This is a genomic window from Streptomyces sp. NPDC048436 (assembly GCF_043200355.1).
Classification (GTDB): domain Bacteria; phylum Actinomycetota; class Actinomycetes; order Streptomycetales; family Streptomycetaceae; genus Streptomyces.
Window position 1 is genome coordinate 480,847 of the sequence record NZ_JBICXP010000005.1, and the last position, 55,497, is coordinate 536,343.

Here is a 55,497-nt window from a genome sequence, read left to right on the forward strand (position 1 = left end):
GCGGGCGGCAGCGCACCGGATCGGTGCGGGCAGCCGCACCAGCGGAACCACTCGGACGGGTGGCGCCGCGGCCACGCGTCCTTCCTGTGATCCCTTGTTCCTCTGCTCCCCTGCTCCCCTGATGCCTGCTAGATGCCGGCGGCCACGGAGAGGTCGCGCTTGATCGCCGCGAGGAGGTCCGTCGCCGTGGCGCGGGCGGCGGGCAGGCCGGACTTGGCCGACACCGGGACCACCACCTCCAGGTAGCACTTGAGCTTCGGCTCGGTGCCGCTCGGGCGGACGATGACACGGGCGCCGTCCAGCGTGTAACGCAGGCCGTCCGTGGGCGGCAGCTCGTCCGTGCCCCGCGTCAGGTCCTCGGCCCGCGTCACGGGCAGGCCCGCGAGCTCCGTCGGCGGCAGCTCGCGCAGGCGGCGCATCGCGTCCGCGATCAGGGAGAGGTCCTCCACGCGGACCGACAGCTGGTCGGTGGCGTGCAGACCGTGATCCACCGCGAGGTCGTCCAGGAGGTCGAGGAGCGTGCGGCCCTCCTCCTTGAGCTCGGACGCCAGCTCGGTGAGGAGGAGCGCCGCCGTGATGCCGTCCTTGTCGCGTACGCCTTCGGGGTCGACGCAGTAGCCGAGCGCTTCCTCGTAGCCGTAGCGCAGGCCGTCCACGCGGGCGATCCACTTGAAGCCGGTGAGGGTCTCCTCGTACGGAAGGCCCGCCTTCTCCGCGATACGGCCGAGCAGGGAGGAGGAGACGATCGACTCGGCGAAGGTGCCGCGGGCGCCCTTGCGGACGAGGTGGGCCGCGAGGAGCGCGCCCACTTCGTCGCCACGGAGCATGCGCCAGTCAGTACTGTCGGGGCCGTCCTTGACCGCGGCGGCGCAGCGGTCCGCGTCCGGGTCGTTGGCGATGATCAGGTCCGGCTCCACCTCGCGTGCCTTCGCGAAGGCGAGGTCCATCGCGCCCGGCTCCTCCGGGTTGGGGAACGCGACCGTGGGGAAGTCCGGGTCGGGCTCCGCCTGCTCGGCGACGAGGACGGGGGCGGGGAAACCGGCGCGGGCGAACGCCGCCAGGAGGGTGTCCTTGCCGACGCCGTGCATCGCCGTGTAGACGGTGCGGGCCGTGCGGGGGGAGTCCGGGGCCAGGACGGCGTCCGTGCGGGCCAGATAGGCGTTCAGGACGTCGTCCCCGAGGGTCTCCCAGCCGGCCTCGGGGCGGGGCACGTCGTGGAGGGTGGCGATGGCGTCGATCTCCGCCGCGATCTCCGCGTCCGCGGGCGGGACGATCTGGGAGCCGTCGCCCAGATAGACCTTGTAGCCGTTGTCGCGCGGGGGGTTGTGGCTCGCCGTCACCTCTACGCCCGCGATGGCGCCGAGGTGCCTTATGGCGAAGGCCAGTACGGGGGTGGGGAGCGGGCGGGGAAGCACCGCCGCCTTGAGTCCCGCGCCGGTCATGACGGCGGCCGTGTCGCGGGCGAAGTCCGCCGACTTGTGGCGGGCGTCGTAGCCGACCACCACGAGGCCGTCGGTCTGACCCTTGGACTTCAGGTACGCGGCGAGGCCCGCGGCGGCGCGGATGACGACGGAGCGGTTCATGCGCATGGGGCCCGCGCCGAGTTCGCCGCGGAGGCCGGCGGTGCCGAACTGGAGGGTGCCGCTGAAGCGGGCGGCCAGCTCTTCGGTGTCCGCGGTGTCGATGAGCTTCGCGAGTTCCTCGCGGGTCTCGGGGTCCGGGTCCTCGGCCAGCCAGGCCTGGGCTCGCGCGATGAGTTCAGAGTCGTCCGGCACGTTTCTTCAGCCTCTCGTGAGCGGAGTTCTTGTTGCGGGGTTCCGTGTACTGGTACCCGGGGGCGGACCGGGGGGCTCTCCTGCCGGGAGTGCGGTCCGGTGGGGGCATTCCTGTCCCGCCGCTTCGCGGCGGATTTTTTCCCGCCCACCCACCCGATTACCCCGCGGCGCGAAGGGTCTGTGCACTCGGCCGATGCTGCGGGGCAATCGGGTACGCGGGGGAGGAAGCCTGCGGGGTAATCGGGTGGGTGGGTGGGAAAGGTCCGTGCGTCAGGCGCGCTTCGGAGCGCGAAAGCCAGAACCGGGCGCCCCCAACGGGCAAGGCCCCTACCAGGCAAGGCGCCCCAGGCGAAGACCCCAAGCAAGGCCCCCGCCAGGCAAGGCGCCCCAGGGAAGGCACCCCCCAGGCAAGGCACCCCCCGGCCAGGCAAGGCACCCCCAGCCAAGGCGCCCCCGCCAGCCAAGGCGCCCCCGCCCGTTAAACGCGGCCCAGCACCTGGCAAAGCAGCTCGCCCATGCGCGTAGCGCTGTCTCGGCCCGCCTGGAGGACCTCCTCGTGGTTCAGGGGCTCTCCCGTCATGCCCGCGGCGAGGTTCGTCACCAGGGAGATGCCGAGCACCTCCGCACCCGCCTCGCGCGCGGCGATGGCCTCGAGGACGGTCGACATGCCCACCAGGTCCGCGCCGATCGTGCGGGCCATGCGGATCTCGGCCGGCGTCTCGTAGTGCGGGCCGGGGAACTGCGCGTAGACGCCCTCTTCGAGGGAGGGGTCGATCTCCTTGCAGAGGGCGCGCAGCCGCGGGGAGTACAGGTCCGTGAGGTCCACGAAGTTCGCGCCGACGATCGGCGACGTGGCCGTCAGGTTGAGGTGGTCGCTGATCAGGACCGGCTGACCGGGACGCATGCCCTCGCGCAGACCACCGCAGCCGTTCGTGAGGACGATCGTCTTGCAGCCCGCGGCCACGGCCGTACGCACGCCATGCGCGACGGGGGCCACACCACGGCCCTCGTAGTAGTGGGTGCGGCCCAGGAAGACGAGAACCCGCTTGTCGCCGATCTTGAAGGAGCGGATACGGCCGCCGTGTCCCTCGACCGCCGGCGCGGGGAAGCCGGGCAGATCGGTGACGGAGAACTCGGCGTCGGGCTCGCCGAGCGCGTCCACGGCCGGCGCCCAGCCGGAGCCCATCACAAGGGCCACGTCGTGGGTCTCGGCGCCCGTCAGCTCACGCAGGCGCGTGGCGGCGGCGTCGGCGGCAACGTAGGGGTCGCCCTGGTCGTCCGAAATAACTGAAGCGTTCACGCGGACGAGAGTAGCCGCTCTCGCCCTACGCGCGTAGATGACGATGCTCACGGGATTCGGATCGTTGTCTTGTCGTTTCCGACGAGAGTCCGACGAGAGCCCGACGAGAGCCGGACGCTGGCCCGAAGAGGGGGCTAGCAGGGCCGCTTCCGCAGCTCCATCACGTAGTCGTGCGGCGCCCCCGCGGACTCCGCCGCGTCCGCCAGCTCCCCCAGATAACGCGCGGACGGCAGGCCGCCCTCGTATCCATTGAGGACGTACACCCAAGCGGGTTCCTCGCCCTCCAGGGTGTGCACCCGCATCCGCATCCGGCGGTAGATGTCGAGCCCCACCCCCTCCCACCGGTCCATGGAGTCCTCGTCCATGGGGGCGATGTCGTAGAGGGTGACGAAGACCTGCGAGCGAGGTGCCTCGACGATGGTGGCCAGCGCCCCCTCCCACCCCATGTGCTCCCCGCCGAACGTCAGCCGCCAGCCGCTCAGCCAGCCTGTCTGGCGCAGCGGCGAGTGCGGGGCGCGGCGGGACATGAGCCGCGGATCCAGATTGCCGGCGTACGCGGCGTAGAGCGACATGTGGTCGAGGGTACGGCAGGCGACGCGTGCGTCCCTCCCGTAACGGAAGTGCCCTTCTTGTAGGGAGAACGGCCGGATGGAGCCCCCGGGGCGAAGCACCTTGAAGCGTGCGGGACAATGGAGTACGTGACTCGGATCGTGATCATTGGCGGCGGACCCGGCGGATACGAGGCGGCACTCGTTGCCGCCCAGCTCGGCGCGGAGGTGACCGTCGTCGATTGCGACGGTCTTGGCGGGGCGTCGGTGCTCACCGACTGCGTCCCGTCGAAGACTCTGATCGCGACGGCTGAAGTGATGACCAGCTTCGATTCGTCGTACGAAGAACTCGGCATCATCGTCGCGGACGACACCCCGCACATCGACACCCCGGCGCGCGTCGTCGGCGTCGACCTCGGCAAGGTCAACCGCCGTGTGAAGCGCCTCGCGCTCGCGCAGTCCCACGACATCACCGCCTCCGTCACGCGTGCGGGCGCGCGCGTGCTGCGCGGCCGTGGCCGTCTGGAGGGCCAGCAGGACACGGACGGCTCGCGCAAGGTCGTCGTGCGCGCGGCCGACGGGACCGAGGAGACCCTCGTCGCCGATGCCGTGCTCATCGCCACCGGCGGTCACCCGCGTGAGGTGCCCGACGCGCTGCCCGACGGCGAGCGAATCCTCAACTGGACCCAGGTGTACGACCTGGACGAGCTCCCCGAGGAGCTCATCGTGGTCGGCTCCGGTGTCACCGGTGCCGAGTTCGCCGGTGCCTATCAGGCGCTCGGGTCGAACGTCACGCTCGTATCGAGCCGTGACCGCGTGCTGCCCGGCGAGGACCCGGACGCCGCCGCCGTCCTGGAGGACGTCTTCAGGCGCCGCGGCATGAACGTCATGTCCCGCTCGCGCGCCGCCTCCGCCAAGCGCGTGGGCGACCGCGTGGAGGTGACGCTCAACGACGGCCGCGTCATCTCCGGTACGCACTGCCTGATGGCCGTGGGTGCCATCCCCAACAGCAGCGGCATGGGCCTGGAGGAGGCCGGGGTCAAGCTGAAGGACTCCGGGCACATCTGGACCGACAAGGTGTCGCGCACGTCCGCGCCCGGTGTGTACGCCGCCGGTGACGTGACCGGGATCTTCGCGCTCGCCTCCGTCGCCGCCATGCAGGGGCGCATCGCGATGTACCACTTCCTGGGCGACGCCGTGCAGCCGCTGAACCTGAAGACGGTGTCGTCGAACGTCTTCACCGACCCCGAGATCGCGACCGTCGGCTACAGCCAGTCCGACGTCGACGGCGGCAAGATCGACGCCCGCGTCGTCAAGCTGCCGCTCCTGCGCAACCCGCGCGCGAAGATGCAGGGCATCCGCGACGGCTTCGTCAAGATCTTCTGCCGTCCCGGTACGGGCATCGTGGTGGGCGGAGTGGTCGTCGCGCCGCGCGCTTCGGAACTGATCCACCCCATCTCGATCGCGGTCGACAACAATCTGACGGTGGAGCAGATCGCGAATGCGTTCACCGTGTACCCATCGCTTTCGGGGTCGATCGCCGAGGTCGCGCGTCAACTTCACACGCGGAAGTCGGCGGGCGAGGCCTGAGCGCCTTGTGCGCGGGGTAGGAACTCCGCGCAGGTCACAGGGTGTTGCCGCCCATTCGCCCGGCATAGGCGGGGAGAGTAGGCACCTATACCACTTCGCGCCCTACCATGCGAACAACTTCTGTAATTCGGCGCAAACTGCTGAAAGTAGACGGTCGTTGGGGTTACTGTCAGTTTCGTGTTCGCTGCAGAACGTCGCCAATTGATCCTCGAAATGGTGCGGGCCAACGGAGCGGTATCGCTCCGGGAGCTCGCCCGCGTCGTCCAGACCTCCGAAGTGACCGTACGGCGGGACGTGCGCGCACTGGAGGCAGAAGGACTCCTCGACCGCCGACATGGCGGTGCGGTATTGCCGGGCGGATTCACGCGGGAGTCCGGCTTTCCGCAGAAATCACATCTCGCGACCGCCGAGAAGACGGCCATCGCCGATCTCGCGGCGGGACTCGTCGAAGAAGGCGAAGCCATCGTCGTCGGGGCGGGAACCACCACGCAGGAGCTGGCCCGACGGCTCGCGCGGGTTCCCGGTCTGACCGTCGTCACCAATTCCCTCTTGGTGGCACAGGCGCTGGCCCATGCCAACCGCGTCGAGGTCGTCATGACCGGCGGCACCCTGCGCGGTTCCAACTACGCGCTCGTGGGCAGCGGGGCCGAACAGTCCCTGCAAGGTCTGCGGGTCTCGCGCGCCTTCCTGTCGGGCAGTGGTCTGACCGCCGAACGCGGGCTCTCCACGTCCAACATGCTCTCCGCGAGCGTGGACCGTGCGCTCGTCCAGGCGGCCGGCGAGGTCGTGGTCCTGGCCGACCACACCAAGCTCGGCACCGACACGATGTTCCAGACGGTGCCGACGGACGTCATCACCCGTCTTGTCACGGACGAACCGCCCACCCACGACGACCGCGCGGCCACCGAGCTCCAGGCCCTGGCCGACCAGGGTGTGCAGATCGCGGTGGCGGGTGGTTCCGTGAGCCCTAACTCCGGGCCCGGGGTGGATTCCGTCCCGGCGGGGCGACAGCCGCGCCGGGACGTGCCCCTGCCGGGGCAGCGCCGTAACCACGGCGGGCCCGGGGCGCAGTTGCGCACTGCGGTGCTCGGGGAGCAGCAGCCCGGGGAGCGGGCCGCGCGCGTGGCGGATCTACGCCGCCGCTGAGCCTGTCGTCGGTCCCGGCCCGGTTGTGCCGGGCGCCGACCTCTCGGGCTTCAGGCCGCGCAGGGTCAGCATCAGGAGGCGGTCGGCCAACTCCGGCTCCTCCGGGGTCTCTTCGGCGGCCAGCGCGATCGCGTTGGTCAGCTGCATCAGATCGCCGATGGAGACACCTGGGCGTACGGCGCCTGCCTGCTGGGCCCGGACGAGCAAGGCCGTCCCTGCCTCGCGCATCGGCCTGCTGCACCGGGCGAGCGCCGAACTGTCGTCGTGCGACGCCGACATGAGGGCGCGGGAGAGCCCGCGGTACTCACCCGCATGAGTGATGATGGCGCGCAGCCACGTCACCAGGGCGGAGCAGGGCTCCGGGGATTCGAGCAGGGAGTGCGAGTGGGCCAGAAGATCGCTCACCGCCTCCTCGAAGACGGCGCTCATCAAGGCGTGGCGGTTGGGGAAGTGGCGGTAGAGAGTGCCGATGCCTACGTTCGCGTGGCGGGCGATGTCCTCGAGCGAGGCGCCTGTGCCGTGCTCGGCGAAGGCGGCGCGGGCCTCCGCGAGGAGCCGGTCGTAGTTACGGCGCGCGTCGGCACGCATCGCCCGTGCGGGCTGCGGTTCCGTGCCGGTGCTCATCGCTGTGGTCCTCCCTGAAGGTGCGGGTACCTCTTCAAGGATGCCTGATGGGCGGGGCCCATGTTGTGCGGACCGTCTGTCACCGGCTTCGCCGAGTTCGTCCTCGAACGCCGGACGGGCTGAATACTTCGCCGGCCGGGCTGGATGCTCCAGCCCGGCCGGCGCAGGTCAGTCCTTGATCTCGCAGATCACCGCGCCGGAGGTCAGGCTCGCGCCGACCTCCGCGGTGAGCCCCTTGATCGTTCCGGAACGGTGCGCGTTGAGCGGCTGTTCCATCTTCATGGCCTCGAGGACGACCACCAGGTCGCCCTCCTTGACCTCTTGGCCCTCCTCGACCGCGATCTTGACGATCGTGCCCTGCATGGGAGATGCCAGGGTGTCGCCGGAAGCCGCCGGGCCCGACTTCTTCGCCGCGCGCCGCTTGGGACGCGCGCCGCCCGCGGCGGCGGTGCGGGCGATGGTCATGCCGAGCGACGAGGGGAGCGAGACCTCAAGGCGCTTGCCGCCGACCTCGACGACGACCGTCTCGCGGCCGGGCTCCTCGTCCGCCTCGGTGTCGGCCGCCGCGGTGAACGCGGGGATCTCGTTGACGAACTCGGTCTCGATCCACCGGGTGTGGATCGTGAACGGGTCGGTGGAGCCGGTCAGTTCGGGAGCGAAGGCCGGGTCCTTGACGACCGCGCGGTGGAAGGGGATGGCCGTGGCCATGCCCTCCACGTTGAACTCCTCAAGGGCGCGCGCCGCCCGCTGCAGGGCCTGCTCACGCGTCGCACCGGTCACGATCAGCTTGGCGAGGAGCGAGTCCCACGCCGGGCCGATGACCGAGCCGGACTCGACGCCCGCGTCCAGGCGCACGCCGGGGCCCGACGGCGGTGCGAACACCGTCACCGTGCCGGGCGCGGGCAGGAAGCCGCGGCCGGGGTCCTCGCCGTTGATCCGGAACTCGAAGGAGTGACCCCTCAACTCCGGGTCGCCGTAACCCAGTTCCTCGCCGTCCGCGACGCGGAACATGTCGCGGACCAGGTCGATGCCGGTGACCTCTTCGGTGACCGGGTGCTCCACCTGCAGACGGGTGTTGACCTCCAGGAAGGAGATCGTGCCGTCGACACCGACGAGGAACTCGACGGTGCCGGCGCCCACGTACCCGGCCTCCTTGAGGATCGCCTTGGACGCCGCGTACAGCTCGGCGTTCTGCGCCTCGCTCAGGAACGGCGCGGGCGCCTCCTCCACCAGCTTCTGGTGGCGGCGCTGCAGCGAGCAGTCACGGGTGGAGACGACCACCACGTTGCCGTGCTTGTCCGCGATGCACTGGGTCTCCACGTGCCGCGGCTTGTCCAGGTAGCGCTCCACGAAGCACTCGCCGCGACCGAAGGCCGCGACGGCCTCGCGCACCGCGGAGTCGTACAGCTCCGGCACCTCTTCGAGGGTGCGGGCCACCTTGAGACCGCGCCCGCCGCCACCGAAGGCGGCCTTGATCGCGATCGGCAGACCGTGCTCCTGGGCGAAGGCCACGACCTCGTCGGAGCCGCTCACCGGGTCCGGCGTACCGGCCACCAGGGGGGCACCCGCGCGCTGCGCGATGTGCCGGGCGGCGACCTTGTCACCCAGGTCACGGATGGCCTGCGGCGGCGGGCCGATCCAGATGAGGCCCGCGTCCAGCACGGCCTGCGCGAAGTCGGCGTTCTCCGAAAGGAAGCCGTAGCCGGGGTGGACCGCGTCCGCCCCCGCGTCCTTGGCCGCTGCCAGAACCTTGGAAATGTCCAGGTAGCTGGTGGCCGGAGTGTCACCGCCCAGCGCGAACGCCTCATCTGCCGCACGTACATGCAGAGCATCCCGGTCAGGATCTGCGTAGACGGCTACGCTCGCGATCCCTGCATCCCGGCATGCCCGAGCAACGCGGACAGCGATTTCGCCACGGTTGGCGATGAGCACCTTGCGCACGATGGCTCCCTCCTTGAAACAAGCCGAGTTTAGGGACTGCCGACACGACCTTTCGACCCGTCCCCAATGGTGAGCTTGCCCACACGGAGCGTGATCCGGGCCTGCCCGATCAGCGAAATCCCTTGTCGCACCACGGTACGCAGGGTCCCTTCCCGGCAGACTAACGCCCCGATGTGGTCAAGGTCTCTGTGCGAGCGTGCTGCGGCAAGGGGTCAATCTTTGTGGAGTCCCTACGAATGGCCCAATGATTCTTTGCCTTCGGCAGAGCTCTTGTCCCCCGGTTTACCCGTTAGTAGCGTTCGCGATGTCTGGCACGAACTGGCGGTAACAGCGGAAGAGGGTGGGGCGCCGTGGCGCGTAGACCGGTGGCCTTGGTGGGCGCGATCGTGCTTCTGGTGGAGGCGGTCGGCATCGCACTCCTCAACTGGTTCCTCGGGCTTGTCGTGAACAAGCAGGACATGTCCCTCGCGGGCCTCGACCCGCACGCCATGTCCGTCTCGACGTGGATAGCGGGCGCCCTCTTCGGCCTCTACCTCGCGCTGTGCGGCGTCATCATGCTGCGCGCGGCGATACGCGACCGCGCGCCGGGCCGCTTCGGCCGGCTGCTGCTGATCAGCGCCGCCGTGGTGCACGGCGTGCTCGGGGCGTTCTCGGTCGGCCTGGTGGGCTGGGCCGCCTTCGTCTTCATGATGGTCGTACTCGGCCTGATCGTGCTGACGCTCGTGGCGTACGACAAGAAGGCCGCGGAGGTGTCCGACGCGCCCCGCGAGAGCAACGGCACGGCGGGCGGCGGGACGCCCGAGAACGGCGCCCCACAGCCCGCCTGAGCCCTTCGGGGCCTTTGTGGGCCCTCCTGCCCCTACTCGGCCCACAATTCCGTGATGCCCACGCCCAGTTCGGCCAGGAGGCGGCGCAGCAGCGGCAGCGAGAGGCCGATGACGTTGCCGTGGTCGCCCTCGATCGACTCGACGAACGGGGCCGAGCGGCCGTCGAGCGTGAACGCGCCCGCCACATGCAGGGGTTCGCCGCTCGCCACGTACGCGGCGATCTCCTCGTCCGAGGGGTCGCCGAAACGGACGACGGTCGAGGCGACCGCCGACACATGGCGGCCGGACGCCGTGTCGTACACACAGTGGCCGGTCTGCAGGACGCCCGCGCGCCCGCGCATGGACTTCCAGCGGGCGGTGGCCTCCTCGGTGTCGGCGGGCTTGCCGAGCGCCTGTCCGTCCAGTTCGAGGACCGAGTCGCAGCCGACGACCAGGGCGCCCTTCGCGTCCGGGCGCGCGGAGACGACCGAGGCCTTGGCCTCGGCGAGCGCGAGGGCGAGTTCGGCGGGGGTCGGTGCGGAGATCGCGTCCTCGTCGACGCCGCTGACGATCACTTCGGGGGCGAGTCCGGCCTGGCGCAGCAGGCCGAGCCGGGCGGGGGACTTGGAGGCGAGGACGAGACGGCGGGGCTGATCACTCATACGGTCAGCGTAGCGAGCCCCGGTCGATGCTCAGGCCTAGCGGATGCCCAGGACGAACATCGCCACGACCATGGCAAGCGCGAGCAGGACCCCGGCACGGCGCAGCTTCGCCTGCATGTCCCGCATGTCCTTGGGAGGGGTGTTCTCCGGATCCGACCACAGCATGATTCCGATACTGCGACCGGTGACAGCGGGGCGCCTGAGTACGCGTACTCAGGCGCCCCGGCCCGTCTCACTCATTCTCGTGGCGTCATGGCGCGTCGTGGCGTGCCAGGCCGCTCACACGGGCCAGTACGTACGTCCCCACGCCGTCGGCCCCGGCGCGGGCAGCCGCTCGCGGGCCACCCGCGCGGGGTCCGCCCAGGCGTCGAGTGCCGCGGGCGCGCCGGACGGCTGGTTCGCGACCGCCGCGGCGCGCGCCTGGACCACCGCGAGTGCGGCGGCCAGCTCCTCCGGGGTCGGGTTGCCCCGTACGACCTTGATCATGGATCACTCCTGGAGGGCTCAGAGGGGAATGTTGCCGTGCTTCTTGGGAGGCAGTGATTCCCGCTTCGTACGCAGCTGACGCAGGCCGCGGACCAGATGACCGCGGGTCTCCGACGGCATGATCACGGCGTCGATGTAACCGCGCTCGGCGGCCGTGTACGGGTTGAGCAGCCGGTCCTCGTACTCCTGGATCAGCTGGGCGCGGGTCGCCTCCTGGGCGGCCTCGTCGCCGGCCGCGGCGATCGTGCGGCGGTGCAGGATGTTCACCGCGCCCTGGGCGCCCATCACCGCGATCTGCGCGGTCGGCCAGGCCAGGTTGAGGTCGGCGCCCAGGTGCTTGGAGCCCATGACGTCGTACGCGCCGCCGAACGCCTTGCGCGTGATGACCGTGATGAGCGGGACCGTGGCCTCCGCGTACGCGTAGATCAGCTTCGCGCCGCGGCGGATGATGCCCGTGTGCTCCTGCTCGACGCCCGGCAGGAAGCCCGGCACGTCCACGAAGGTGATGACCGGGACGTTGAACGCGTCGCAGGTGCGGACGAAGCGGGCGCCCTTCTCGGAGGCGTCGATGTTCAGACACCCGGCGAACTGCGTCGGCTGGTTGGCGACGATGCCCACCGGGCGGCCCTCGATCCGGCCGAAGCCGGTGAGGATGTTCGGCGCGAACAGCGGCTGCGTCTCGAAGAACTCGGCGTCGTCAAGGACGTGTTCGATCACGCCGTGCATGTCGTACGGCTGGTTGGCGCTGTCCGGGACCAGCGTGTCCAGCTCGCGGTCCTCGTCCGTCAGCTCCAGGTCCGCGTCCTCGGGGAAGGCGGGCGGCTCGCTGAGGTTGTTCGAAGGCAGGTAGGACAGCAGGGACTTGACGTACTCGATCGCGTCCTTCTCGTCGCCCGCCATGTGGTGCGCGACACCGGAGGTGCTGTTGTGGGTGCGGGCGCCGCCGAGCTCCTCGAAGCCGACGTCCTCGCCCGTCACGGTCTTGATCACGTCCGGGCCCGTGATGAACATGTGCGACGTCTGGTCGACCATGACCGTGAAGTCGGTGATGGCCGGGGAGTAGACGGCGCCGCCCGCGCAGGGGCCGACGACGAGGCTGATCTGCGGGATCACGCCGGAGGCGTGGGTGTTGCGGCGGAAGATCTCGCCGTACATCCCCAGGGCCATGACGCCCTCCTGGATGCGGGCGCCGCCGGAGTCGTTGATGCCGATGACCGGGCATCCGGTCTTCAGGGCGAAGTCCATGACCTTGACGATCTTCTGGCCGTAGACCTCGCCGAGGGCACCGCCGAAGACGGTGAAGTCCTGCGAGAAGACGGCCACGGGGCGGCCGTCGACCATTCCGTACCCGGTGACGACGCCGTCGCCGTAAGGGCGGTTGGCCTCCAGGCCGAAGTCGGTCGAGCGGTGCTGCGCGAATTCGTCGAGCTCGACGAAGGAGCCCTCGTCGAGCAGCAGGTCGATCCGCTCACGAGCCGTCAACTTGCCCTTGGCGTGCTGCTTCTCGACCGCGCGAGCGGAGCCGGCGTGCTTGGCCTCCTCGATGCGGCGCTGCAGATCAGCGAGTTTTCCCGCAGTCGTATGGATGTCGATACCTGCCTCGGGGGCGGCGGTTTCGCTGGCGGCGCTTGGCACGGACACGTTGGGCTCTTCCGGCTCGGACATAGGGATGTGGCTCCCTGCCTGCTCAAAGGGGCTACTGGCGGCTTGCGGCGGGCTTGCGGCTGCTGGTGACTCGCTTGCTACTGACTCGTAGGGTATCGGCGCGCATACGGTTCGGCAGTGCGGCGTTTGCCACACCTAAGGTGGCTTGCATGACGCCGCGAGATGCTTCAGACGACTCCTCTGGCCTTCCTGACAGGAACCGCTGGTCCGACCTCGAAAGGCCGCCGCTGAACGCCGCTTCGCTGCGGCGGGCGCTGGTGCGGGGCGGGGGTCTTTGGACCTCTCTGGACGTCGTGCCCGCGACGGGGTCGACCAACACGGATCTTGTCGCGCGGGCCGACGAGCTGCCCGAGGGCGCGGTGCTCGTCGCCGAGGAGCAGAGCTCGGGGCGTGGCCGCCTCGACCGCCGCTGGTCCGCGCCGGCGCGCTCGGGCCTCTTCTTCTCCGTTCTCCTCAAGCCGGGGCCCACCGTGCCGGTGGAGCGGTGGGGGTGGCTGCCGCTGCTCACGGGGGTCGCCGCCGCCACGGGTCTTTCGCGGGCGGCAGGTGTGGACACGGCGCTGAAGTGGCCGAACGACCTGCTGGTGACGGTGGGGGGCGAGGAACGCAAGGCGGGCGGGATCCTGGCCGAGCGGGCCGCCGGGGGCGGCGTCGTGATCGGCATCGGCATCAACGTGACCCTGCGCGCGGACGAGCTCCCGGTTCCCACCGCGGGTTCGCTGGCCCTGGCCGGAGCGACGACGACGGACCGGGACACGGTGCTGCGGGCCGTGCTGCGTTCCCTGGAGCAGTGGTACGGGGACTGGCGAGCGGCGGAGGGCGATCCGGCGGCTTCCCGCCTCCAGGAGACATACGCGGCGGGCTGCGCGACGCTCGGCCGCGAGGTGCGGGCGGAGTTGCCGGGGGACCGGTCGATCACGGGGGAGGCGGTGGCGGTGGACGGGGACGGGCGGTTGGTGCTCGCTACGGGGGACGGGGTGCAGGAGCCGGTGGGGGCGGGGGATGTTGTGCATTTGCGGGGGGTTTAGGGGGGTAGGGGGGGTGCACGGGGTGGATGCGGGTGCGGTGGTGGGGCGGGGCGCGGTGCGCTGGGCCGGGGGTGCGGTGTCTGTTCGTCTTGAGGGCGGGGCCGCGGTGCGCTGGGCGGGGTGCGGTGTCTGTTCGTCTGTGGGTGCGGGGCCGCGCCGGTATGTCCGTCCTCGCCATCGTCCGGTGGCCGCGTGGGCTACTGCGGCACCGGAGCGCCGCGAACCGTGCTCCGGGCGGAAATACCGACACGTCCCCTCGCGCGCGCTGCCGACTGCGACCGAGTGGGACGTTCGCGTCTCAGGCCGCCCACCCACCTTTGTTCGTCGAGGTGTGACTGCGGGGCAATCGGGTGGGTGGGCGGGAAAGCTTGTTCGTTCAGGGGCGGATGCGGGGCAAACGGGTGGGTGGGAGGGGAAGGTCTGTTCGGTGGGGGGAGGGTGCAGGCCCACCGCCCAAGGCGCCCCCGCCAGGTAAAGGCGTGAGCTGCGGCACACCTGCCGTAAAGTTGGCGCCGGTCGATATATGACCGCGGCAGATCGGAAGGGCAGCAGGCGTGACCGTCGACGACACGGGCTCCGGCACGGGCGCATCCCCCGGCCCCGACGGTGAGCCCGGACGTACCGCCGGGGCCGCCGCCACGAACGCGTTCGACCCCATGGACTCCGGAGAGGAGAAGCCCGGGGATCCGGAGAAGGACCCCTTGGCCCTGCGCCTCGAAGGGCTGATCCTCGGCGCCGACCGCCGCTACACCCCGTTCCAGGCGGCCCGCAGCGCCGGCGTATCCATGGAACTCGCGTCCCGCTTCTGGCGGGCCATGGGCTTTCCCGACATCGGCCAGGCCAAGGCCCTGACCGAGGCGGACGTGCTCGCGCTGCGCCGCCTCGCCGGTCTTGTCGAGGCGGGGCTGCTGAGCGAGGCGATGGCGGTGCAGGTGGCCCGGTCGACCGGGCAGACCACCGCCCGGCTGGCCGAATGGCAGATCGACTCTTTCCTGGAGGGTCTGACGGAGCCGCCCGAGCCGGGCATGACGCGGACCGAAGTGACGTACCCGCTGATAGAGCTTCTTCTGCCCGAGCTGGAGGAGTTCCTCGTCTACGTGTGGCGGCGGCAGCTCGCCGCCGCGACCGGGCGCGTGGTGCAGGCCGCCGACGACGAGGAGATGGTCGACCGGCGGCTCGCGGTCGGGTTCGCCGACCTTGTCGGCTTTACGCGGCTCACCCGGCGTATGGAGGAAGAAGAACTCGGCGAACTCGTCGAGGCCTTCGAGACCACCGCGGCGGATCTTGTCGCGGCGCATGGCGGTCGGCTCATCAAGACGCTGGGCGACGAAGTGCTGTACGCCGCCGACGACGCGGGCGTGGCGGCGGAGATCGCCCTGCGGCTGATCGAGACCATGGCCAACGACGAGACGATGCCCGAGCTGCGCGTCGGCATCGCCTTCGGCACGGTCACGACCCGGATGGGCGACGTCTTCGGTACGACGGTGAACCTCGCGAGCCGTCTTACGTCGATAGCGCCCAAGGACGCGGTCCTGGTGGACGGCGCGCTCGCGGAGGAGCTGAAGCACACGGGGGACGCGCCCGCCTCCGAGACCGAGGCGGCGGAAGCGGCCGAGGCCGCGGAGAAGGAAGGCTCACAGCCGCCCTCCTACCGCTTCGCCCTGCAGCCGATGTGGCAGCGGCCCGTGCGAGGCCTCGGTGTCGTCGAGCCCTGGCTGCTGGCCCGGCGGAGCTGAGCCTTCCCGGCGCTCCGTAGCGGTGGCATGATCCTCCTGCCAAGCGGTAACGGGCGTTAACCGGACCTGGAGGAAAGCAATGGGCGGCGAGCAGCGGTACGGGGATTTCGTCGGCGTCAGGCGGCACGCCCACGTCGCCGAGTTGACCCTGGACCGGCCCAAGGCGATGAACGCCGTGTCCACGGACATGGCCCGCTCCATCGGCGCTGCCTGCGCCGCCCTCGCGCAGGACGGTGACACCCGTGTCGTCGTCGTGACGTCCACCCATGAGCGGGCTTTCTGCGTGGGCGCCGACCTGAAGGAGCGCAACTCCTTCTCCGACGCCGAGTTGGTACGTCAGCGGCCCACCGCACGGGCCGCCTACACCGGCGTACTCGAACTGCCCGTGCCGACCATCGCCGCCGTGCACGGTTTCGCGCTCGGCGGCGGGTTCGAGCTCGCGCTCGCCTGTGACCTCATCGTCGCCGATGCGACCGCCGTGGTCGGGCTCCCCGAGGTGTCGGTCGGCGTGATCCCGGGCGGTGGCGGTACGCAGCTGCTGCCGCGCCGGGTCGGCGCCGCGCGCGCCGCCGAGCTGATCTTCACCGCGCGGCGCGTGGAGGCGGGCGAGGCGCGGGAGTTGGGTCTTGTCGACCAGCTTGTGGGCGAGGGTGAGGACCGTACGGAAGCGCTGGCGCTCGCCGCGCGGATCGCCGCCAACTCGCCCGTCGGCCTGCGCGCGGCCAAGCGCGCCCTGCGCCTCGGGCACGGGCTCGACCTGCGGGCCGGTCTTGAGGTCGAGGACGCGGCCTGGCGCTCGGTCGCCTTCTCCGGTGACCGGGCCGAGGGTGTGGCGGCGTTCAACGAGAAGCGGAAGCCGCAGTGGCCCGGAGAGTGAGCCGAGTGGGCCGCTGTTCGGCGGCTCCACACGCTGCGTAACGCTCCAAACGCCCAAAATGTCGTAAATCTCCTAGCCTGGGGAGATGGGAGAGGATGTCCGGCTACGGGCTGTGGTCGTGCTGGCGCAGGGAATGGCCGTCGCGCACACCCCACGTGAGTCCTGGCGGGCGGCAGCCATCGGCGCGTGCCGTGCGCTGTCCGGGAGTTTCGCCGCGCTGTCCGTCTGGGAGCGTGACCTCGGGCGGCTGAGGGTGCTCGTGAACGTGGGCGAACGGGCCGAGGGGGAGGAAGAGTTCCCGGAGCGCGAGGCGTATCCGGTGAACGAGTTCCCGGAGATCACCGAGTTCCTGCATGAGCGCTGGGCGGGCGGCGGCGAGCCGCACGCCTGGGTGGAGACGGCGCGGGGCCCCGCCGACGCCGCGTCCCCCGGCTACTGCCACCAGCGCGTCGCCGCCCTGCGCAGGCGGGGCCGCGGCTCCTGTGTGGTCGCGCCGGTCGTGCTGCACGGGAGGGCGTGGGGCGAGCTGTATGTGGCGCGGCCGGTGGGGGCGCCGGTCTTCGGCCGCGAGGACGCGGACTTCGCCACGGTGCTTGCCTCGGTCGTCGCGGCGGGCATCGCACAGACCGAACGCCTGGAGGAGGCCCGCCGCCTCGCCTTCACCGACGCGCTGACCGGCCTCGCGAACAGGCGCGCCGTCGATCTGCGGCTCGAGGAGGCGGTGGAGCGGCATCGGGCGGAGGGTGCGGTGGTGAGCCTGGTCGTGTGCGACGTGAACGGCCTCAAGTGGGTCAACGACACGCAGGGTCACGCGGTGGGCGACCGGTTGCTCGAACGTTTCGGCTCTGTGCTCTCGCTGTGCGGGGCGATGCTGCCCGGGACCCTGTCCGCGCGGCTCGGCGGTGACGAGTTCTGCCTGCTCTCGGTGGGGCCCACGGCGGACGAGGTGGTACGGGTCGCCGACGAACTCTGCGTACGGGCGGCGGAGTTGGAGCTGGGGGAGGGTGTCGCGTGCGGGGTCGCCTCCACGGAGGATCCGATCGGCGAGGTCCGCTCGGCTCGGCGGCTCTTCCGCCTGGCGGATGCGGCGCAGTACCGCGCGAAGGCGGCTCGCGCGGTGAAGCCGGTGGTTGCGGGGCGCGAGGGGGCGGATGATCCGGTGGTTCGGCTCGCGGATTCGGAGGGGGGGCGCCGTCCGGCGGGGGAGAGGCGTCGCTTCCGGGGGCGTGGGCCGGAACCCCGGGGCGGGGAGCGGTAGCCCCCGTGGGGGCGGGGTCCGGGGGCGCGTCTGCCGTGTTCTGGCCTCTTCCCGGTGCGGGCCCGTCGTGGCTTGTCGCGCAGTTCCCCGCGCCCCTTGAGGGGCGCGTCTGCCATGTTTCTGGCTGCTCCCGGGTGCGGGGTTCGTCGTGGCTTGTCGCGCAGTTCCTCGCGCCCCTGACGGGGCCCCTTCCGGGGCCCCGGCCCCCGGAGTAAGAGGCCCAGGCCCCCTCCGCCCGTGACACTTGGCGATTCAGTCCGTACGCTGCTGAATATGGATATGCACACCGTGGTCCTGGGGACGTCCGGGACAACCGCGGCGGACGTCATCGCCGTCGCGCGCGGCAACGCCCGCATCGATCTTTCGGCCGAAGCCGTGACCGCCCTCGCCGCCTCGCGCGAGATCGTCGACGCCCTCGCGGCCAAGCCCGAAGCCGTCTACGGCGTCTCGACGGGCTTCGGCGCCCTCGCCACCCGGCACATCGGCCCGGAACTCCGCGCCCAGCTGCAGCGCAACATCGTCCGCTCGCACGCGGCGGGGATGGGCCCGCGGGTCGAGCGCGAGGTCGTACGCGCCCTGATGTTCCTGCGCCTGAAGACGGTCTGCTCCGGCCGCACCGGCGTACGCCCCGAGGTCGCGCAGACCATGGCCGACGTACTCAACGCGGGGATCACCCCCGTCGTACACGAGTACGGCTCGCTCGGCTGCTCCGGCGACCTCGCGCCGCTCAGCCACTGCGCGCTCACGCTCATGGGCGAGGGCGACGCCGAGGGCCCCGACGGTGAGCTGAAGCCCGCGGGCGAGCTGCTCGCCGCGCACGGCATCACCCCGGTCGAGCTGCGCGAGAAGGAGGGCCTCGCCCTCCTGAACGGCACCGACGGCATGCTCGGCATGCTGGTGATGGCCCTCGCCGACCTCGACGCCCTCTACAAGTCCGCGGACATCACCGCGGCGCTCACCCTCGAAGCGCTCCTCGGCACCGCCAAGGTCCTCGCGCCCGAGCTGCACGCCATCCGTCCGCACCCGGGCCAGGGGGCGTCCGCCGCCAACATGCTCGCGGTGCTTGCCGGTTCGGGCCTGACGGGGCACCACCAGGACGACGCGCCGCGCGTGCAGGACGCCTACTCGGTGCGGTGCGCGCCGCAGGTCGCGGGCGCGGGCCGTGACACCCTCGCCCACGCCCGTACGGTCGCCGAGCGTGAGCTCGCCGCCGCCGTCGACAACCCCGTGGTCCTGCCCGATGGCCGCGTCGAGTCGAACGGCAACTTCCACGGCGCCCCGGTCGCGTACGTCCTGGACTTCCTCGCGATCGCCGCGGCCGACCTCGGCTCGATCGCCGAGCGCCGCACGGACCGGCTCCTGGACAAGAACCGCTCGCACGGTCTGCCGCCGTTCCTCGCGGACGACGCGGGCGTGGACTCGGGCCTGATGATCGCCCAATACACGCAGGCGGCCCTGGTGAGCGAGATGAAGCGGCTCGCGGTGCCCGCGTCCGCCGACTCCATCCCGTCCTCCGCGATGCAGGAGGACCACGTCTCGATGGGCTGGTCCGCGGCCCGCAAGCTGCGCACCGCGGTCGACAACCTCACCCGCATCGTCGCGATCGAGCTGTACGCGGCGACGCGCGCGGTCGAACTCCGCGAGGGCCTCACCCCCGCCCCGGCGACGCGGGCGGTCATCGAGGCGGTCCGCAAGGCGGGCGTCCAGGGCCCTGGCCCGGACCGCTTCCTCGCGCCCGACCTGGCGGCGGCGGACGAGTTCGTGCGCTCCGGAGCCCTGCTCGCCGCGGTCGAGCCGGTGACAGGACCGCTGGCCTAGCCACCGTCTCTTCCGTACGCCGATGGGGGCGCCGTCACATGCTGACGGCGCCCCCTTGGCGTTCGCGTCGTACGGAGTAGGCGACGAACCCCGCCCCGAGTCCCAGGAACGCGGTCCCGCCGATCAGGTACGGGGTCGTGTCGACGCCCGCGCCGGTGTCCGCGAGGCGTTCCTCCGGGAGGGCGGTGCCGCTCTCGGCGGGGAGCGTGGCGCGGTGCTGTTCCGTGTGGACGGCCTGCCGTTCCGTATGGACGACCTGCTGTGTGTCAGGGGCTTGTGGTGATCTGAACGTCGCCGTCGCATTGGCGGAGGGAACGAACCACAGGGCGCCGAGAAGGGCCCCCGCGGCAGTGGCGGTCAGCAGCGATCGGCGTGCGGACACGGAATCGGATCCCCCTTGTGGTGCTGGCGAATTGGCCGTGTGGGGCGATGGTAGTGAAAGGCGCGGGTCGCGGGAAAGTCGCGGGGGCCATGGGTCGTACGCTCCGGACCATGAGCACATCTGAGACATCACGTTTTGTACGGCTCCGCGTCGAATTGGTGGTCGAGGTCGACGACTCCGGAGAGCTCGCCTCCTCAGCCCTGAGCCGCATCGCGGAGGACGAGCACATGCCGGCCGAGGAACGGCTGCACGCGGAGACGGCCGTCAAGGAGGACGACGCGGAGGCGCTCGCCTACCTCGTCGACCCGTTCGACCTGGTCAGCAAGGTCCCGGGGGTGGAGCTCGCGCAGGCGTCCTGGAGCAGCGAGCAGATCGAGTACGACCCCGATTCACCGGACTGGGACCCCGACGAGGATGATGAGGACGACGTCGACGAGGACGTGGACGCAGACGTGGACGGCGCGGGTGGCCGGGGGCTGTAAGCGGTAGGCAGGAAACGGAACCCGTGGCCCCGGGCGGCAACCGCCGCCCGGGGTTCTGTCGTCTCAGGGGTGCACGGCTGTCACCGGCGCATCGCGCGACGTGGTGTTCCCCACATCTTCGGCGGTAGTGGAACGGGACGTACCGGGCAGGACGTTATGCGGAGTTACGGGGAATCCCGGCGTTCTTGGCTTGTTGGGAATGGCTTGTTGGGGAATTCGGCAACGATGGAGAAGCGTGTGATGACGGACAGTAGGCGACAGCGTGGACGGCGCAAGGGTCTTGCGGTCGTGTCCGCCCTGGTCGGCGGCGTCCTGGTGCTCTCGGCCTGTAGCGGCGACGACGGCGACAGCAGTGCCGGCGGCGGCAAGGAGTCGCAGAACCAGGTCGACGAAGCGGCAGCCAAGAAGTCGTCCGACGCGGATATCAAGATCGCGCCGAAGGACGGCTCCGACAACGCGAGCATCAACAGCGCGGCCAAGGTCACCGTGAGCAAGGGATCCCTCACGGATGTGACCATGACGACCGAGTCGGGCACCGCCGTGGCCGGTCAGATAGCTGCGGACAAGAAGAGCTGGAAGCCCAGCGCCCAGCTCGAGCGCGCGACCACGTACAAGCTCAGCGCCACCGCCAAGGACTCCGAGGGTCGCAAGGCGCACGAGAACTCGAAGTTCACGACGGTCTCGCCGGCCAACAGCTTCATCGGGAACTTCACGCCCGAGGACGGCTCCACGGTCGGCGTGGGCATGCCGGTGTCGATCAACTTCGACAAGGCGATCAGCAACAAGAAGGACGTTCAGTCCCACATCAAGGTGTCGTCGAGCAGCGGCCAGGAAGTCGTCGGCCACTGGTTCGGCAACAACCGCATCGACTTCCGCCCCGAGAAGTACTGGCAGGGCAACTCCACGGTCACCATGAAGCTGGCCCTCGACGGCGTCGAAGGCGCTGACGGCGTCACCGGTGTCCAGGAGAAGACGGTCCAGTTCAAGATCGGTCGCAACCAGGTCTCCATCGTCGACGCCAAGACGAAGACGATGAAGGTCATGCGGGACAACAAGGTCATCAAGACCATCCCGATCTCCGCGGGCTCCCCGGAGAACAAGACGTACCAAGGCCAGATGGTGATCTCCGAGAAGTTCAAGGAGACCCGCATGGACGGCGCGACGGTCGGCTTCAAGGACGGCGACGGCAAGGGCGAGTACGACATCAAGGACGTGCCGCACGCCATGCGCCTGTCCCAGTCGGGCACGTTCATCCACGGCAACTACTGGGGCGCCAAGTCCATCTTCGGCGGCGCCAACACCAGCCACGGCTGTGTCGGTCTGCAGGACGCCAAGGGTGCGGGCGACAAGAGCACGCCTGGTGCCTGGTTCTACGACAACTCGATGGTCGGTGACGTCGTGGACGTCCGGAACACCGGCGACAAGACGGTCCAGCCCGACAACGGCTTCAACGGCTGGGTCATGGACTGGGCGCAGTGGAAGGCCGGTTCGGCCGTCTGACGCGACGCGCACGAAGCAGCAGGCCCGCGGCCCGCACCCCTCAACGGGGGTGCGGGCCGCCGCCGTTCAGGCTTCTCATCCTTCTCTTATGCCGCCCTTATCCGTTCATCACGGCGCGTACCTAGCTTCACGCACATGTTCTTCACCTACTTGAGGCGCGAGCTGCGCCGCCGCAGAAAAGCGGCCCTCGTCGTGGCTTCCGGACTCGCGCTCGGTATCGCCCTTGTCATCGTGGTCAGTTCCGTGTCGTCCGGCATGAAGCAGGCGCAGGGCAAGGTCCTTGAGTCGCTCTATGGGCTCGGCACCGACATGACCGTGACCAAGGCGGCCACTCCCGCCAAGGAGGGCGATGCCCGGACCGGACGCCCACGCTTCAAGTTCGACGCGAAGGACGCCGACGACGGCGACGGCAAGGAGCAGAGCAGCGACCGCGTCATGGTGCAGGGCTTCGAGACGCTGTCCTCGTCCACCGTCACCAAGGTCGCGGGCCAGAGCGGCGTCGCCGACGCCGTCGGCGGTCTCAGCCTCCAGGTGATGAAGGTCAACGGCCAGTTCGAGCGGGGCGAGTTCGAGAGGGCCCCGGGGTCCACCGGTAAGGCGCAGCCGCCAGGCGGCAGCGCCCAGCAGCAGGAAGGGAAGGTGCGTGGCGGCGGCGCCGACTTCGACGTCGACTCCTACAGCGTGTACGGCACCGACGTCGCCAAGCTCGACCTGGGCCCGCTGACCTCCTCCAGGATCAGCAAGGGGCGTACGTTCACGGCGTCGGAGTCCGCCGCCAAGGTGGCCGTCGCCGACTCCTCGTACGCCAAGGAGAAGAAGCTCTCCGTGGGCGACACCGTCACGATCTCCGGCACCAAGATCAAGGTCGTCGGCATCGCGACGCCCGACAGCGGGGACGCCGCGGCCAACCTCTACCTCCCGCTCAGGCGCGCCCAGACCCTCGCCGACTCGAAGAACAAGATCACCACGGTGTACGTCAAGGCCGCCGACTCGCAGCAGATCAGCGCGGTCAAGAGCGCCATCCAGAAGAACGTCTCCGGGACGACCGTGACCACGTCGGCGGACCTCGCCGACACCGTCTCGGGCTCGCTCTCCACCGCGTCCGACCTCGCGTCCAGCGTCGGCAAGTGGCTCTCCATAGCCGTGCTCGTCGCGGCGTTCCTGGTCGCAGGTCTGCTGACCTCGTCGGCGGTCAGCCGCCGCGTACGGGAGTTCGGCACGCTGAAGGCGCTGGGCTGGAAGAGCGGCCGTGTCACCCGGCAGGTCGTCGGCGAGGCCATCGTGAACAGTCTGGTGGGCGGAGTGCTCGGGATAGCCGTCGGCCTCGGCGGCGCGTACGCGGTGACGGTGATCAGCCCCACGCTGACGGCCCAGCTCGGCTCGGCGGGCGGTCAGTCGGGCGGCGGTGGCATGGGCGGCGGTCCCGGCGGCGGTCCCGGCGGCGGTCCCGGCGGCGCGTTCGGGCAGTCGGCGTCCAAGGCGCTGGACATCTCGCTCACCGCACCGGTCAGCGCCACCACCATCGCGCTCGCCGTCGGCCTCGCCGTGGCCGGTGGTCTCATCGCGGGCGCCTTCGGCGGCTGGCGTGCCTCGCGGCTGCGGCCCGCGGACGCCCTGCGCCGCGTCGAGTAGGCGGCTCCAGTTACCCCGACCGAGCCGCCAACCCCCTTACGCATCGCAGGAGTCACAGCATGTATCAGCTCAAAGGCGTCACCAAGCAGTACCGCAGGGGCAAGGAGACCGTCGACGCGCTCGCCGGGGTCGACCTGTCCATCGGCGACGGCGACCGGCTCGTCATCCAGGGTCCGACCGGTGGCGGCAAGTCCACGCTCCTGCAGATGCTCGGCGGGCTCGACCGTCCGACGTCCGGCAGCGTCGAGCTCGACGGGGTGGATCTGGCCGCGCTGCCCGAGGCACGGCTGACCAAGGTCCGCGCCGAGTCCATCGGCTTCGTCTTCCAGTCCTTCAACCTCATCCCCACGCTCAACGCCCAGGAGAACGTCGAGACCGCGCTCGTCCCGCTGGGTCTCGGCGCGGCCGACCGCCGCGAACGCGCCGCCGACGCACTGGAGTCCGTGGGCCTCGGCGAACGCCGCAGCCACCTCCCCGTCGAACTCTCCGGCGGCCAGCAGCAGCGCGTCGCCATCGCCCGCGCCCTGGTCAAGAACCCCAAGGTGCTGCTCGCCGACGAGCCGACCGGCAACCTCGACGAGTCCATGCGCGACGAGATCATGGAGCTGCTCGAAGGGCTCTGGAAGGAGCACGGCCTGACGTTCGTGATGGTCACGCACGACAGCGCGATCGCGCGGAAGGCGCCGCGGCTCGCGACGATCAGGGGCGGAAGGATCAAGGTCACGGAGAACGCGGGTTCGTAGGCACCCGTCACCGGAGTGAGGCACCCGCCCCTCCTCCACCAACTCATCACTTCTGACGCACTATTGAGCAGATGTTCGACCTTGGGCAATACTTCCTCGTCCAGGGGCGGAAGCCCCTTTGACCTCCAGGGGGAGAGTTGCGCACAAAAGTGAAGAGAGCCTACGGGGCCACGATCGCCACGGCGGCGGCCGTGGCCCTAGCCGCGGGCATGACCAGCCCGGCTTCGGCGGCGAAGCAGTCGCCGGACGCACCGGCATTGACCGGACAGTCGGCGGCGCAGCAGACCGTGCACCGGATCACGCTCATCACCGGTGACCGCGTCACCGTGAACGCCAAGGGCCGGGTCACCGGCTTCGAGCGGGCCAAGGGGCGGGAGGGCATCCCCGTACAGACCAAGCGCGCGGGCGGTCACACGCTCGTGATACCGGCCGACGCGCAGCGTCTGATAGCCAACGGCAAGCTCGACCAGCGCTTGTTCGACGTGACCGAGTTGAGCAAGAAGGACAACCGCAGGGCCCAGAAGAAGGGCCTCAAGCTGATCGTCGGCTACAAGGGCGCCGCCGCCGGGGCCAGGGCCGACGTCCGCGGCGCCGGGGACACAGAGGTCCGCAGGACCCTGAAGTCCCTGAACGCCGACGCCATCACCACCCCGAAGCAGGACGCCACCGACCTGTGGTCCGCGCTGATCGCCGACAAGGGCGGCGCCACGGCAGCCGGCGTCAACCGCGTCTGGCTGGACGGCGTCCGCAAGGCGAGCCTCGACAAGAGCGTGCCGCAGATCGGCGCCGACAAGGCGTGGGCGGCCGGCTTCGACGGCAAGGGCGTCAAGGTCGCCGTCCTGGACACCGGCGTCGACAACACGCACGTCGACCTCAAGGACCAGGTCGTCGGCGAGAAGAACTTCACCGCGGCGGCGGACGCCAAGGACCACTTCGGCCACGGCACGCACGTCGCCTCCATCGCGGCCGGTACCGGCGCGAAGTCCGGTGGCAAGCTCAAGGGAGTCGCGCCCGGCGCCAAGCTCCTGAACGGCAAGGTCCTCGACGACACCGGCTCCGGTGACGACTCCGGGATCATCGCGGGCATGGAGTGGGCGGCCGACCAGGGCGCCGACATCGTCAACCTGAGCCTGGGCGGCGGCGACGCCCCCGGCATCGACCCGCTCGAAGCCGAGGTGAACAAGCTCTCCGCGGACAAGGGCATCCTCTTCGCGATCGCGGCGGGCAACGACGGAGCCCCCGGCAGCGTGGGCTCCCCGGGCAGCGCGGACGCGGCCCTCACGGTCGGCGCGGTCGACGACAACGACAAGCTCGCCGAATTCTCGAGCCAGGGCCCGCGCGTCGGCGACGGCGCCATCAAGCCCGACGTGACCGCGCCCGGCGTGGACATCACGGCCGCCGCGGCCCCCGGCAGCGTCATCGACAAGGAGGTCGGCCAGAAGCCCGAGGGATATCTGACGATCTCCGGTACGTCGATGGCGACGCCGCACGTGGCAGGCGCCGCGGCGCTGCTCAAGCAGCAGCACCCGGACTGGAAGTACGCCGAGCTCAAGGGCGCGCTGACCGCTTCCGCGAAGGGCGGCAAGTACACGCCGTTCGAGCAGGGTTCGGGCCGTATCGCCGTCGACAAGGCCATCAAGCAGTCGGTGATCGCCGAGCCGGTCTCCGTCGGCTTCGACACCCAGCAGTGGCCGCACACGGACGACAAGCCGACCACGAAGAAGGTGACGTACAAGAACCTCGGCAAGGAGGACGTCACCCTCGACCTCACGGTGACGGGCATGAACCCGAAGGGCGCTCCGGCCCCCGCGGGCTTCTTCAAGCTCGGCGCGAAGACCGTGAAGGTTCCCGCGGGCGGCACGGCGGCGGTCGACCTGACCACCGACACGAAGCTCGGCGGCACGGTCGACGGCGCGTACTCCGCGTATGTCGTGGCGAGCGGCGGCGGGCAGTCCGTCCGCACGGGCGCCGCGGTCGAGCGTGAGGTCCAGTCCTATGAGCTGACCCTGAAGCACATCGGGCGCGACGGACAGGCCCCGAAGTACTACGACAGCGACCTGGAGGGTGTCTCCGGGCTCGCCACCGACAAGTCCTTCAACCCGTACGACGCGTCCGGCACGGTCAAGCTCCGTGTCCCCAAGGGCGGTTACGTGCTCAACACCGGCATGTACGCCGACCCGGAGGACTTCACCAAGGGCGCCGACTGGATCGCCCAGCCGAAGCTGAGCGTCACCAAGGACACGACGGTGACGCTGGACGCCCGTACGACGAAGCCGGTCGACATCACGGTCCCGTCGGCGGACGCCAAGCCGTCCTTCGCCTCCGCCGACTTCACGGTGGACGTGCCGCGCGCCAGCTACTCCTTCGGCTGGTTCCTCGACTCGTACACCAACTTCCGCTCGGCGCACGTGGGCCCGCAGATCACCGACGGCTCGCTGTACCAGCAGTGGGACAGCCACTGGACCAAGGGTGAGGACGCCGAGTACGACACCGTGCTCGGAGGCAAGGTCAAGCAGCTCGCCGCCGGATACACCAAGCACTACAAGGCGTCCGAACTTGCCACGGTGAAGGCGAACCTGGGTGCTTCGGCCACGGGCAAGAAGGGCGCGCTCAGCGCCCTGGGTTTCCTCCCCGGCAGTTCGAGCGGCTCCTCGATAGGCGTTCCGCAGTCGCTGCCCGGCGCCCGGACGCTGTACCTGTCCACGGCGGGCGGCGTGGAGTGGAACCTGGACTTCGAGCAGCAGGCCGGGCTCGACCCGGACGGCTGGCCGATCGTCGACGCGGTCTACTCGATGGGCGCGGCGCAGAAGTTCGCGGCGGGCAAGAGCTACGAGAAGACGTTCAACACGGCCGTCTTCGGGCCGCGCATCGGCGGTGAGTACGGAGTCTCACGCCAGGGCAACGAGATCGGCGGCTATCTGGCGCTGTTCGCCGACGGCAAGACGCACGTGGGCTCCTCGCTCTACTCGTCGGTGAAGACGACCCTCTACAAGGGCTCCACCAAGATCGGCGAGAACGACGACCCGCTGGCCGGCGGCGCCACGTTCAAGGTCCCCGCGGCCGAGGCCGAGTACAAGCTGTCGACGTCCGTGAAGCGCAGCGTCAAGGTGGCCGCGGCCTCCACGCGCATCGACGCGAGCTGGACGTTCCGCTCCAAGAAGGCCGACAACGCGAAGCTGCCGGTCTCCACGGCGCGGTTCGGCGCGGCGGTCGACCTGAGCAGCAAGGCCAAGGCGGGCGAGACCCAGGCCGTGCCGGTGACGGTGCAGGGCGCCGCGGCGGGCGCGAACCTCAAGTCCCTTGCCGCGTACGTCTCCTACGACTACGGCCAGACCTGGGAGAAGGCCACCGTCAGCGGCGGCAAGATCAAGGTCAAGAACCCGGCCGCGGGCAAGGGGATCTCCTTCCACGCCAAGATCACGGACAAGAAGGGGAACAAGTCGACGCTGTCGATCTACAACGCGTACTACGGCAAGTGAGTCAGCCGTAGCACGCGCGCTTCAATGGGCCCCGTTCGTGGCGGTGTGAACCGCTGCGGGCGGGGCCGCTGAGTTCGGCTCCTACGCGTACAGCGAACTTCCGTGCGCACACCGCCAGTTGGCGCGAAGGTGCCCACATGACCGCCCACACCGTCGAGTACATCCGCTACCGAATACCCCCCGAGCGCTCCGCGGAGTTCCTCTCCGCGTACACCCGCGCCGCCGTCCCGCTCGCGGCGGCCCCGCAGTGCGTCGACTACGAACTGACGCGCTGCGAGGAGGACTTCGAGCACTTCATCCTCCGTATCACCTGGACGTCGACCAAGGACCACCTGGAGGGCTTCCGCGGCTCGGAGCTCTTCCGGGACTTCTTCGCGGAGATCCGTCCGTACGTCGAGAACATCGAGGAGATGCGCCACTACACCCCCACCGCCGTGCGCGGCACGGGCGCGTCGACGCCGACCCTGTACACCTGGGCGGGCGGCGAGGAGAACTTCGAGCGCCTGACGGAGATCTTCTACGAGAAGGTCCTCGGGGACGACCTCCTCGCCCCGCTCTTCGAGGGCCTGCCCGCCGAGCACGCCCGGCACGTCGCCCAGTGGCTCGGCGAGGTCTTCGGCGGCCCCGCGGCCTACTCCCAGGAGCACGGCGGCCACTCCCAGATGGTGGGAAAGCACCTCGGCAAGGGCATCACCGAACCGCAGCGCCGCCGCTGGGTCAACCTGATGCAGGACGCGGCGGACGACGCGGGCCTTCCGACGGACGCCGAGTTCCGCTCGGCCTTCCTCGCCTACGTCGAGTGGGGCACCCGCCTCGCGGTCTACTTCTCGGGGCCGGACGCGACCCGGCCCACCGACCAGCCGGTGCCGCTGTGGAACTGGGGGGCGGCGCCGCCGTACCAGCCGTGACGCCCGGGACGCGGCCCGGCGCGGGGGAGGGGCCTACTTCCCGGCGCCCGCCGCGCCCGCGCGCGTCGCGTCCGCTCCCCAGCTGGCCAGCAGCCGCAGGGCCTGCGCCGACGCCGAGTCCGGCTGCGCGTGGTACGTCACCAGTGACTGGTCGTGGTCGTCCGGCAGGCGCAGCGTCTCGTACGACAAGGTCAGATCGCCCACCAGCGGGTGATGCATCCGCTTGACGCCGTGGCTCTTCTCCTTGACGTCATGCGTGGCCCACAGCCCGCGGAATTCCTCGCTCTTCACGGAGAGCTCGCCGACCAGGGCCGAAAGCAGCGGGTCGTTCGGGAAGCAGCCCGCCTCCATCCGCAGGAAGCTCACGATGTCCGACGCCTTCTGCTCCCAGTCCACGAACAGCTCGCGCGACGCGGGGTCCAGGAAGCAGATCCGCGCCCAGTTCCGCTGCTCGGGCGCCAGGGCGCCCCAGTCGCCGAAGAGCGCGGCAGCCATGCGGTTCCAGCCGAGCACGTCCGAGCGGCGGCCCACCACATAGGCGGGTACGCCGTCCATCGTGTCCATGAGCTGGAGCAGCGCGGGCCGCACGTGCTGGGGACGGGCCGCCCGCTTCTTCTTGTGCTGCTTGGGCTTGGCCAGGTGCGTCAGGTGGGCGTGCTCGGCGTCCGTGAGACGCAGGGCGCGCGCGATCGCGTCCAGGACCTCACCCGAGACATTGCGGCCGTTGCCCTGCTCAAGGCGGGTGTAGTACGCCACGGACACCCCCGCGAGCTGCGCCAGCTCCTCGCGGCGCAGGCCCGGCACCCGCCGGTGGCGCCCGAAGTTCGGCAGGCCGACGTCCTCCGGCTGCAGCCGCGCCCTGCGGGTGCGCAGGAACTCACTGAGCTCGGCGCGGCCGTCGAGGGGCTCGGGGGCGGGGGCGGGTGTCGGCTGGTCCATGCCTTCCAGTATCCCGGGTCGTACGCATACGAGCCTGTCCCCGCCAGTAGTAGGACCGCTGGACGTAGGCAGAGCCGTGACCTGGGTAGATGTCCACGGGCCTGGCACGGTTGATGCCATGACCGCACAGACCAGCACCACCACCGTTTCCGCTTACGCCGCCCCGTCCGCCAAGGCCCCCCTGGAGCGGACCACCGTCCCGCGCCGCCCGGTGGGCGCGACCGACGTACTGATCGACATCAAGTACGCCGGCATCTGTCACTCGGACATCCACCAGGCCCGCGACGGCTGGGGCGAGGGCATCTTCCCGATGGTCCCGGGTCACGAGATCGCCGGTGTCGTCACCGAGGTCGGTTCCGCCGTCACCAAGTTCGCCGTCGGCGACCGCGTCGGCGTCGGCTGCATGGTCGACTCCTGCCGCGAGTGCGAGAACTGCAAGGCCGGCCTTGAGCAGTACTGCCTCCAGGGCAACGTGCCGACGTACAACGGCCTCGGCAAGGACGGCGAGCCGACCTACGGCGGCTACTCCTCGCACGTCGTCGTCGACGAGGCCTTCACCGTCGGCATCCCCGACGGCCTCTCCCTGGACGTCGCCGCGCCGCTCCTGTGCGCGGGCATCACCACGTACTCCCCGCTCAAGCGCTGGAACGCCGGCCCCGGCAAGAAGATCGCCGTCGTGGGCCTCGGCGGTCTCGGCCACATGGGCGTCAAGATCGCCCACGCCATGGGCGCCGAGGTGACCGTCCTCTCGCAGTCCCTGCGCAAGAAGGACGACGGCCTGCGCCTGGGCGCCGACCACTACTACGCCACCAGCGACGACGCCACCTTCGAGCAGCTCGCGGGCACCTTCGACGTCATCCTCTCGACGGTCTCCGCGCCGCTGCCCCTGGACAAGTACCTGGGCCTGCTGCGCTCGGAGGGTGCCTTCGTGAACGTCGGCGCCCCCGAGGAGCCGGTCTCCCTCAACCTGTTCTCCGTGATCGGCGGCGGCAAGACCCTCGCGGGCTCCATGATCGGCGGCATCCAGGAGACCCAGGACATGCTGGACTTCTGCGCCGAGCACGGCCTGGGCTCGGAGATCGAGCTGATCAACGCCGACCAGATCAACGAGGCGTACGAGCGGGTCCTGGCCAGCGATGTGCGCTACCGCTTCGTGATCGACGCGGCCACCATCTGAGGGCTTGGTCATCCGGTTGCGCCCGAGGCATTGCCTCGGGCGCAACCGCCCGACTACGGCCCGGCGGCCATGGCGGCCCGGATGCGCGGCGTGTGAACAAGGACGTGACCGGCGGAACCACCGGGGTTCAGCAGGGCCACGGTGTACTGCCTCAACTCCCCTTCGGGGGACGCGACTTCGATCGTACGAGGCAGAAAACCGCCCACCGACCGGCACGCCCACCAGTGCGCGAGGTCGGGCCGCGTGCTGTGCAGGCGTTCGGTCAGGTCCTGGACGCGCGCATCGCGGGGGAGGGTGTCCGCGTGCGTGCGGAAGTGGCGGTGCAGGCTCTGCGCGAAGGGCTCCCAGGCGGGCAGGAGGCGCTGGTGGGCTGGGTCGCCGATGAGCAGGAGCAGGAGGTTGCGCCGCTCGGCGGGGTAATCGCCGGGGTCGGGCCACAGGGCGGCGTACGCGGTGTTCCACGCGGTGATCGTGAGGTCCGGGGCCAGGACGAGGGCCGGGGAGTCCGGCCAACTGCCGATCATGTCGCGGAGGTTGGCCTCTGCGGCGCCCGCATCGCTACCGGCACCCCCGGCCGCCTCCTGCGCCGCGAACCCCGCGAGGGCGAGCACATGGCGGTGCGCGTCACCGTCGAGACGCAGGGTGCGGCTCACCGCGTCGAGCACCTGGCGCGAGGTGTCCACGCGGCCCTGCTCCAGCCACGTGTACCAGGCGACGCCTACCCCGGAGAGCGCGGCGACCTCCTCGCGGCGCAGCCCCGGAGTGCGGCGGCGTGGCGTGGCGGGGAGTCCGACCTCGTCCGGCGAGAGACGCTCGCGGTGCGCACGCAGGAACGTACCCAGCTCGCCGCGCCTGGCGGTCTCTTCGGCGGTGGTCATACCGGTCAGCGTACGACCGTCATCCTGTGACTGCCGGTCACCCCATGAACGGCGTACTGGCTGCGCGAGTCGGGCGCCGCGAGGCTGAACGCATGCCTGAAACCGAGCAGTACTCCGCGCAGCCCCCTCACTCCCGGCAGCCCCCTCACTCCCCGCAGCCCCCTCACTCCCCGCGGCATCCCTCAGACGGCGCCGTCCTGTGGCGCCGGTCCACCGACTCCTCCGGACTGACCGCGCCCCGCACTTTCGTCCGGGTCTTCACCGGCCCCGGCACGCTGGAGTCCGTCACCGCCTTCTACGAGCAACTGCTCGGCGTGGAGCGGGACATGTGGTTCACCTACCCCGACCTGGAGCTGGCGCTCGCCGCGGTCGGCGGCTTCCTTCTGATCGAGGGGACGGAAGAGGGGCTCGCCCCCTTCCTCGACACAGCGGGCACGCTTCTGGTGGACAGCGTCCAGCCGTACCTGGAGCGCCTGAAAGCCGCGGGGGCTGAGATCACCGAAGGACCGAAGACGGTGCCGACGGGCACGGGGTTCTCCGCCCGGCACCCAGACGGCACGGTCATCGAGTACGTCGAGCACCGCCCGACGCCGGACGGCCGCTGAGCGTGGCCGAGCGTGGCCGAGCGTGGCCGAACGGGGCCGAACGTGGCCGAAAGGCGCCTCGTCCCGTGGCCCTAGGCCGCATTGCCCACCAGGTGGGGTGCCTCGTGACCGATGCGGGGCGGGCGGCCCGTGCCTAGTGTCGAGGACATCAGCACGGGCCGCACGTCAGACGCAGGAAGAGGTCGCAGGATGTCCATCGAGCTCAACCACACCATCGTCGCCGCCAAGGACAAGAAGGCGTCCGCCCAGTTCCTCGCGGACATCCTGGGCCTCCAAGTGGAGCCCCAGTACGGTCCGTTCATCCCCGTCAACATCCCCAACGGCGTGACGCTTGACTACGGCGACGGTGGCAGCGGCCCCATCACACCGCAGCACTACGCCTTCCTGGTCTCCGAGGACGAGTTCGACACCATCTTCGGCCGCATCAAGGACGCGGGCCTCACCTACTGGGCCGACCCGCACCACAAGATCGTCAACGAGATCAACACCAACGACGGCGGCCGCGGCGCCTACTTCGACGACCCGAACGGCCACATCCTGGAGATCCTGACGAAGCCGTACGGGAGCGGCAGCTAGGCACCGTTCTCCGCCAGGAAGTCGAGCACCAGCGGCGTCGCGACCTCCGCGAACTCCTCGAAGTAGGCGTGCCGAGCGCCCGGGATCAACCGCATCCGGGCCCCGGGGACGCGCTCGGTCAGCAGGGGCGCGTTGGCGGTCGGATTGAACGTGTCGGCGGTGCCGTGCACGACGAGAGTCGGCGCCGCGATCCGTGGCAGCGCGTCCCAGGAGTCATGGCGGGCACTGGCGCGCAGATGGCGGCGGCGGGCGTGCGGGGGCATGCCGGGATCGCCGAGGGTGTGGAACACGGGCTCCTCGGGGCCGTTCTCGCGCTCGGCGATCCAGCCCGGCGTGTACATGAGCTCAAGAAGTGCCCGCCGGGCCGCCGCCACGTCCGGCTGACCGAGGGCGCCGCGCACCTCGGGCCCGCGTTCGACGCCGTGCGGCGCCCCCGGCGACGTACAGCCGAGCACGAGCCGGTCGACCCGCTCCGGGTGATCGGCGGCGATCCACTGCGCCACCCGGCCGCCCATGGACGTGCCGTACACGTGGGCGCGGTCGATCCCGGCATGGTCGAGGACCGCGATGACGTCGCGGGCGAAGCCGGGGGTGCTGTAGCTGTCGGTGTCGGGGCGCCCGCTCGCGCCGGTGCCGCGCCAGTCGAGTACGAGGGTCTGGTGCGCGGCGGCGAAATCGTCGCGCACGGGGTCCCACCAGCGGTGGCTGTTGGACTGCCCGCTGAGCAGGACGAGGGGGCGGCCGGAGCCGTGGACTTCGTAGTGCAGGGCGGTGCCGTCGGCGGCTTCAGCGAGGGGCATGGGGCGAACGGTAGCGACCCGCGGCCCTGGCCTGGGATACCGGGATGTCCCGCCCCCGCGGGGGCGGCGGCACGGGGGTCCTGGCGTGAGGGTGCGAGGGCGTGAGGGCGTGAGGGCATCAGGGTCTGAGGCGATTTCGCCGGGGGCAGAACGCTGATCGCTGCCGGGAAGCCGTGGCGGCTCCTACCCTGAGGGGGTGAGCAGCCACGAGCGGGACCTCAAGGTGGACGGCGAGCGCGGCCAGGGGCCGGAGCAGGGCCGGTGGACCGAGCGGCAGGCCCGCGTCATCCCCCTGCGCCCGCGCCCGCACGCGACAAGGACGGCCCCGCACCGTGAGGCCCCCGCACGCACCGGCCCCGCAAGCACAGCCCCCCTCCGCACAACTCCCGTACCCCCGGCGGAGAAAGAGCCCCTGTGGCGGGACGTGGTCGGTGACGTGCTGCGTCGCGAGCGCCTCGCGCAGGAGCGCACGCTCAAGGACGTGGCCGACGCGGCCCGCATCTCGATGCCGTACCTCTCCGAGCTGGAGCGCGGCCGCAAGGAGGCTTCGTCCGAAGTCCTCGCGGCCGGCGCCCGTGCGCTGGGCCTGAGCCTGGCGGATCTCCTCTCCCTGGCCCAGACCGAGTTGACCCGCCACGCGCAGCCGACGCGCCCGCGCCAGGGAGACATCCGCCTGGCGGCGTAGGGGATTCCCGGCGGTCAGGCCGCGGCGGCCAGCATCCGCCGGCTGAGCACCTCGTCGGCCAGCCCGTACGCCACCGCGTCCTCCGCGGTGAACACTTTGTCGCGGTCCATGTCCGCGCGCAGGGTGGCGATGTCGTGCCCCGAGTGACGGGACAGCACCTCCTCCACCTGCGAGCGGATCCGCACCATCTCCTTGGCCTGGAGGGTGAGGTCGGAGACCGTCCCCTGCTGCCCGCCGCTCGCGGGCTGGCCGAGCAGCACGCGCGAGTGCTCCAGCACGAACCGCCGCCCGGGATTCCCCCCGGCGAGCAGTACGGCGGCGGTGGAGGCGGCCTGGCCCACGCAGAACGTGGAGATCGGGGCGCTGATGAAGCTCATGGTGTCGTAGATGGCCATGAGCGAAGTGAACGATCCGCCGGGGGAGTTGATGTAGATGGCGACTTCGCGCTCGGGGTTCGAGGACTCCAGGTGGAGCAGCTGGGCGATGACGACGTTGGCCACGCCGTCGTCGATCTCGGTCCCGAGGAAGATGATCCGCTCGGAGAGCAGACGGCTGTAGATGTCGTACGCGCGCTCGCCCTGCGGAGTGCGCTCGACGACGGTCGGAATCGTGTACTGGCTCATGTCAGACCCCCAGTCCCATGCGCGGCTTGGTCGTGGCCGGCCGCACGTCGGCGAGCGAATCGAGAACGCGGTCGACCATCCCGTACTCCTTGGCCTGTTCGGCGGTGAACCACCGGTCGCGGTCGCCGTCGCGGGAGATGGTCTCCTCGGTCTGCCCGGTGTGCTCGGCGGTGATCCGCTCGACGGCCTTCTTGGTGAACTCCAGGTTCTCGGCCTGGATGGCGATGTCGGCGGTGGTGCCGCCGATGCCCGCGGAGGGCTGGTGCATCATGATCCGCGCGTTGGGCAGGGCGTACCGCTTGCCCGCGGTACCGACGCTCAGCAGGAACTGCCCCATGCTGGCGGCGAATCCCATCGCGAGGGTCGACACGTCGTTGGGGATGAGCTGCATGGTGTCGTAGATGGCGAGCCCGGCGGTGACGGAGCCGCCGGGGCTGTTGATGTAGAGGCTGATGTCGGTCCGCGGGTCCTCGGCGGACAGCAGCAGAATCTGCGCGCAGACCCGGTTCGCCGAGACCTCGTCGACCTGGGTGCCGAGGAAGACGATCCGCTGGGTCAGCAGCCGTGCGGCGAGGTGGTCGTCGAACTGGGACGAGGGTGTATCGCCTTCGGAGGCGCGGGGTACGAGGGCGGGGTTCCAGCCATTGCCGAGTGGTGACATCGGTGCGTCCTCCTGACGGTGGGGCGGCGGCCCACCTGACGGCCGGCCGCGCTGTTCCTGCCCCACCACCTTCGGACCCCGGCCCCCGCCGGGTAAGGGTTATCGGCCCGCAGCAGATTCGCTGACGGCAGAGGGGCACGGCCCCGCCCCCGGGGTGGTGGGTTGCCCGAAGAGGCCGTTGATCCACAGAAGCAACTCAGGTCTCCATAAGATCGTCCCCCGTCATTTCCACCCGGATGATCAACGCCTTCAGGACAAGGGAATCCGAGTTGTTTCGCTTGAGCTGCGGCCCCCGGTGGCATACTCACTTCCGGGGGAGGGAGCGGGCAAATGTGGGATCTTGCCGTGATCGCAGCAGCTGGCGGGTCGGTGCGGGGATTACTTGACGCCTACGAGCAAACCATGGCGTGGCGCGACGCGTGCAGGAAGCATTTGAGGCAAAAGAAAAACAAAATAGATCGACCGGCGTGGTCGGAGTACTATGAAGTATCTTGCGAGATCTCTGCGGCAGCCTTGCAGGCGCTCATCGGAGGGGGAGTAGGAGTTCTTTTTGCGGCAACGCACCAAATGGAAAGTGCATGGGCTGCCTTCCTTCTGGGTATTTCCGCCCCGGCGATGCTTACGTACCTGGTAAATAGCAAATCAGTCAACGGTATGATAGCTGCCCAGCGATTGCCGCATCAGATAGCTCCGTCCGCTTCCGCTGACGCCGTAGATTCTACTCACGACCCCCAGGCCTCGGGTGAACGTGAACCCAAGCCGGATGAAAATGTGAATGCCGCGGAGAGCTGTAGACTTCCTGAAATTTCGGAAGAGGGCAGGGTGGCAGGGGAGGCGAATCTCGGTGGTTGATGGCGGCAGCTTTTGGAAGCGAGTTGGCGTGGTGGCAAAGAGGGACTTTCATGCACCTCTGGGGGAGCCATTTCTGCGGACCAGTCACCGCTACACCTGGAAAGGTCGATTTCTCGCCGCGGTATTTCGGATCGACTTGACGGAAGTCGACTACGTGACCGCTGTGAAAGAGGCCGAGGAAATTGAGGAGCTCTACCGCCAGGCGCTCAGAGTCGGCGAAAGCATTGAAAGCCTATCAGGTAAAACTAAGCCGGGCGACGCACAGGAAATGGAGAATCTCTACTGTGACGCATATTCGCGAGGGGATGGGGATACTGCCGTTAAGGCTGTCAACGCCTTGGCGGCCAGTGGGAGCGTAGGCCTGTCCGAAAAATTATATCGGCAGTGCATTGAGCAAGGTATTTGGAAAGCGGCAAATCCCCTAGCAATTCTACTGCATAACCGTGGGGACATGGAGGAGGCTGAGTCTTTCTACCGCCTGGCCATCAAAAAAGATGACGCACGCGCAGCCAATAACCTCGGCATCCTTCTGAAGCGTTCTGGGCGGGTGGAGGAGGCTGAACACTTCTACCGCAGAGCCATCGCCCAACACGACCCTCTCGGAGCCAAGAACCTCGCCAACCTGTTGCTAGATTCTGGGCGGGTGGAGGAGGCTGAGCGCTTCTTCCGTCTGGCTGTTGAGGGAGGGGATCTTAAAGCCGCTCACAACCTCGCGGTTCTTCTGCATAATGCGGGGAAAGAGGAGGCTGAGCACTTTTACCGCCTGGCTGTCGATCAGGGAGACGCAGGCGCTGCCAACAACCTCGGCATCCTTCTGAAAAACACCGGTCGAATGGAGGAGGCTGAGTGCATTTACCGCCTTGCTGTCGACCAGGGAGACCTGAAGGCTACCTTCAGTCTTGCCTTCCTGCTGACGAATTCGGGGCGGGCGGAGGAGGCTGAGCCCTTCTATCGCCTGGCTGCCGGCCAGGGCGATGCCGGTGCTGCCAACAACCTCGCCATTCTCTTGAGGTGTTCTGGGCGGGTGGAGGAGGCTGAGCGCTTCTTCCGTCTGGCTGTTGAGGGAGGGGATCCTAAAGCCGCTCACAACCTCGCGGTTCTTCTGCATAATTCGGGGCGGGTGGGTGAGGCCGAGTGTTTCTATCGCCAGGCGATCGACCAAGGTGACTCACGCTCTGCCAACTGCCTCGCCGCTCTCTTGAAGGGTCTGGGCCGGACGCAGGAGGCTGAGCCCTTCTATCGCCTGGCCGCCGATCAGGGCGATGCCGGTGCAGCCAACAGGCTCGCCATCCTGCTGGAGGAATCAGAGCGAGCGGACGAGGCTGAAGGCTTCTACCGCCTGGCTGTCGACCAAGGCGACACATACGCTGTTCATAACCTCGCCCTATTCCTGGAGGACTCAGGGCGGACGTCGGAGGCCGAGGGCTTCTATCGTCAGGCCATCGACCAGGGCCACCCGGACGCAGCCAATAACCTCGCCAACCTCCTGAAGAACTCAGGGCAGGTGGAGGAGGCTGAGCGTTTCTACCGCCAGGCGATCGACCAAGACGATCCGCACGCAGCCAACAATATCGCTATCCTCCTGCACCATTTGGGGCGGATGGAGGAGGCTGAGAGCTTCTACCGCCAAGCGATCGACCAAGGCTATCCCGAAGCCGCCCACAATCTTGCCATCCACCTGCACAGAACGGGACGGGCGGAGGAGGCTGAGCGTTTCTACCGCCAGGCGATCGACCAAGGCCACCCCAAGGCCGCCCATAACCTCGCCATTCTTCTCCGCAAATCGGGGCGGGCGGACGAGAGTGAAGACCTCCACGACCAGGCCACCGGCCAGGAAAATTCGAACCCAGTTATCGCAGACGTTGCAGAACCGGCAGAGTTTGCGCATGAGTCAATCGCGCACCGAACTGACCCCTACCTAAGTCTGACCCTGCCGGGTATCCAAGCATCAATTGAAAGTGTGCAAGAGTCTGTTGAGGAGCTGCAGCAGGGTTCGTCGCCGAAGAGTGAAGTTCTTGCTCTGTTGTAGGGAATTACCCTTCTATCGTTGAGGGCTTGGGAACTCCCGCCGACCGGCTCGTGCGGGCAGGCTCCGAGCGACTGCCCGATCCGCTGGCGAGCGTATGGCCCTCGTGACCTCAGCTGACGAGTGAGGCCACGCCAGTCCCGCCCTGCTCTACTTCGGCGGACTCTCCTCGCACACCGCAGAATCAGTGATCGTGGCGCCGAAGAACTGGAACGCCGTCAGCTCATAGCCAGCATGACGCGTCATGCCCGCGTGCCTGAGACACCACAACTGCGCCTCATCCGGATCGGCCGTTTCCACCGAGCGCTCACGACAGACAAGGCACTTGCCGACATGACGCATGCCCATCGCAGGTATGGCCGCCAGCGTCCATTCGAGCGGTACGAAACGGCCCCGCGTAACGCCGCCCCCGCTCACCCGAACGCCTCCGCCGGTAGCTGCGGCCCTTCGTCGTCGCTGTCGTCGACGTCGTCTACGTCAGGGTCATCGAGTGAGGACAAGCGATCGCCTCGGCTCTCTGCGATCCGGTGAACCTCCCGGAGAGACTCGGTCAACCGGGCCGCCACAAAGCGGAGTTCCTCAGGTGTGGAGTTGGGATCGGAGATCGTGTCCGCCGCGTGCCCGAGGAGATCACCGGCCATGCCCAGTTGGACACTCTCGATGTTGTCAGCCATCCGCGACATGAAGCCCGTGCCCGGCCCCACCAGAACGCAGGGGTTTCCCTCCGGCGTCGTCCACGGCAGCACCCGCGTCTGATTCCTCACGCCGTCACCTCCGCCCCATAGATCAGCCGGGGGCGGGTGGCCTCCAGGAGTGGGGCGGATGAAGCCAACTCGGGGGCTGGGAGGCACCCCGAAGGGGTAGGGGGAAGCCGTAACGACGGCTTGGCAACCCGGGCGATACGGTCCGGCATGTTGACGCTCCTTTTCAGCGTTGGCCATGCCCCGGGGCCGGTCGCACGGTCGCCGGGGTCTGTCTCGCCATCCTTGCCATCGGATGTGCACCAGCGGGAGTTGACAGCCGTTGACAGCTACGCTGGAGAACACGGTCAACACCAGGGGAAGCACATGAGCGCCGACTTCGGGTTCAAGCTCCGCGCACTCCTCACGGACAGAGGGATGAGCTTGCGCGGCACTGCTCGTGCGCTCAACTACAACGTGGCCTATCTGTCTCGTGTTTCCAATGGCCGTCAGCGCCCTTCCGTCCAATTAGCTGAAATGCTGGATGATTTCCTTCAGGCTGACGGGGAATTGGTGCAGTTGGCCGCAGCGGGAAGTCCAGTTGCAGTACTTGAGTCCAGCGGTCCGGATTCGGATATCTCGCACATAAAAGAGAGTGCTACGTTCACGCTCAGGCACGCCGACCAGTACGGCGGGGATTCCGTGGCGCCCGTCGCAGTTCAAGTTTGGCGCTCTGCCCAACGCAAGCTTGATGCCGGAGAGATCCCGGACGCGGCACAGCGACGCTACCTGGCCGCCGTCTCGGAAGCAGCCGAAGTCGCTGGATGGCTTCTCTTCGATGCTGGTGAGCACGGTGCCGCCCGCAACGCATTTCTCGAATCGCACATGCTGGCCCGTCACGCCGGGGAACGGGCTCTTGAGTGGTTTGCCCTGGACATGCTCGCCATGCTCGACACGGAGCGAGATCGGCCCGGAGGAGTTCTCCGTATTGCTGATGAGGTCTTGTCACAGCGCCGAATTCCTCCACGCGTGGCACTGCTCGCACGCGTAAGGCGCGGTAGGGCACTCGCACAGATAGGGGAACGTCAGCGCGCCTTGGTCGACCTGAGTGCGGCCCGTGGAGGGCTTGAGCATTCCCTGGATCCGCGAGACCCAGAGTGGACATGGTGGGTGAACCAGCAAGAGGTAAGAGGGCATTCGGGGCATGCCTTCTTGAGCCTCAGCGATCTGGGTTCGGCTATCCCCACCTTTCATGAGGCGCTCGAACGCGCCACACCGAGGGGTGCCATGCTCTACCGCATTGAGCTTGTGCGGAGTTACGCGCAAGGAAAAGCGTGGAAAGAGGTTGAGGAAGAGATCCACAAGATCTTGCCTCTTCTGGACGTCATCAGCTCAGGTCGGAATCGTCTCCTGTTGCGGGATGCACTGCAAGTGGTCGATCAAGGAGCTTCAGTTCCTGTGGGGCTCTCGGCTCTTGTCCGGGACACAGTCGCAACGATCACTCCCTGAGGCAGCCGCTCGCTCTCGGCGACTGGACCGGTGTGCGCTCACGGAGGGCACGTGGTACCCGGAGCACGTCAGACGGCGACGCCAGGTATCAGTGCCACCAGCCCGGACAGAAAACTGCCCGCTGCTGCCAACGTGACGAGGGTCCCCTTGCCGTCTGAGAACAGCCCAGAGCAGAACTCACGTACTCGCCGCCGAAAGATCAGCATCTTGAGCTTCTGCCATCGATGCTGATGGATATGGCAGCCCATGAGGATGCCGGTTGCGTTGTTGCGGCAGCCGTCCATCCGTCCTCTGACCGGAGCTCCGCAGGTCACCGGGGCTTGGAAGAAGGACCAGAGGAGGACCACGGCGGACAGGGTGACGATCGCCGCCGGGCCCGCTGCCTCATTGATCCACGCGGCGATGAGTAGGGGGGGCGCCAGCCAAGACGCCCCACCATTGCCCTAGACCGCCAAGCAGACTGCCTCTTGCCCCCGAAGTCGCCATGTCTGTAATCGTGGCGATGCGGTTGATGATTCATGCAGTAAGCCGGCGGTATGGCCGAATAAGGCTTCAGGACGGCTAGGGCCTTGCGCAGTTACGGCACTTGATCGATACGTAGAACGCCTGTGCCGCCGTACTGACTCACAGTCGGCGGCGCAGCGTGTCGGGTCGAGCGGGACTCTGAAGGCCTACTGCTCTGAGGCCTGAGGCGCAGGCGCGATCCCCGTAGGGCAGGCCCGGCCCCAGTTCGTCTCCGACGGGCTGTCCAGCTGGAGGCCCGTGCCGCCGATGCCGCAGTAGCCGTCGGGGTTCTTGTCCAAGTACTGCTGGTGATATCCCTCGGCCGGCCAGAACGGGCGGGGGGCCGCCGGGAGGATCGTCGTCGTGATCGTGCCGTGGCCCGCGGAGGTGAGGACCTGCTGGTAGGCGTCGAGGGATGCCACCGCTGCCGCCTCCTGGTCCGAGGAGTGCGTGTAGATCGCCGAGCGGTACTGCGTGCCCACGTCGTTGCCCTGGCGGAAGCCCTGCGTCGGGTTGTGGGACTCCCAGAAGAGCTTCAGGAGCGATGCGTACGAGACGCGGGTGGGGTCGAAGACCACGCGGACCACCTCTGCGTGGCCGGTCAGGCCCGAGCAGACCTCTTCGTAGGAGGGGTTCTCCGTGGAACCGCCCTGGTAGCCGACGTACGTCGTCCAGACGCCCTCCGTCTGCCAGAACTTCCGCTCCGCTCCCCAGAAGCAGCCGAGCCCGAAGTCCGCGATCTCCAGGCCGTCCGGGTAGGGGCCGAGCAGCGGGTTGCCGAGGACCGTGTGGCGGGACGGGACCTCGAATTCGGGGGTCGCGCGGCCCTTCAGGGCCTGCTCGGGGGTGGGGAGCTCGGGCGTGCGGCCGAAGAGCATGGGGGCTGTCCTCCTGGAGCGGGGCGGGGCGGGGCGTACGCGGTGCGGTGCGGTGCGGTGCGTGGCTTTTACGTCAACGTGCGCGAGGGGAGCCGCATTCCTCTGCCCGGGATGCCGGGCAGCCGGGATGCGGCGCCGCCTCAGTGCGACAGCGTCGCCGGGCTGCCGCCGTTCGCCTCGTACCCCGCCACCGCGAGCGCGCGGTACACCGCGTAGTCCGCGGCCGGGTCGGAGGAGACGGTCCAGGGCAGGGCGCCGACGTGGCCGTCCACATGGATCAGCTGGTTCATCGCCTCCGCCCAGCGCTCGCACCGCACCAGGAAGAAGACCAGGAGGTGCCGCACATGCGCCAGCATCGGGTCGTCCGGGCGCGCTGAGTGCACCGCGTAGAGCGCGCCCTCCACGGCCTTGGTCACGACCTCGCTCGCGTAGAAACCGCGGACCAGATTGACCTCGGGCAGGTGTTCGTACACCGCGAAGAGGGGGAGCGCGGCGAGGAGTGAGCCCTTGGGCGAGCGTGCCGCCGCGGCCTCCGCGAAGTTGTACGCGAGGTCGCGCGAGCCGTGCCACTTCTCGCACCAGTAGTGCAGGGCCGCCAGATGTGCCCCCATGTGCGCGGGCGCGCGGTCGAGGATCTTCAGCCACAGCTGCTCGAACTCCTCGCGCGGGTAGGCGAGTCCGCGGGCGATCGAGAGCTCGATGATGTACGGGACCGGGTCCCCGGGGGAGAGGAGCGCCGCCTGCGCGCAGGCTTCCTTCGCCTCCTCCAGGATGATCCGGAACTCGTCCGTCCCGGAGGTCGAGGAGCGCCAGGCCTGCTGGACCAGGAACTCCGCGTGCACCGCCGCCCCGCCCGCGTCCTTGGGCGCCTCGGCCCGCCACACCCGCAGCCACTGCCCGCCGGGGCTGTCGCTGATCCCGCCGGGCCGCTGCTGAAGCTCCAGGGAGGCCGCTCCCGCGAACGCCTGCACACGCTGCCAGCGCACCTCGCCGTGCACCTCGGTGCCCGCGAGCAGCTGCGAGGCCGCCTTCCAGCTCTGCGACTGCTGGACCACGTCCAGGACGTCCAGGAGGTCGTGGTCAGGGCCCGGCATGCGGATGTCCAGCTCCTCCTGGCGCGCGAAGCCGTACTCCGCGGGGTCCGCGGCGTCCGGCGAGCCGGGGGCCACCTGCCGGATTCCGCCGCGCCTGCGCAGCAGGAACGGTCCAAGAACCGCCCCGATCATGATCACTGCCATCAGCGCCCAGAGAATCTCCATGAGTACAAGCGAACCAGACCGGTCTGACACTTGGCGAACCAGTCCCGAACTTGTCGGGGCGCCGCCCGTCCCGGACTAGGCTCTGGCCGCATGAGTGACACGTTCAGCAGCCAGAGTTTCGAGACCGTCGCGATCCACGCGGGCAACACCGCCGACCCGCTCACGGGCGCCGTCGTACCGCCGATCTACCAGGTGTCGACGTACAAGCAGGACGGCGTCGGCGGGCTGCGCGGCGGCTACGAATACAGCCGCAGCGCCAACCCCACCCGTACCGCCCTGGAAGAGAACCTGGCCGCGCTGGAGGGCGGCAGCCGCGGCCTCGCCTTCGCGTCGGGCCTCGCCGCCGAGGACTGCCTGCTGCGTACGCTGCTGGGTCCCGGAGACCACGTGGTGATCCCCAATGACGCGTACGGCGGCACGTTCCGGCTCTTCGCGAAGGTCGTCTCGCGGTGGGGCGTCGAGTGGTCGGTCGCCGACACCTCCGACCCGGCGGCGGTACGGGCCGCGCTGACCGACCGTACGAAGGCGATCTGGGTGGAGACCCCCTCCAACCCGCTGCTCGGCATCACCGACATCGCGGCCGTCGCCCAGGTCGCCAAGGACGCGGGGGTCCGCCTCGTCGTCGACAACACCTTCGCGAGCCCTTACCTCCAGCAGCCGCTCGCGCTCGGCGCGGACGTCGTCGTCCACTCGCTGACGAAGTACATGGGCGGGCACTCGGACGTCGTGGGTGGCGCGCTCGTCGTCAACGACCCCGAGCTGGGCGAGGAGTTGGCGTACCACCAGAACGCGATGGGCGCGGTCGCCGGGCCCTTCGACGCGTGGCTGGTGCTTCGCGGCATCAAGACGCTGGCCGTCCGGATGGACCGGCACAGCGAGAACGCGACGAAGATCGCCGAGATGCTGACCCGGCACGCGCGCGTGACGCGCGTTCTCTACCCGGGGCTCCCGGAGCACCCCGGTCACGAGACCGCGGCCAAGCAGATGAAGGCGTTCGGCGGGATGGTGTCCTTCCAGGTCGCCGGGGGCGAGGAAGCCGCGGTCGCCGTCTGCGACCGTTCGAAGCTGTTCACCCTGGGGGAGTCGCTGGGCGGTGTGGAGTCCCTGATCGAGCACCCGGGGCGGATGACGCACGCCTCGGTGGTGGGCTCGGCGCTGGAGGTACCGGGGGACCTGGTGCGGCTCTCGGTGGGCATCGAGGCCGCCGACGACCTGATGGCGGACCTGCAGCAGGCGCTGGGCTAAGCGCCGGGGCTACCAGCGGGTCAGGGGTGGGGTCGTGTTCGACGGCGGCTCCACCCAGGGCTGCGCGACGGACGCCCAGATGACGAAGGTGACCGCCGCCGCGAGCAGCAGGAGCCACAGCAGCCGGCGCAGGGCCCTTCTGTGGCGCAGCATGCGTCCGCCGCGGCGGACCGCCTCCTCATAGAGCTCGGTCGGCACCGAGGGGGGTGCGCCGCTGTCCAGAAGCAGGCGGACAGCGTTCTCCTTGCGGTCGAACTGGCTCATGACGGTGCCGCCTCCCCCAGGGCGCGCGTCGGCGCGGGGCCGCGCGGCGGATGCAGGACCGTCTCCATCGCGCGGGCGAAGATCGCGCCGACCCGCTCGGCGGGCAGGCCGAGGAGCGCCGCGGTCTGTTCCTCGGCCACACCTTCGTAGAGCCGCAGTACGAGGATGAGCCGTTCCTGGGGCGTGAGCCGGGCCAGGAGGCCGCCGTGGCTGCGGTGCCGCCGCCAGGCCCCGCGGGCGAAGCGGACGGCCAGCTGCTGGCGGGTGCGGTCGTAGGGGTCCTCGCCGCGCATCCGGTCCCAGGTCGCGTACGAATGCGCGAGGGACGCCGTGAGCAGGCCGCGCGCGCGTGGATTGGCGTCCGGTGGTTCGGTGGTGAGCAGCGTCGCCGCATGCAGCAGCCGCCCTGCCGCGCCCGCGACGAACGCTTCGAACTCCCGGGCCCGGCGGGCGTCAACAAACGCCTGCCGTCCGCGCACCGCGCCTCCCGCCTGAAGGGGGACGGGCCCCCGGTCTCATATGAGGCCAGCCGGGTGTCCGGGGTCAAGAGGCGGGCACCACCGGAGCGGGCCGGTGTCGGGAAGCGGGGCGCCTCCGTAGGCGCCGGGCTCAAGAAGCAGGTGCCTCGGGAGGGGCCTGGGACGTCTGGCGGGCCGAGAGCGCTGAGTTGAAGCGCGTCAGGAGCGTGCAGAAGCTTTCGCGCTCCTCCGGGGACCAGTCGCCCGTCAGCTCCGCCATGAGATCGCGGCGCGAGGACCGCACCTCGTTGAGGCGTGCCTCGCCGCGTGGCGACAGCTGGAGCACCACGGCGCGGCCGTCCTCGGGGTGCGAGGTGCGCTTGACGAGCCCCGTGTCGACGAGCGGGGCGACCTGCCGGGTGACCGTCGAGGAGTCGATGCCCATGCTCGCCGCGAGTGCCTTGACGCCCATCGGCCCCTCCTTGTCGAGGCGGTTGAGCAGCAGGTAGGCGGCGCGGTCCATGGAGTTGCGGACCTGTCCGACGCCGCCGAGGCGCGTCTGCTCCGCACGGCGGGCGAACACCGCCACCTGGTGCTGCAGCGAATCGAGGAGGCCGGGATCGCTGGCGGTCGTCATGTCCGGAGTTGTGGGCATGGCCGGGGGCTCACTTCATGCGAGGGCGATGGGTTGGGGGACAGGGTACGCGGCTGGGACGCGAGGCGTACCAGCGCTGCGCAAACCAGTCTCGGACCGTGGTCACCGCAGGAGGACCCCGCTGTGAACTGCGAGACTTGCGGTCATGAGCTACCGCACGCCTCACTCCTTGCCTTCGGTCACCCTCGACGATGTGCGCGGCGCCCAGAAGATGCTCTCCGGGGTGTCCAGGGTGACGGCGATGGAAGGCAGCAGGCACCTGTCACAGCTGGTCGGCTCGCCGGTCCACCTCAAGTGCGAGAACCTCCAGCGGACCGGCTCCTTCAAGCTGCGCGGGGCGTACGTACGGATCGCGGGCCTGCTCCCCGAGGAGCGCGCGGCGGGCGTGGTCGCCGCGAGCGCGGGCAATCACGCGCAGGGTGTTGCCCTGGCGTCCTCGCTGCTCGGCGTGCGGTCCACGGTGTTCATGCCGGTGGGCGCGCCGCTGCCCAAGGTCGCGGCGACCCGTGACTACGGCGCGGACGTGCGGATGCACGGCCAGGTGGTCGACGAGACGCTGGCCGCCGCGCAGGAGCACGCGCACGAGACGGGCGCCGTCTTCATCCACCCCTTCGACCACCCCGACATCATCGCGGGGCAGGGCACGGTGGGCCTGGAGATCCTGGAGCAGTGCCCCGAGCTGCGCACGCTGGTCCTCGGCGTCGGCGGCGGCGGTCTAGCCGCGGGTATCGCGGTCGCGGTCAAGGCGCTGCGCCCGGACGTCAAGGTGATAGGCGTGCAGGCGGCGGGCTCGGCGGCGTATCCGCCCTCGCTCGCGGCCGGGCATCCGGTGTCGATCGAGAACCCGGTGACGATGGCCGACGGCATCAAGGTCGGGCGCCCCGGCGATGTGCCGTTCAAGATCATCGACGACCTGCTGGACGACATCGTCACCGTCTCCGAGGACGAGCTGTCCAGCGCGCTGCTGCTCTGCCTGGAGCGGGCCAAGATGGTCGTGGAGCCCGCGGGCGCGAGCCCCGTCGCGGCCCTCCTGAGCCGGCCGCAGGACTTCCGTGGGCCCGTGGTTGCGCTCCTGTCGGGCGGCAATGTGGATCCGCTCCTGATGCAGCGGATCCTGCGTCACGGCATGGCGGCGGCGGGCCGGTATCTGTCGCTGCGCCTGCGTCTCACGGACCGGCCGGGGGCCCTGGCCACGCTCCTCGGGGTGTTGTCAGTGGTGGACGCCAACGTCCTTGACGTGAGCCACGTGCGGACCGATCCGCGCCTCGGACTCACGGAGGTGGAGGTGGAGTTGCAGCTGGAGACCAAGGGCCCTGTGCACTGCGCCGAGGTCGGCGCCGCGCTCCGCGAGGCGGGCTACACCGTCATCGACTGACGGGTGGCGCGCGCGGGGTGACGGCAGCGAAATTGCCGTGCGCGCACGGCAGTTCCCCCGCTATTTTGCGTTTTCCACAGGCTTCGCCGATCCCCTTGAGGAGACGCGATGTATCGCGTTATGGTGTGTCTCACATCACTGGTCGCGTCATTGGTTCGCGTCACTGATCGTCACGTCACTGGTCACCGGGCGCTCGGAACCCGGCAAATCTAAGCTTTTCCGTAGGAACTCACCCAAACCACTGGGGGACTCACATGCCAGGCGCCATCTATGCCGAAGGCCTGGTGAAGACCTTCGGCGACGTAAGGGCTCTGGACGGCGTCGATCTGGATGTCCCGGAAGGCACCGTGCTCGGCCTCCTCGGGCCGAACGGAGCGGGCAAGACCACGGCGGTGCGCTGCCTGACGACGCTTCTGACGCCGGACCGCGGCAAGGCGTTCGTCGCGGGCATCGACGTACAGAAACATCCGAACGAAGTGCGGCGCTCGATCGGTCTCTCCGGCCAGTTCGCCGCCGTCGACGAGTATCTGACCGGCCGCGAGAACCTCCAGATGGTGGGCCAGCTCTACCAGATGAGGGCCAAAGAGGCGAAGGTCAGGGCGGCCGAGCTGCTCGACCGGTTCAACCTCGCCGATGCGGCGGACCGCCCCTCCAAGACGTATTCGGGAGGCATGCGGCGCCGTCTCGACCTCGCGGCGGCGCTCGTCGTGTCGCCCCCGGTGATGTTCATGGACGAGCCGACCACGGGCCTCGACCCGCGCAACAGGCAGCAGCTCTGGGAGGTCATCCAGGAGCTCGTCGCGGGCGGCACGACCCTGCTGCTCACCACCCAGTACCTCGAAGAGGCCGACCACCTGGCGCATGACATCTGCGTCGTCGACCACGGCCGGGTCATCGCCCGCGGCACCTCCGACCAGCTCAAGGCGCGTACGGGCGGCGAGCGCGTCGAGGTCGTGGTGCACGAGCGCGAGGACATCACCACGGCCGCCGAGGTGCTGCGCGGCCTCGGCAAGGGCGAGGTCGCCGTCGAGAACCACACCCGCAAGCTCACGGTCCCGGTCTCCGGCGGCGCCAAGCTGCTCGCCGAGGTCATCCGTGACCTGGACACCCGCGGCGTCGAGATCGACGACATCGGTCTTCGCCGCCCGACCCTCGACGACGTGTTCATCTCGCTGACCGGCCACGTGGCCGAGGTCGAGGAGACCAACGGCCAGGCGGACGGCCCGGCAGACGGTCAGAAGGACTCGAAGCCCGAGCTCAAGACGGAGGCCGACAAGTGAGCAGCGCGACCGGCATCGTGACCAAACCCACCGCGGGTCCCAGACCCGCGGGCGGCATCGGCCAGTCCGTCAGGGACTCCCTGGTCGTCGCCAAACGCAACCTCATCCGGATGTCCCGGATACCGGAGATGATCATCTTCGGCCTGATCCAGCCGATCATGTTCGTGGTGATGTTCAGCTACGTATTCGGCGGATCGATGCAGATCGGGTCCACCACCGACCCATCGGTCTACCGCAACTTCCTGATGGCGGGCATCTTCGCGCAGACCGTCACGTTCGCCACCGCGGGCGCCGGAGCCGGTATCGCCGACGACATGCACAAGGGCCTCATCGACCGCTTCCGCTCGCTGCCCATGGCGCGCGGCGCGGTCCTTACCGGCCGCACCATCGCGGACCTCGTGCAGACGGCCCTGACGCTGCTCGTCCTCGCGATAGTGGCGCTCCTGGTCGGCTGGCGCATCCACGAGGGGATCGGCAAGGCGCTCGGTGCCTTCGGCCTGCTGCTCCTGCTCGGCTATGCCTTCACCTGGGTCGGTGCGCTCATCGGCCTCTCGGTCCGCACCCCGGAGGCGGCGACGTCCGGCGGCCTGATCTGGCTCTTCCCGGTCACGTTCATCTCGAACGCGTTCGTGGACTCCGGCAAGCTGACGCCCTGGCTGCGGCATGTCGCCGACTGGAACCCCTTCAGCGCGACCGTCCAGGCCTGCCGGGAGCTCTTCGGCAATCCAGGTGTCTCCACGTCCACGGCCTGGCCCATGCAGCATCCGGTCTGGGCCTCGGTGATCTACTCGATCCTGATCATCGTGGTCTTCCGCACCCTGTCGGTCCGCAAGTACCGCTCGGCGACGGCCTGACCGTCGGCACCACCACCACCCGCCCCATTAACACCACCCGTCACCACCACCCGCGTACGCGAAAGGCCCCCGGCGCTTCAAGCGCCAGGAGCCTTCCGCAGCAACCGAAGAGGCCTCAGGCCTGGTACGGCTTCGCCTCAAGGATCTTCACCGAGGCGAGCTTGCCGTTCGGCAGTTCGTACTGCGCGTCCTCGCCGATCTTCTTGCCGTTCACGCCGCTGCCGAGCGGGGACTGCGGCGAATACGTCTCGATGTCGGAGCTCGCGTACTCGCGCGAGGCGAGCAGGAAGTCCAGGGTGTCGTCCTCGTCACCGTCAAAGGCGATCGTCACGACCATGCCGGGCGCCACCGCGCCGTCCGCGGCCGGCGCCTCACCGACCTTGGCATGCTCAAGGAGCTGGGTCAGCTGGCGGACGCGGAGCTCCTGCTTGCCCTGCTCCTCCTTGGCCGCGTGGTACCCGCCGTTCTCGCGCAGGTCGCCCTCCTCACGTGCCGCCGCGATCTTCGTAGCGATCTCGGTGCGCGCAGGACCAGACAGGTACTCCAGCTCGGCCTTGAGCTGGTTGTACGCCTCCTGGGTCAGCCAGGTGACGTTCTCGCTGGTCTGGGTCACAGGTGCTCCTCGTAGGTACTGGGAATACAAAGCATCGCCCTACCCAGAAGGATGTTCCCTCACGGGTGGGCGAAACCACGAGCCTAACAATTCAGGCGCCCGAGGGGGAGGACATAAGCCATCAGAAATACGTCAACGCAGGTGAGGGCCGGTGCACACGGGGCGTCGGCTGGTCAGCGTGACGCGAGGGGTCGGTCAGCGGTCAGTCAGCGGTCAGTCCGAGTGGCAGCCGAGCAGCTCGGCGCTCGTCCCGCGCGCCTTGGTACGGAGCGTGACGACCTTGTCGATCCGGCCCGAGTCCTGGTCGAAGCGGAAGTCCGCGCGGCCGACCTCTTCGCCGTCCTCGGCCTGCGAGCGCAGGGTGCAGTAGCCCTTGGCGTCCGCGTCCTTGCGCACCTCAAGGTGCACCTCGACCGCGCTGTCCGAGACGACATCGAACTTGATCACTTCGCCGCTGACCTTGGAACCGGCGACGTAGTCGTAGCCGAACCAACCGACGATCACGAGGAGGGTCGCACCGAGAATTCCGCCCAAGATCTTGAGCTTCCGGTCCGCCTGCTCGTCGGCCGAGCGCGAGCGGCCGTATCGGCCCTCGGGGACCTTCTCGCTGACGGCCGTCATGATCGTCCTCCAGGAAACAGGGATGCCGGAATTTTCCGCCCCCCGGTTCCGTCACTATAGAAGCCGCCCATTGCGATGAATTGACCAGGGCGCCGGATGACTGAGGAACGAGTCTTGACTGAGCAGCTGCGACTGATGGCCGTTCACGCCCACCCCGACGATGAGTCGTCGAAGGGCGCGGCCACCATGGCCAAGTACGTGTCCGAGGGGGTGGACGTGCATGTCGTGACCTGCACGGGTGGGGAGCGCGGCGACATCCTCAACCCCAAGCTCCAGGGGGACACCTACATCCAGGAGAACATCCACGAGGTGCGCAGGAAGGAGATGGACGAGGCCCGCGAGATCCTCGGCGTCAAGCAGGACTGGCTCGGTTTCGTCGACTCCGGTCTGCCCGAGGGCGACCCGCTGCCGCCGCTTCCCGAGGGCTGCTTCGCCTTGGAGGACGTCGACAAGGCGGCCGGTGAGCTGGTCCGGCAGATCCGCTCCTTCCGTCCGCAGGTCATCACGACCTACGACGAGAACGGCGGCTATCCGCACCCCGACCACATCATGACCCACAAGATCTCGATGGTGGCCTTCGAAGGTGCGGCGGACCGCGAGAAGTACCCGGAGAGCGAGTTCGGCCCGGCCTTCCAGCCGCAGAAGCTCTACTACAACCAGGGCTTCAACCGGCCGCGCACCGAGGCGCTGCACCAGGCGATGCTCGACAAGGGCCTGGAATCGCCGTACGGGGACTGGCTCAAGCGGTGGGATGAGTTCGAGCGGGTCGAGCGCACGCTGACCACGCATGTTCCGTGCGCCGACTTCTACGAGGTCCGCGACCGGGCGCTGATCGCCCACGCCACGCAGATCGACCCCGAGGGCGGCTGGTTCCGGGTGCCGATGGAGCTCCAGAAGGAGGTCTGGCCCACGGAGGAGTACGAGCTCGCGAAGTCGCTCGTCGATACATCCCTCCCCGAGGACGACCTCTTTGCGGGCATCCGCGACAATGCCTAGCGTGAACGCACATCTGGCAATGACGCATCTCGTCCCTCTCGCCAAAGAGGTCGACGATGACAAGGTGACTCCGGGTGTTCTCGGCTTCATCGTCTTCGCGGTGATGGCTCTCGCCGTGTGGGGGCTGATGAAGTCGATGAACAAGCACATGCGGAAGGTCGACTTCAAGGACTCCGATGACTCCGGTGACTCCGAGGAGTCACCGGACGCGAAGGCCGCGAAGTCCGCGAAGTCCGCAGAGTCCGCGAAGTCCTCAGAGGCGAAGGCAGGCTGAGCGCCCCGCCGCTCTCCGCCGCTCCCCGCCAGCCCCGCAGGCCCCCGCCGGTCAGTGACTGGCGTGGACGGGGACGCCCATGACCTCCCGCGCATGGCGGCTCGGGACCATCCCGAGGCGCCAGGCCTGCCAGCCGGCCTCCAGGTCGGCGCCGCGCTCCAGGAGGAGGCCGTACGCCTCCATGTAGTCGTCCAGCTTGCCGTCGCGCGTCGGGTGACCGGCGCGGGCCAGCTGGCTGAGCTCCTCCTGGGCGACGGCGGTGCCGATCTCGAAGCCGCCGGGTGAGGCGTAGGGCAGCAGGGTGCAGCGCAGGAAACGGGCCCAGTCCTCGCCCCGGCGGTCGCCGTACGAGGCGAACAGCGCCACCGCCTCGTCGCACAGGGCGAGCGCCTGCTGGGCGCGGGTGTTCCCCGCGTCCACGACCGCGAGCTCCAGGCAGGTCCACGCCTCGCCGTGCGCGACCCCGATGCGCTGGAAGTCGGCGCGGGCGTCCACCAGGAGCTGGCGGGCGAAGCCGGAGTTGCGCAGCGAGCCCGTCTGGGCGGCGCGCTGGTCGCGGGTGACCCGCGCCGAGTGGTGCCGCGCGCAGGCCAGGCCGTACACGTCCCGCATCCGCGAGAACATCGTCCGTGAGCGCTCCAGCTCGCGCACCGCCTGGTCGAGGCTGCCCGTCTCCTCCAGGGCCTGCCCCAGGTAGTAGACGCTCCACGCCTCGCCGCGCGCGTCCTCGTTGTCGCGGTGCCGGGACACCGCCTGCCGCAGCCCGTCGGCGGCGGCCGACGCGTCGCCGTCCACCAGACGGGCCCGCGCCAGCTGCGTCAGCGCCCACGCCTCGCCGCGGCCGTCGCGCGTACGACCGTAGCGGTCCAGGGCCGCGCGCAGCTCCTCCTCCGCGCGCGGTACGTCGCCCATGCGCAGGCACAGCTGACCGAGCTGGAAGTGCGCCCACGCCTCGCCGTGCAGGGAGTCGTTCTCGCGGTGCAGGGCGAGCGAGGCCTGTAGGAGCTGGAGCGCGTCGGCGAGGTGGGCGCGGTCCCGCTCGACCGCCGCGAGGGCGTGCATCGTCCAGGCGCGGTCGCCGGCCAGCTCGTCGGAGGCCTGCAGATCGAGCGCCTCGCGCAGCCGGGCCGCCGCCTCCGTCAGATTGCCCTGGTGGTGCAGCGTGATCCCGAGGGAGCACAGGGCGAGGGCGGCGCCCGCGTCCTGCTGGGCCTCGAAGTACAGGTCCACCACCGACGACAGGGTCGTGCGCGCCTGGTCGAGCTCGCCGAGCTGCCGGGACGCGATGCCCGTGCGCCACCGCACGCTTCGTGTGAGGAGCCCCTGGTCGACGGCCTGCGTCAGCTCGCTGATCTCGCCCAGGCGGTAGAGGTCGCCGCGCAGCAGGCAGTAGTCGCACAGTGCGCCCAGGAGGTTGAGCACCGCCTCCTGGTTCACGCCCTCCGCGTGCCGCAGGGCCGCCGTGATGAAGCTCGACTCGTCGTCCAGCCACCGCAGGGCGGCGTCCAGCGAGGAGAAACCGTGCCCGTCGAACTGGCCTGCCCGCGTCGACATCTTGCCGTCGACCAGGCGGATCACCGAACCGGCGAGTTCGCTGTAGCTGACGATCAGCCGCTCCTGCGCGGCCGTGCGCTCCCCGGGCTCCTCCTCGTCGATGAGCCGGGCCAGCGCGAAGGCCCGTACGAGATCGTGCAGGCGGTAGCGGCTGCCGCGCACGTGGTCGACGAGGCCCGCGCGGGAGAGCGCGGTCAGCTGGCGTGCCGCCTCGTTCCCGTCGGCGCCGAGCAGGGCGGCGGCGGCAGCGGCGCCCAGGGAGGCGCGCCCGGCGAGGGCGAGTCTGCGCAGGAGGCGGCGCGCGGGCTCGGGCTGGTCGGTGTAGCGAAGCCACAGGACGCGCTCGACGGGCGAGGTCTTCTCGGAGGGGCCGTACGCGGCGAGGTCGGTGGCCAGCTGACTCGGCGTACGCGCCCCGAGCGAGGAACCGGCGACGCGCAGGGCGAGCGGCAGCCCGCCGCACAACTCCCGCACCGCGTCGGTGGATTCGGCGTCGTAGGGCCCGGAGGCGTCCTGCGCCGAGCCCCGCAGCACCTCCTCCGCGCCCGCCGCGTCCAGCGGCTCCACGGGCAGCTGGTGCACCCAGGCGGGGAGGTCGGCGGGGAGTTCGAGTGGCCCACGGGCGGTGACGAGGACGAGGCTGTCGGAGCGCTCGGGCACCAGGGTGCGCACCTGCTCCGGGTCGCTCGCGTCATCGAGTACGACGGTGACGGCGAGGCCGGTCAGATACTGGTGGTAGAGCTCGCTGAGCCGCTTCACCTGCTGCTCCGGTGAGGAACGCTCCCGGAACAGCAACTGCTCGCGCGGGGCGCCCAATCGATTCAGCAGATGCAGGAGCGCGTCCCGCGTGGACAGCGGCTGGGAGCTGTCGCCCCGCAGGTCCACGACGCAGGCGCCGCGGAACTGGTCCCGCAGATCGTGCGCGGCACGCACGGCGAGCGAGGAGCGCCCGGAGCCGGGCGCTCCGTGCAGCACGACCACGGTGGGCCGGGTCTCGGTGCTCGCCCGCGCGGCGTGCACCCACTGGGCGACGCGGGCGAGCTCGGGGCGCCGCCCTGCGAACGGCCCCTCCGCTTCCGGCAGTTGGCCGAAGGACTGCTCCAGGACGGTGCGCCTGCGGGCCGCCGCGCTCTTGTCCGTGCCCCGCAGCCGGGGCGCCCCCTTCTGCTGGCCGGATGATGCCTGTAGGACCCGCTGCTGGTCGAGGAAGGGCCGGATGCCTCGCACCTCAAGGGCCGTCAGCCACTGCAGCCGCAGCTGCTCGGGCCCGCCCGGCTGGCTGAGGGCACCGGCGCGGCGGCTGGCCGCGGGCACGTGGGAGGCGGTGACCTTCAGGACGGTGGTGGCGGCGCCGACGACGGCGACGGCGGCGCCCGCACCCATGGCGGTCGAGGCCCCGGTCCCGAGCGCGAGGTCGGCGAGACACGCGCCCACGGCCGCAACGGCGGCCACCAGCAGGGGAGTTCCGGCCCCCTCCTTGGCATACCGCTGCCCGAAGGAGAGCTGCCCGGCCACCGATTCGTCGACGGCCCGCGTATACGCGGCGTACTCCTCGTCGGCGGTCTGCCCCATGGCGTCCAGCGCACCCCGGGCCCGCGAGAGCAACACCCCACCGTCGACCCGCCCACCGGCGCGCCGCACCTCTTCCTCCACCGCCCGCACCAACAGCCGCTCGGCTTCGGCCCGATGGCTGTCCCGCATATGGGTCCCCCTCAGAGAGCATGTGTCGCCTGCCGGTGCCAAGTGTCCTGCGTACGGCGCTCTGATGCGAGGGAGTCGGCGGATCACGTGGAAGCGCGCGGGATCATTCCCTGCCGCACGCGGAGAACCCCGTTGACTGGTGGTTCTGGTCGGCTGAGGCGTTAGATGAGGTGGAGGGTGTGGGGGCGGCGGTGCTACTTGGCCCCGTAGATCAAGAGGGGGCGGAATGCCGAAGGTGCCCGAGAGTCGGCGTGTTGGACGTATGGCCGTGAATGAGGTGCGTGCACTCCTGGAGAAGCATCGGCACATCGTGCAGGAGGTCGACGGCGGTAACGACCATGGCGAGGACCTGCACGTCACCTTCGTGCAGGACGGCCGGCGAACTGCGGACTCCATGGCTGTGCAGGTCAAGGGCGGGGTCTCGACGCGTACCAGGAGGGGCCATCGTGTCCGAGTCGGGGATCACGGGAGCAATTGGCGCGATGGCAGCCTTCCGGTGTTCTGTGTAGTCCATGATCCTGAACGAGGCGGCCTCTTGTGGGCCAATGCGACCCGTCAGCTCCGCCGAG

General features: G+C 69.6%; 53 protein-coding genes (1 of these 53 only partly in view). 28 read left to right on the forward strand and 25 right to left on the reverse strand.

Features of this window, described 5'->3' with window-relative positions; genetic code table 11:
- Nucleotides 1-128 precede the first annotated feature (128 nt).
- From ACGFX9_RS20755 to ACGFX9_RS20765, 3 genes are all read right to left on the reverse strand, one after another.
- Entirely contained in the window at nt 129-1,775 is a 1,647-nt protein-coding gene (locus ACGFX9_RS20755) for a phospho-sugar mutase (protein ID WP_393473629.1), read from the reverse strand.
- A gap of 478 nt (nt 1,776-2,253) precedes the next feature.
- Complete coding sequence (locus ACGFX9_RS20760; protein WP_393473632.1) at nt 2,254-3,075, reverse strand: purine-nucleoside phosphorylase; 822 nt, start codon at nt 3,073-3,075, stop codon at nt 2,254-2,256.
- A 134-nt stretch (nt 3,076-3,209) separates the two neighbouring features.
- Entirely contained in the window at nt 3,210-3,647 is a 438-nt protein-coding gene (locus ACGFX9_RS20765; RefSeq protein ID WP_393473635.1) for a gamma-glutamylcyclotransferase, read from the reverse strand.
- 117 nt (nt 3,648-3,764) lie between these two features.
- Between ACGFX9_RS20765 and ACGFX9_RS20770 the strand changes: the two genes are divergently transcribed.
- Nucleotides 3,765-5,213 carry an NAD(P)H-quinone dehydrogenase gene (locus ACGFX9_RS20770; protein ID WP_393473638.1) on the forward strand — a complete coding sequence of 483 codons (1,449 nt, stop codon included), beginning with the start codon at nt 3,765-3,767 and terminating at the stop codon, nt 5,211-5,213.
- A gap of 177 nt (nt 5,214-5,390) precedes the next feature.
- On the forward strand, nt 5,391-6,359 hold the full coding sequence (locus ACGFX9_RS20775; protein WP_393473641.1) for a DeoR/GlpR family DNA-binding transcription regulator: 969 nt from the start codon (nt 5,391-5,393) through the stop codon (nt 6,357-6,359).
- Here ACGFX9_RS20775 and ACGFX9_RS20780 read toward each other — a convergent pair.
- Both ACGFX9_RS20780 and ACGFX9_RS20785 read right to left on the reverse strand, forming a co-directional pair.
- On the reverse strand, nt 6,345-6,983 hold the full coding sequence (locus ACGFX9_RS20780; RefSeq protein ID WP_393473644.1) for a TetR/AcrR family transcriptional regulator: 639 nt from the start codon (nt 6,981-6,983) through the stop codon (nt 6,345-6,347). The two genes, ACGFX9_RS20775 and ACGFX9_RS20780, sit on opposite strands and share 15 nt — an antisense overlap.
- A 168-nt stretch (nt 6,984-7,151) precedes the next feature.
- Entirely contained in the window at nt 7,152-8,924 is a 1,773-nt protein-coding gene (locus ACGFX9_RS20785) for an acetyl/propionyl/methylcrotonyl-CoA carboxylase subunit alpha (RefSeq protein WP_393473647.1), read from the reverse strand.
- 350 nt (nt 8,925-9,274) lie between these two features.
- Between ACGFX9_RS20785 and ACGFX9_RS20790 the strand changes: the two genes are divergently transcribed.
- Nucleotides 9,275-9,751, forward strand: coding sequence for a hypothetical protein (locus ACGFX9_RS20790; protein WP_393473650.1), 477 nt, complete (start codon nt 9,275-9,277; stop codon nt 9,749-9,751).
- A gap of 32 nt (nt 9,752-9,783) precedes the next feature.
- Here ACGFX9_RS20790 and ACGFX9_RS20795 read toward each other — a convergent pair whose 3' ends face one another.
- The 4 genes from ACGFX9_RS20795 to ACGFX9_RS20810 form a co-directional block, all read right to left on the reverse strand.
- Nucleotides 9,784-10,392, reverse strand: coding sequence for a nucleoside triphosphate pyrophosphatase (locus tag ACGFX9_RS20795; RefSeq protein WP_393473653.1), 609 nt, complete (start codon nt 10,390-10,392; stop codon nt 9,784-9,786).
- Nucleotides 10,393-10,428: 36 nt separating this feature from the next.
- Entirely contained in the window at nt 10,429-10,557 is a 129-nt protein-coding gene (mmpB, locus tag ACGFX9_RS20800) for a morphogenic membrane protein MmpB (protein ID WP_393473656.1), read from the reverse strand.
- Nucleotides 10,558-10,671: 114 nt separating this feature from the next.
- Nucleotides 10,672-10,878 (reverse strand): acyl-CoA carboxylase epsilon subunit, encoded by a 207-nt coding sequence (locus tag ACGFX9_RS20805; RefSeq protein ID WP_393473659.1) that lies wholly within the window; start codon nt 10,876-10,878, stop codon nt 10,672-10,674.
- A gap of 18 nt (nt 10,879-10,896) precedes the next feature.
- On the reverse strand, nt 10,897-12,543 hold the full coding sequence (locus ACGFX9_RS20810; protein WP_393473661.1) for an acyl-CoA carboxylase subunit beta: 1,647 nt from the start codon (nt 12,541-12,543) through the stop codon (nt 10,897-10,899).
- Nucleotides 12,544-12,692: 149 nt separating this feature from the next.
- Here ACGFX9_RS20810 and ACGFX9_RS20815 point away from each other — a divergent pair, with 149 nt between their 5' ends.
- The 5 genes from ACGFX9_RS20815 to hutH all read left to right on the forward strand — a co-directional run bounded on the left by ACGFX9_RS20815 (nt 12,693) and on the right by hutH (nt 19,260).
- Nucleotides 12,693-13,571 (forward strand): biotin--[acetyl-CoA-carboxylase] ligase, encoded by an 879-nt coding sequence (locus tag ACGFX9_RS20815; RefSeq protein WP_393473664.1) that lies wholly within the window; start codon nt 12,693-12,695, stop codon nt 13,569-13,571.
- A 554-nt stretch (nt 13,572-14,125) separates the two neighbouring features.
- Nucleotides 14,126-15,307 (forward strand): adenylate/guanylate cyclase domain-containing protein, encoded by a 1,182-nt coding sequence (locus tag ACGFX9_RS20820; RefSeq protein ID WP_393473667.1) that lies wholly within the window; start codon nt 14,126-14,128, stop codon nt 15,305-15,307.
- A 79-nt stretch (nt 15,308-15,386) separates the two neighbouring features.
- Nucleotides 15,387-16,184, forward strand: a complete 798-nt coding sequence (locus ACGFX9_RS20825; protein WP_393473670.1) for an enoyl-CoA hydratase/isomerase family protein — start codon at nt 15,387-15,389, stop codon at nt 16,182-16,184.
- Nucleotides 16,185-16,269: 85 nt separating this feature from the next.
- Nucleotides 16,270-17,442 (forward strand): diguanylate cyclase domain-containing protein, encoded by a 1,173-nt coding sequence (locus ACGFX9_RS20830; RefSeq protein ID WP_393473673.1) that lies wholly within the window; start codon nt 16,270-16,272, stop codon nt 17,440-17,442.
- A 279-nt stretch (nt 17,443-17,721) separates the two neighbouring features.
- Nucleotides 17,722-19,260: a histidine ammonia-lyase gene (gene hutH, locus ACGFX9_RS20835; RefSeq protein WP_393474015.1), complete on the forward strand. Its 1,539-nt coding sequence runs from the start codon at nt 17,722-17,724 to the stop codon at nt 19,258-19,260.
- Between the two features lie 34 nt (nt 19,261-19,294).
- Here hutH and ACGFX9_RS20840 read toward each other — a convergent pair whose 3' ends face one another.
- Complete coding sequence (locus ACGFX9_RS20840) at nt 19,295-19,642, reverse strand: hypothetical protein (protein WP_393473677.1); 348 nt, start codon at nt 19,640-19,642, stop codon at nt 19,295-19,297.
- A 110-nt stretch (nt 19,643-19,752) separates the two neighbouring features.
- On the opposite strand from ACGFX9_RS20840, the gene ACGFX9_RS20845 reads away from it, so the two are divergent.
- The 6 genes from ACGFX9_RS20845 to ACGFX9_RS20870 all read left to right on the forward strand — a co-directional run bounded on the left by ACGFX9_RS20845 (nt 19,753) and on the right by ACGFX9_RS20870 (nt 28,386).
- Nucleotides 19,753-20,124, forward strand: coding sequence for a hypothetical protein (locus ACGFX9_RS20845; protein WP_393473680.1), 372 nt, complete (start codon nt 19,753-19,755; stop codon nt 20,122-20,124).
- Nucleotides 20,125-20,364: 240 nt separating this feature from the next.
- Nucleotides 20,365-21,624, forward strand: a complete 1,260-nt coding sequence (locus tag ACGFX9_RS20850; protein ID WP_393473683.1) for an Ig-like domain-containing protein — start codon at nt 20,365-20,367, stop codon at nt 21,622-21,624.
- 135 nt (nt 21,625-21,759) lie between these two features.
- On the forward strand, nt 21,760-23,256 hold the full coding sequence (locus tag ACGFX9_RS20855; protein WP_393473686.1) for an ABC transporter permease: 1,497 nt from the start codon (nt 21,760-21,762) through the stop codon (nt 23,254-23,256).
- A 59-nt stretch (nt 23,257-23,315) separates the two neighbouring features.
- Nucleotides 23,316-23,999, forward strand: a complete 684-nt coding sequence (locus ACGFX9_RS20860) for an ABC transporter ATP-binding protein (protein WP_393473689.1) — start codon at nt 23,316-23,318, stop codon at nt 23,997-23,999.
- A 149-nt stretch (nt 24,000-24,148) separates the two neighbouring features.
- Nucleotides 24,149-27,478 (forward strand): S8 family serine peptidase, encoded by a 3,330-nt coding sequence (locus ACGFX9_RS20865; protein WP_393473692.1) that lies wholly within the window; start codon nt 24,149-24,151, stop codon nt 27,476-27,478.
- A gap of 137 nt (nt 27,479-27,615) precedes the next feature.
- A complete protein-coding gene (locus ACGFX9_RS20870) occupies nt 27,616-28,386 on the forward strand; it encodes a group II truncated hemoglobin (RefSeq protein ID WP_393473695.1) in 771 nt (256 codons plus the stop codon).
- Between the two features lie 33 nt (nt 28,387-28,419).
- Here ACGFX9_RS20870 and ACGFX9_RS20875 read toward each other — a convergent pair whose 3' ends face one another.
- Complete coding sequence (locus tag ACGFX9_RS20875) at nt 28,420-29,325, reverse strand: helix-turn-helix transcriptional regulator (protein ID WP_393473698.1); 906 nt, start codon at nt 29,323-29,325, stop codon at nt 28,420-28,422.
- Nucleotides 29,326-29,443: 118 nt separating this feature from the next.
- Between ACGFX9_RS20875 and ACGFX9_RS20880 the strand changes: the two genes are divergently transcribed.
- Nucleotides 29,444-30,502 carry an NAD(P)-dependent alcohol dehydrogenase gene (locus tag ACGFX9_RS20880; RefSeq protein ID WP_393473701.1) on the forward strand — a complete coding sequence of 353 codons (1,059 nt, stop codon included), beginning with the start codon at nt 29,444-29,446 and terminating at the stop codon, nt 30,500-30,502.
- Between the two features lie 53 nt (nt 30,503-30,555).
- Here the strand turns inward: ACGFX9_RS20880 and ACGFX9_RS20885 are convergent, their stop codons facing one another.
- Entirely contained in the window at nt 30,556-31,380 is an 825-nt protein-coding gene (locus ACGFX9_RS20885) for a helix-turn-helix transcriptional regulator (RefSeq protein WP_393473704.1), read from the reverse strand.
- Between the two features lie 92 nt (nt 31,381-31,472).
- Between ACGFX9_RS20885 and ACGFX9_RS20890 the strand changes: the two genes are divergently transcribed.
- Complete coding sequence (locus ACGFX9_RS20890) at nt 31,473-31,985, forward strand: VOC family protein (RefSeq protein WP_393473707.1); 513 nt, start codon at nt 31,473-31,475, stop codon at nt 31,983-31,985.
- Nucleotides 31,986-32,174: 189 nt separating this feature from the next.
- Entirely contained in the window at nt 32,175-32,561 is a 387-nt protein-coding gene (locus ACGFX9_RS20895; RefSeq protein WP_393473710.1) for a VOC family protein, read from the forward strand.
- Here ACGFX9_RS20895 and ACGFX9_RS20900 read toward each other — a convergent pair.
- Nucleotides 32,558-33,361 carry an alpha/beta fold hydrolase gene (locus tag ACGFX9_RS20900; RefSeq protein WP_393473712.1) on the reverse strand — a complete coding sequence of 268 codons (804 nt, stop codon included), beginning with the start codon at nt 33,359-33,361 and terminating at the stop codon, nt 32,558-32,560. The genes ACGFX9_RS20895 and ACGFX9_RS20900 overlap by 4 nt on opposite strands.
- A gap of 223 nt (nt 33,362-33,584) precedes the next feature.
- Here ACGFX9_RS20900 and ACGFX9_RS20905 point away from each other — a divergent pair, with 223 nt between their 5' ends.
- Nucleotides 33,585-34,046, forward strand: coding sequence for a helix-turn-helix domain-containing protein (locus ACGFX9_RS20905; RefSeq protein WP_393474017.1), 462 nt, complete (start codon nt 33,585-33,587; stop codon nt 34,044-34,046).
- Nucleotides 34,047-34,060: 14 nt separating this feature from the next.
- On the opposite strand, the gene ACGFX9_RS20910 is transcribed toward ACGFX9_RS20905, so the two are convergent.
- The gene (locus ACGFX9_RS20910; RefSeq protein ID WP_393473715.1) at nt 34,061-34,669 is read right to left on the reverse strand and encodes a ClpP family protease; all 609 of its coding nucleotides are present in this window, start codon (nt 34,667-34,669) and stop codon (nt 34,061-34,063) included.
- 1 nt (nt 34,670) lies between these two features.
- Nucleotides 34,671-35,330 (reverse strand): ATP-dependent Clp protease proteolytic subunit, encoded by a 660-nt coding sequence (locus tag ACGFX9_RS20915; protein WP_393473718.1) that lies wholly within the window; start codon nt 35,328-35,330, stop codon nt 34,671-34,673.
- A 330-nt stretch (nt 35,331-35,660) separates the two neighbouring features.
- On the opposite strand from ACGFX9_RS20915, the gene ACGFX9_RS20920 reads away from it, so the two are divergent.
- Both ACGFX9_RS20920 and ACGFX9_RS20925 read left to right on the forward strand, forming a co-directional pair.
- Nucleotides 35,661-36,182: a hypothetical protein gene (locus ACGFX9_RS20920; RefSeq protein ID WP_393473720.1), complete on the forward strand. Its 522-nt coding sequence runs from the start codon at nt 35,661-35,663 to the stop codon at nt 36,180-36,182.
- Nucleotides 36,175-38,211 carry a tetratricopeptide repeat protein gene (locus tag ACGFX9_RS20925; protein WP_393473723.1) on the forward strand — a complete coding sequence of 679 codons (2,037 nt, stop codon included), beginning with the start codon at nt 36,175-36,177 and terminating at the stop codon, nt 38,209-38,211. The genes ACGFX9_RS20920 and ACGFX9_RS20925 overlap by 8 nt, the downstream gene beginning before the upstream one ends.
- Nucleotides 38,212-38,621: 410 nt before the next feature.
- On the opposite strand, the gene ACGFX9_RS20930 is transcribed toward ACGFX9_RS20925, so the two are convergent.
- Entirely contained in the window at nt 38,622-38,972 is a 351-nt protein-coding gene (locus tag ACGFX9_RS20930) for a hypothetical protein (RefSeq protein ID WP_393473725.1), read from the reverse strand.
- Between the two features lie 303 nt (nt 38,973-39,275).
- Here ACGFX9_RS20930 and ACGFX9_RS20935 point away from each other — a divergent pair, with 303 nt between their 5' ends.
- On the forward strand, nt 39,276-40,397 hold the full coding sequence (locus tag ACGFX9_RS20935; RefSeq protein WP_393473728.1) for a helix-turn-helix domain-containing protein: 1,122 nt from the start codon (nt 39,276-39,278) through the stop codon (nt 40,395-40,397).
- Between the two features lie 68 nt (nt 40,398-40,465).
- Here the strand turns inward: ACGFX9_RS20935 and ACGFX9_RS20940 are convergent, their stop codons facing one another.
- From ACGFX9_RS20940 to ACGFX9_RS20950, 3 genes are all read right to left on the reverse strand, one after another.
- Entirely contained in the window at nt 40,466-40,744 is a 279-nt protein-coding gene (locus tag ACGFX9_RS20940; RefSeq protein ID WP_393473732.1) for a hypothetical protein, read from the reverse strand.
- A gap of 324 nt (nt 40,745-41,068) precedes the next feature.
- Nucleotides 41,069-41,779 carry a peptide-methionine (S)-S-oxide reductase MsrA gene (msrA, locus tag ACGFX9_RS20945; protein ID WP_393473735.1) on the reverse strand — a complete coding sequence of 237 codons (711 nt, stop codon included), beginning with the start codon at nt 41,777-41,779 and terminating at the stop codon, nt 41,069-41,071.
- Nucleotides 41,780-41,919: 140 nt separating this feature from the next.
- The gene (locus ACGFX9_RS20950) at nt 41,920-43,038 is read right to left on the reverse strand and encodes a hypothetical protein (protein WP_393473737.1); all 1,119 of its coding nucleotides are present in this window, start codon (nt 43,036-43,038) and stop codon (nt 41,920-41,922) included.
- Between the two features lie 90 nt (nt 43,039-43,128).
- Between ACGFX9_RS20950 and ACGFX9_RS20955 the strand changes: the two genes are divergently transcribed.
- Nucleotides 43,129-44,283, forward strand: coding sequence for a cystathionine gamma-synthase (locus ACGFX9_RS20955; protein WP_393473740.1), 1,155 nt, complete (start codon nt 43,129-43,131; stop codon nt 44,281-44,283).
- 9 nt (nt 44,284-44,292) lie between these two features.
- Here the strand turns inward: ACGFX9_RS20955 and ACGFX9_RS20960 are convergent, their stop codons facing one another.
- The 3 genes from ACGFX9_RS20960 to ACGFX9_RS20970 form a co-directional block, all read right to left on the reverse strand.
- Nucleotides 44,293-44,547 carry a hypothetical protein gene (locus ACGFX9_RS20960; RefSeq protein WP_393473743.1) on the reverse strand — a complete coding sequence of 85 codons (255 nt, stop codon included), beginning with the start codon at nt 44,545-44,547 and terminating at the stop codon, nt 44,293-44,295.
- Complete coding sequence (locus tag ACGFX9_RS20965) at nt 44,544-45,026, reverse strand: sigma factor-like helix-turn-helix DNA-binding protein (RefSeq protein ID WP_393473746.1); 483 nt, start codon at nt 45,024-45,026, stop codon at nt 44,544-44,546. The genes ACGFX9_RS20960 and ACGFX9_RS20965 overlap by 4 nt, the downstream gene beginning before the upstream one ends.
- Nucleotides 45,027-45,156: 130 nt before the next feature.
- A complete protein-coding gene (locus ACGFX9_RS20970) occupies nt 45,157-45,660 on the reverse strand; it encodes a MarR family winged helix-turn-helix transcriptional regulator (RefSeq protein ID WP_393473749.1) in 504 nt (167 codons plus the stop codon).
- Between the two features lie 145 nt (nt 45,661-45,805).
- On the opposite strand from ACGFX9_RS20970, the gene ilvA reads away from it, so the two are divergent.
- The 3 genes from ilvA to ACGFX9_RS20985 all read left to right on the forward strand — a co-directional run bounded on the left by ilvA (nt 45,806) and on the right by ACGFX9_RS20985 (nt 49,169).
- Nucleotides 45,806-47,035: a threonine ammonia-lyase gene (gene ilvA / locus ACGFX9_RS20975; RefSeq protein WP_393473751.1), complete on the forward strand. Its 1,230-nt coding sequence runs from the start codon at nt 45,806-45,808 to the stop codon at nt 47,033-47,035.
- Between the two features lie 254 nt (nt 47,036-47,289).
- On the forward strand, nt 47,290-48,315 hold the full coding sequence (locus tag ACGFX9_RS20980) for an ATP-binding cassette domain-containing protein (RefSeq protein ID WP_393473754.1): 1,026 nt from the start codon (nt 47,290-47,292) through the stop codon (nt 48,313-48,315).
- 14 nt (nt 48,316-48,329) lie between these two features.
- On the forward strand, nt 48,330-49,169 hold the full coding sequence (locus tag ACGFX9_RS20985) for an ABC transporter permease (RefSeq protein ID WP_393474020.1): 840 nt from the start codon (nt 48,330-48,332) through the stop codon (nt 49,167-49,169).
- 115 nt (nt 49,170-49,284) lie between these two features.
- On the opposite strand, the gene greA is transcribed toward ACGFX9_RS20985, so the two are convergent.
- Together greA and ACGFX9_RS20995 are read right to left on the reverse strand one after the other, a co-directional pair.
- Nucleotides 49,285-49,782, reverse strand: coding sequence for a transcription elongation factor GreA (gene greA, locus ACGFX9_RS20990; protein ID WP_393473756.1), 498 nt, complete (start codon nt 49,780-49,782; stop codon nt 49,285-49,287).
- A gap of 213 nt (nt 49,783-49,995) precedes the next feature.
- Nucleotides 49,996-50,403, reverse strand: coding sequence for a DUF4307 domain-containing protein (locus ACGFX9_RS20995; protein WP_393473759.1), 408 nt, complete (start codon nt 50,401-50,403; stop codon nt 49,996-49,998).
- Between the two features lie 135 nt (nt 50,404-50,538).
- On the opposite strand from ACGFX9_RS20995, the gene mca reads away from it, so the two are divergent.
- Entirely contained in the window at nt 50,539-51,399 is an 861-nt protein-coding gene (gene mca, locus ACGFX9_RS21000) for a mycothiol conjugate amidase Mca (RefSeq protein WP_393474023.1), read from the forward strand.
- A 19-nt stretch (nt 51,400-51,418) separates the two neighbouring features.
- Entirely contained in the window at nt 51,419-51,673 is a 255-nt protein-coding gene (locus tag ACGFX9_RS21005) for a hypothetical protein (RefSeq protein ID WP_393474026.1), read from the forward strand.
- 51 nt (nt 51,674-51,724) lie between these two features.
- On the opposite strand, the gene ACGFX9_RS21010 is transcribed toward ACGFX9_RS21005, so the two are convergent.
- On the reverse strand, nt 51,725-54,928 hold the full coding sequence (locus ACGFX9_RS21010; RefSeq protein ID WP_393473762.1) for a tetratricopeptide repeat protein: 3,204 nt from the start codon (nt 54,926-54,928) through the stop codon (nt 51,725-51,727).
- Between the two features lie 262 nt (nt 54,929-55,190).
- On the opposite strand from ACGFX9_RS21010, the gene ACGFX9_RS21015 reads away from it, so the two are divergent.
- On the forward strand, nt 55,191-55,497 hold the 5' portion of the coding sequence (locus ACGFX9_RS21015; protein WP_393473765.1) for a DUF4365 domain-containing protein. 419 nt of this gene lie beyond the right edge of the window; 307 of the gene's 726 nt are visible here — the first part of the coding sequence; the start codon lies at nt 55,191-55,193; the stop codon falls past the right edge of the window.

Bases quoted from the DNA above. Each gene is read 5' to 3' on its own strand.
- ACGFX9_RS20765 (WP_393473635.1), bottom strand. From the start codon at position 3,647: ATGTCGCTCTACGCCGCGTACGCCGGCAATCTGGATCCGCGGCTCATG.
- ACGFX9_RS20770 (WP_393473638.1), top strand. From the start codon at position 3,765: ATGGAGTACGTGACTCGGATCGTGATCATTGGCGGCGGACCCGGCGGA.
- ACGFX9_RS20780 (WP_393473644.1), bottom strand. From the start codon at position 6,983: ATGAGCACCGGCACGGAACCGCAGCCCGCACGGGCGATGCGTGCCGAC.
- ACGFX9_RS20795 (WP_393473653.1), bottom strand. From the start codon at position 10,392: ATGAGTGATCAGCCCCGCCGTCTCGTCCTCGCCTCCAAGTCCCCCGCC.
- mmpB (WP_393473656.1), bottom strand. From the start codon at position 10,557: ATGCTGTGGTCGGATCCGGAGAACACCCCTCCCAAGGACATGCGGGAC.
- ACGFX9_RS20805 (WP_393473659.1), bottom strand. From the start codon at position 10,878: ATGATCAAGGTCGTACGGGGCAACCCGACCCCGGAGGAGCTGGCCGCC.
- ACGFX9_RS20810 (WP_393473661.1), bottom strand. From the start codon at position 12,543: ATGTCCGAGCCGGAAGAGCCCAACGTGTCCGTGCCAAGCGCCGCCAGC.
- ACGFX9_RS20815 (WP_393473664.1), top strand. From the start codon at position 12,693: ATGACGCCGCGAGATGCTTCAGACGACTCCTCTGGCCTTCCTGACAGG.
- ACGFX9_RS20825 (WP_393473670.1), top strand. From the start codon at position 15,387: ATGGGCGGCGAGCAGCGGTACGGGGATTTCGTCGGCGTCAGGCGGCAC.
- ACGFX9_RS20830 (WP_393473673.1), top strand. From the start codon at position 16,270: ATGGGAGAGGATGTCCGGCTACGGGCTGTGGTCGTGCTGGCGCAGGGA.
- hutH (WP_393474015.1), top strand. From the start codon at position 17,722: ATGCACACCGTGGTCCTGGGGACGTCCGGGACAACCGCGGCGGACGTC.
- ACGFX9_RS20845 (WP_393473680.1), top strand. From the start codon at position 19,753: ATGAGCACATCTGAGACATCACGTTTTGTACGGCTCCGCGTCGAATTG.
- ACGFX9_RS20850 (WP_393473683.1), top strand. From the start codon at position 20,365: ATGACGGACAGTAGGCGACAGCGTGGACGGCGCAAGGGTCTTGCGGTC.
- ACGFX9_RS20855 (WP_393473686.1), top strand. From the start codon at position 21,760: ATGTTCTTCACCTACTTGAGGCGCGAGCTGCGCCGCCGCAGAAAAGCG.
- ACGFX9_RS20860 (WP_393473689.1), top strand. From the start codon at position 23,316: ATGTATCAGCTCAAAGGCGTCACCAAGCAGTACCGCAGGGGCAAGGAG.
- ACGFX9_RS20870 (WP_393473695.1), top strand. From the start codon at position 27,616: ATGACCGCCCACACCGTCGAGTACATCCGCTACCGAATACCCCCCGAG.
- ACGFX9_RS20875 (WP_393473698.1), bottom strand. From the start codon at position 29,325: ATGGACCAGCCGACACCCGCCCCCGCCCCCGAGCCCCTCGACGGCCGC.
- ACGFX9_RS20880 (WP_393473701.1), top strand. From the start codon at position 29,444: ATGACCGCACAGACCAGCACCACCACCGTTTCCGCTTACGCCGCCCCG.
- ACGFX9_RS20885 (WP_393473704.1), bottom strand. From the start codon at position 31,380: ATGACCACCGCCGAAGAGACCGCCAGGCGCGGCGAGCTGGGTACGTTC.
- ACGFX9_RS20890 (WP_393473707.1), top strand. From the start codon at position 31,473: ATGCCTGAAACCGAGCAGTACTCCGCGCAGCCCCCTCACTCCCGGCAG.
- ACGFX9_RS20895 (WP_393473710.1), top strand. From the start codon at position 32,175: ATGTCCATCGAGCTCAACCACACCATCGTCGCCGCCAAGGACAAGAAG.
- ACGFX9_RS20900 (WP_393473712.1), bottom strand. From the start codon at position 33,361: ATGCCCCTCGCTGAAGCCGCCGACGGCACCGCCCTGCACTACGAAGTC.
- ACGFX9_RS20910 (WP_393473715.1), bottom strand. From the start codon at position 34,669: ATGAGCCAGTACACGATTCCGACCGTCGTCGAGCGCACTCCGCAGGGC.
- ACGFX9_RS20915 (WP_393473718.1), bottom strand. From the start codon at position 35,330: ATGTCACCACTCGGCAATGGCTGGAACCCCGCCCTCGTACCCCGCGCC.
- ACGFX9_RS20920 (WP_393473720.1), top strand. From the start codon at position 35,661: ATGTGGGATCTTGCCGTGATCGCAGCAGCTGGCGGGTCGGTGCGGGGA.
- ACGFX9_RS20935 (WP_393473728.1), top strand. From the start codon at position 39,276: ATGAGCGCCGACTTCGGGTTCAAGCTCCGCGCACTCCTCACGGACAGA.
- msrA (WP_393473735.1), bottom strand. From the start codon at position 41,779: ATGCTCTTCGGCCGCACGCCCGAGCTCCCCACCCCCGAGCAGGCCCTG.
- ACGFX9_RS20950 (WP_393473737.1), bottom strand. From the start codon at position 43,038: ATGGAGATTCTCTGGGCGCTGATGGCAGTGATCATGATCGGGGCGGTT.
- ACGFX9_RS20955 (WP_393473740.1), top strand. From the start codon at position 43,129: ATGAGTGACACGTTCAGCAGCCAGAGTTTCGAGACCGTCGCGATCCAC.
- ACGFX9_RS20960 (WP_393473743.1), bottom strand. From the start codon at position 44,547: ATGAGCCAGTTCGACCGCAAGGAGAACGCTGTCCGCCTGCTTCTGGAC.
- ACGFX9_RS20970 (WP_393473749.1), bottom strand. From the start codon at position 45,660: ATGCCCACAACTCCGGACATGACGACCGCCAGCGATCCCGGCCTCCTC.
- ilvA (WP_393473751.1), top strand. From the start codon at position 45,806: ATGAGCTACCGCACGCCTCACTCCTTGCCTTCGGTCACCCTCGACGAT.
- ACGFX9_RS20980 (WP_393473754.1), top strand. From the start codon at position 47,290: ATGCCAGGCGCCATCTATGCCGAAGGCCTGGTGAAGACCTTCGGCGAC.
- ACGFX9_RS20995 (WP_393473759.1), bottom strand. From the start codon at position 50,403: ATGACGGCCGTCAGCGAGAAGGTCCCCGAGGGCCGATACGGCCGCTCG.
- mca (WP_393474023.1), top strand. From the start codon at position 50,539: ATGGCCGTTCACGCCCACCCCGACGATGAGTCGTCGAAGGGCGCGGCC.
- ACGFX9_RS21005 (WP_393474026.1), top strand. From the start codon at position 51,419: ATGACGCATCTCGTCCCTCTCGCCAAAGAGGTCGACGATGACAAGGTG.
- ACGFX9_RS21010 (WP_393473762.1), bottom strand. From the start codon at position 54,928: ATGCGGGACAGCCATCGGGCCGAAGCCGAGCGGCTGTTGGTGCGGGCG.